The sequence below is a fragment of the Aquibaculum arenosum genome (genome assembly GCF_029222965.1).
GTDB classification, from domain to species: Bacteria; Pseudomonadota; Alphaproteobacteria; order Kiloniellales; family DSM-21159; genus Aquibaculum; species Aquibaculum arenosum.
Window position 1 is genome coordinate 1 of the sequence record NZ_JARHUD010000009.1, and the last position, 56147, is coordinate 56147.

The 56147-nt window shown below is 66.1% G+C and carries 52 protein-coding genes (1 of these 52 running past the window's edge); 27 read left to right on the plus strand and 25 right to left on the minus strand.

Features of this window, described 5'->3' with window-relative positions; genetic code table 11:
* Positions 1 to 352: 352 nt before the first annotated feature.
* Together P2G67_RS13670 and P2G67_RS13675 are read right to left on the minus strand one after the other, a co-directional pair.
* Positions 353 to 544: an antitoxin Xre/MbcA/ParS toxin-binding domain-containing protein gene (locus P2G67_RS13670; RefSeq protein ID WP_322099713.1), complete on the minus strand. Its 192-nt coding sequence runs from the start codon at positions 542 to 544 to the stop codon at positions 353 to 355.
* A gap of 43 nt (positions 545 to 587) precedes the next feature.
* The gene (locus tag P2G67_RS13675) at positions 588 to 2432 is read right to left on the minus strand and encodes an aminopeptidase P family protein (RefSeq protein WP_275823802.1); all 1845 of its coding nucleotides are present in this window, start codon (positions 2430 to 2432) and stop codon (positions 588 to 590) included.
* Between the two features lie 227 nt (positions 2433 to 2659).
* Between P2G67_RS13675 and P2G67_RS13680 the strand changes: the two genes are divergently transcribed.
* The 3 genes from P2G67_RS13680 to rarD (P2G67_RS13690) all read left to right on the plus strand — a co-directional run bounded on the left by P2G67_RS13680 (position 2660) and on the right by rarD (P2G67_RS13690) (position 5323).
* Positions 2660 to 3313 (plus strand): DUF1127 domain-containing protein, encoded by a 654-nt coding sequence (locus P2G67_RS13680; protein ID WP_275823803.1) that lies wholly within the window; start codon positions 2660 to 2662, stop codon positions 3311 to 3313.
* 193 nt (positions 3314 to 3506) lie between these two features.
* On the plus strand, positions 3507 to 4403 hold the full coding sequence (gene rarD, locus P2G67_RS13685) for an EamA family transporter RarD (RefSeq protein WP_275823804.1): 897 nt from the start codon (positions 3507 to 3509) through the stop codon (positions 4401 to 4403).
* Positions 4400 to 5323 carry an EamA family transporter RarD gene (gene rarD, locus P2G67_RS13690; protein ID WP_275823805.1) on the plus strand — a complete coding sequence of 308 codons (924 nt, stop codon included), beginning with the start codon at positions 4400 to 4402 and terminating at the stop codon, positions 5321 to 5323. Before rarD (P2G67_RS13685) ends, rarD (P2G67_RS13690) begins: the two co-directional genes overlap by 4 nt.
* Positions 5324 to 5340: 17 nt before the next feature.
* On the opposite strand, the gene pyk is transcribed toward rarD (P2G67_RS13690), so the two are convergent.
* The 3 genes from pyk to P2G67_RS13705 are packed head-to-tail and all read right to left on the minus strand — an operon-like array spanning position 5341 to position 9346.
* Positions 5341 to 6756, minus strand: coding sequence for a pyruvate kinase (gene pyk / locus P2G67_RS13695; RefSeq protein WP_275823806.1), 1416 nt, complete (start codon positions 6754 to 6756; stop codon positions 5341 to 5343).
* A gap of 29 nt (positions 6757 to 6785) precedes the next feature.
* Positions 6786 to 8066, minus strand: a complete 1281-nt coding sequence (locus tag P2G67_RS13700) for a glycerate kinase type-2 family protein (protein WP_275823807.1) — start codon at positions 8064 to 8066, stop codon at positions 6786 to 6788.
* Complete coding sequence (locus tag P2G67_RS13705) at positions 8063 to 9346, minus strand: MFS transporter (protein ID WP_275823808.1); 1284 nt, start codon at positions 9344 to 9346, stop codon at positions 8063 to 8065. The genes P2G67_RS13700 and P2G67_RS13705 overlap by 4 nt, the downstream gene beginning before the upstream one ends.
* A gap of 243 nt (positions 9347 to 9589) precedes the next feature.
* On the opposite strand from P2G67_RS13705, the gene P2G67_RS13710 reads away from it, so the two are divergent.
* Both P2G67_RS13710 and pepN read left to right on the plus strand, forming a co-directional pair.
* Positions 9590 to 10873 carry an NAD(P)/FAD-dependent oxidoreductase gene (locus tag P2G67_RS13710; protein ID WP_275823809.1) on the plus strand — a complete coding sequence of 428 codons (1284 nt, stop codon included), beginning with the start codon at positions 9590 to 9592 and terminating at the stop codon, positions 10871 to 10873.
* A gap of 42 nt (positions 10874 to 10915) precedes the next feature.
* On the plus strand, positions 10916 to 13561 hold the full coding sequence (pepN, locus tag P2G67_RS13715; protein ID WP_275823810.1) for an aminopeptidase N: 2646 nt from the start codon (positions 10916 to 10918) through the stop codon (positions 13559 to 13561).
* 30 nt (positions 13562 to 13591) lie between these two features.
* Here the strand turns inward: pepN and P2G67_RS13720 are convergent, their stop codons facing one another.
* Positions 13592 to 14161: a nitroreductase family protein gene (locus tag P2G67_RS13720; protein WP_275823811.1), complete on the minus strand. Its 570-nt coding sequence runs from the start codon at positions 14159 to 14161 to the stop codon at positions 13592 to 13594.
* Between P2G67_RS13720 and P2G67_RS13725 the strand changes: the two genes are divergently transcribed.
* Together P2G67_RS13725 and paaG are read left to right on the plus strand one after the other, a co-directional pair.
* A complete protein-coding gene (locus P2G67_RS13725) occupies positions 14160 to 15083 on the plus strand; it encodes an alpha/beta fold hydrolase (protein ID WP_275823913.1) in 924 nt (307 codons plus the stop codon). The two genes, P2G67_RS13720 and P2G67_RS13725, sit on opposite strands and share 2 nt — an antisense overlap.
* Positions 15073 to 15864, plus strand: a complete 792-nt coding sequence (gene paaG / locus P2G67_RS13730) for a 2-(1,2-epoxy-1,2-dihydrophenyl)acetyl-CoA isomerase PaaG (RefSeq protein WP_275823812.1) — start codon at positions 15073 to 15075, stop codon at positions 15862 to 15864. The genes P2G67_RS13725 and paaG overlap by 11 nt, the downstream gene beginning before the upstream one ends.
* A 19-nt stretch (positions 15865 to 15883) precedes the next feature.
* On the opposite strand, the gene gluQRS is transcribed toward paaG, so the two are convergent.
* Entirely contained in the window at positions 15884 to 16717 is an 834-nt protein-coding gene (gene gluQRS / locus P2G67_RS13735; protein ID WP_275823813.1) for a tRNA glutamyl-Q(34) synthetase GluQRS, read from the minus strand.
* 90 nt (positions 16718 to 16807) lie between these two features.
* Here gluQRS and P2G67_RS13740 point away from each other — a divergent pair, with 90 nt between their 5' ends.
* From P2G67_RS13740 to P2G67_RS13750, 3 genes are all read left to right on the plus strand, one after another.
* Positions 16808 to 17467, plus strand: coding sequence for a DNA-3-methyladenine glycosylase family protein (locus P2G67_RS13740; RefSeq protein ID WP_275823814.1), 660 nt, complete (start codon positions 16808 to 16810; stop codon positions 17465 to 17467).
* Between the two features lie 76 nt (positions 17468 to 17543).
* Positions 17544 to 18209 carry an alpha/beta hydrolase gene (locus P2G67_RS13745; protein WP_275823815.1) on the plus strand — a complete coding sequence of 222 codons (666 nt, stop codon included), beginning with the start codon at positions 17544 to 17546 and terminating at the stop codon, positions 18207 to 18209.
* 129 nt (positions 18210 to 18338) lie between these two features.
* A complete protein-coding gene (locus P2G67_RS13750) occupies positions 18339 to 18896 on the plus strand; it encodes an HNH endonuclease (RefSeq protein ID WP_322099714.1) in 558 nt (185 codons plus the stop codon).
* 9 nt (positions 18897 to 18905) lie between these two features.
* Here P2G67_RS13750 and P2G67_RS13755 read toward each other — a convergent pair whose 3' ends face one another.
* The 3 genes from P2G67_RS13755 to P2G67_RS13765 are packed head-to-tail and all read right to left on the minus strand — an operon-like array spanning position 18906 to position 20605.
* On the minus strand, positions 18906 to 19496 hold the full coding sequence (locus P2G67_RS13755; protein ID WP_275823816.1) for a demethoxyubiquinone hydroxylase family protein: 591 nt from the start codon (positions 19494 to 19496) through the stop codon (positions 18906 to 18908).
* The gene (locus P2G67_RS13760) at positions 19493 to 19999 is read right to left on the minus strand and encodes a disulfide bond formation protein B (RefSeq protein ID WP_275823817.1); all 507 of its coding nucleotides are present in this window, start codon (positions 19997 to 19999) and stop codon (positions 19493 to 19495) included. The genes P2G67_RS13755 and P2G67_RS13760 overlap by 4 nt, the downstream gene beginning before the upstream one ends.
* Before the next feature lie 18 nt (positions 20000 to 20017).
* Positions 20018 to 20605: a YqaA family protein gene (locus tag P2G67_RS13765; protein ID WP_275823818.1), complete on the minus strand. Its 588-nt coding sequence runs from the start codon at positions 20603 to 20605 to the stop codon at positions 20018 to 20020.
* A gap of 173 nt (positions 20606 to 20778) precedes the next feature.
* On the opposite strand from P2G67_RS13765, the gene P2G67_RS13770 reads away from it, so the two are divergent.
* The 6 genes from P2G67_RS13770 to P2G67_RS13795 all read left to right on the plus strand — a co-directional run bounded on the left by P2G67_RS13770 (position 20779) and on the right by P2G67_RS13795 (position 25760).
* Positions 20779 to 21240, plus strand: coding sequence for a PaaI family thioesterase (locus P2G67_RS13770; RefSeq protein ID WP_275823819.1), 462 nt, complete (start codon positions 20779 to 20781; stop codon positions 21238 to 21240).
* Between the two features lie 31 nt (positions 21241 to 21271).
* A complete protein-coding gene (locus tag P2G67_RS13775) occupies positions 21272 to 22444 on the plus strand; it encodes an isovaleryl-CoA dehydrogenase (protein WP_275823820.1) in 1173 nt (390 codons plus the stop codon).
* A 69-nt stretch (positions 22445 to 22513) separates the two neighbouring features.
* Entirely contained in the window at positions 22514 to 23416 is a 903-nt protein-coding gene (gene ltnD, locus P2G67_RS13780) for an L-threonate dehydrogenase (protein WP_275823821.1), read from the plus strand.
* Positions 23417 to 23492: 76 nt separating this feature from the next.
* Positions 23493 to 24173, plus strand: a complete 681-nt coding sequence (locus tag P2G67_RS13785; protein ID WP_275823822.1) for an SDR family oxidoreductase — start codon at positions 23493 to 23495, stop codon at positions 24171 to 24173.
* A gap of 25 nt (positions 24174 to 24198) precedes the next feature.
* On the plus strand, positions 24199 to 25335 hold the full coding sequence (locus P2G67_RS13790; protein WP_275823823.1) for an acyl-CoA dehydrogenase family protein: 1137 nt from the start codon (positions 24199 to 24201) through the stop codon (positions 25333 to 25335).
* 215 nt (positions 25336 to 25550) lie between these two features.
* A complete protein-coding gene (locus P2G67_RS13795; RefSeq protein ID WP_275823824.1) occupies positions 25551 to 25760 on the plus strand; it encodes a cold-shock protein in 210 nt (69 codons plus the stop codon).
* Between the two features lie 81 nt (positions 25761 to 25841).
* On the opposite strand, the gene P2G67_RS13800 is transcribed toward P2G67_RS13795, so the two are convergent.
* The 5 genes from P2G67_RS13800 to P2G67_RS13820 all read right to left on the minus strand — a co-directional run bounded on the left by P2G67_RS13800 (position 25842) and on the right by P2G67_RS13820 (position 31228).
* Entirely contained in the window at positions 25842 to 26756 is a 915-nt protein-coding gene (locus P2G67_RS13800) for an SMP-30/gluconolactonase/LRE family protein (protein ID WP_275823825.1), read from the minus strand.
* A 27-nt stretch (positions 26757 to 26783) separates the two neighbouring features.
* Positions 26784 to 27734: an ABC transporter permease gene (locus P2G67_RS13805; RefSeq protein ID WP_275823826.1), complete on the minus strand. Its 951-nt coding sequence runs from the start codon at positions 27732 to 27734 to the stop codon at positions 26784 to 26786.
* Complete coding sequence (locus P2G67_RS13810) at positions 27731 to 28678, minus strand: ABC transporter permease (protein WP_275823827.1); 948 nt, start codon at positions 28676 to 28678, stop codon at positions 27731 to 27733. The genes P2G67_RS13805 and P2G67_RS13810 overlap by 4 nt, the downstream gene beginning before the upstream one ends.
* Positions 28675 to 30138, minus strand: a complete 1464-nt coding sequence (locus P2G67_RS13815) for a sugar ABC transporter ATP-binding protein (RefSeq protein ID WP_275823828.1) — start codon at positions 30136 to 30138, stop codon at positions 28675 to 28677. Before P2G67_RS13815 ends, P2G67_RS13810 begins: the two co-directional genes overlap by 4 nt.
* 73 nt (positions 30139 to 30211) lie before the next feature.
* The gene (locus tag P2G67_RS13820) at positions 30212 to 31228 is read right to left on the minus strand and encodes an ABC transporter substrate-binding protein (RefSeq protein ID WP_275823829.1); all 1017 of its coding nucleotides are present in this window, start codon (positions 31226 to 31228) and stop codon (positions 30212 to 30214) included.
* A 273-nt stretch (positions 31229 to 31501) separates the two neighbouring features.
* Between P2G67_RS13820 and P2G67_RS13825 the strand changes: the two genes are divergently transcribed.
* From P2G67_RS13825 to P2G67_RS13840, 4 genes are all read left to right on the plus strand, one after another.
* Complete coding sequence (locus P2G67_RS13825) at positions 31502 to 32797, plus strand: GAF domain-containing sensor histidine kinase (protein ID WP_275823830.1); 1296 nt, start codon at positions 31502 to 31504, stop codon at positions 32795 to 32797.
* Positions 32794 to 33510 (plus strand): response regulator transcription factor, encoded by a 717-nt coding sequence (locus tag P2G67_RS13830; protein ID WP_275823831.1) that lies wholly within the window; start codon positions 32794 to 32796, stop codon positions 33508 to 33510. Before P2G67_RS13825 ends, P2G67_RS13830 begins: the two co-directional genes overlap by 4 nt.
* A 143-nt stretch (positions 33511 to 33653) precedes the next feature.
* The gene (locus P2G67_RS13835) at positions 33654 to 36323 is read left to right on the plus strand and encodes a S8 family peptidase (RefSeq protein ID WP_275823832.1); all 2670 of its coding nucleotides are present in this window, start codon (positions 33654 to 33656) and stop codon (positions 36321 to 36323) included.
* 141 nt (positions 36324 to 36464) lie between these two features.
* On the plus strand, positions 36465 to 37109 hold the full coding sequence (locus tag P2G67_RS13840; protein WP_275823833.1) for a class II aldolase/adducin family protein: 645 nt from the start codon (positions 36465 to 36467) through the stop codon (positions 37107 to 37109).
* Positions 37110 to 37148: 39 nt separating this feature from the next.
* Here P2G67_RS13840 and hutH read toward each other — a convergent pair whose 3' ends face one another.
* Positions 37149 to 38693 (minus strand): histidine ammonia-lyase, encoded by a 1545-nt coding sequence (gene hutH / locus P2G67_RS13845; RefSeq protein WP_437124261.1) that lies wholly within the window; start codon positions 38691 to 38693, stop codon positions 37149 to 37151.
* A 166-nt stretch (positions 38694 to 38859) separates the two neighbouring features.
* Here hutH and P2G67_RS13850 point away from each other — a divergent pair, with 166 nt between their 5' ends.
* Entirely contained in the window at positions 38860 to 39573 is a 714-nt protein-coding gene (locus P2G67_RS13850; protein WP_275823834.1) for a glutamine amidotransferase-related protein, read from the plus strand.
* Positions 39574 to 39576: 3 nt separating this feature from the next.
* Positions 39577 to 40440 (plus strand): DUF2272 domain-containing protein, encoded by an 864-nt coding sequence (locus tag P2G67_RS13855; RefSeq protein WP_275823835.1) that lies wholly within the window; start codon positions 39577 to 39579, stop codon positions 40438 to 40440.
* Here the strand turns inward: P2G67_RS13855 and P2G67_RS13860 are convergent.
* A complete protein-coding gene (locus P2G67_RS13860; RefSeq protein WP_275823836.1) occupies positions 40392 to 41225 on the minus strand; it encodes an AraC family transcriptional regulator in 834 nt (277 codons plus the stop codon). The genes P2G67_RS13855 and P2G67_RS13860 overlap by 49 nt on opposite strands.
* Positions 41226 to 41338: 113 nt before the next feature.
* Here P2G67_RS13860 and P2G67_RS13865 point away from each other — a divergent pair, with 113 nt between their 5' ends.
* The 3 genes from P2G67_RS13865 (at position 41339) to P2G67_RS13875 (ending at position 45175) form a co-directional block, all read left to right on the plus strand.
* Entirely contained in the window at positions 41339 to 42541 is a 1203-nt protein-coding gene (locus P2G67_RS13865; protein WP_275823837.1) for an MFS transporter, read from the plus strand.
* A 135-nt stretch (positions 42542 to 42676) separates the two neighbouring features.
* Positions 42677 to 44350, plus strand: a complete 1674-nt coding sequence (locus P2G67_RS13870) for a formate--tetrahydrofolate ligase (RefSeq protein ID WP_275823838.1) — start codon at positions 42677 to 42679, stop codon at positions 44348 to 44350.
* Positions 44351 to 44554: 204 nt separating this feature from the next.
* Positions 44555 to 45175 (plus strand): hypothetical protein, encoded by a 621-nt coding sequence (locus P2G67_RS13875; protein WP_275823839.1) that lies wholly within the window; start codon positions 44555 to 44557, stop codon positions 45173 to 45175.
* A gap of 149 nt (positions 45176 to 45324) precedes the next feature.
* Here P2G67_RS13875 and P2G67_RS13880 read toward each other — a convergent pair whose 3' ends face one another.
* The 5 genes from P2G67_RS13880 to P2G67_RS13900 form a co-directional block, all read right to left on the minus strand.
* The gene (locus P2G67_RS13880; RefSeq protein WP_275823840.1) at positions 45325 to 45954 is read right to left on the minus strand and encodes a glutathione S-transferase family protein; all 630 of its coding nucleotides are present in this window, start codon (positions 45952 to 45954) and stop codon (positions 45325 to 45327) included.
* Positions 45955 to 45998: 44 nt separating this feature from the next.
* A complete protein-coding gene (gene gbd / locus P2G67_RS13885) occupies positions 45999 to 47132 on the minus strand; it encodes a 4-hydroxybutyrate dehydrogenase (protein ID WP_275823841.1) in 1134 nt (377 codons plus the stop codon).
* Positions 47133 to 47295: 163 nt separating this feature from the next.
* Positions 47296 to 48183 (minus strand): dienelactone hydrolase family protein, encoded by an 888-nt coding sequence (locus tag P2G67_RS13890; RefSeq protein WP_275823842.1) that lies wholly within the window; start codon positions 48181 to 48183, stop codon positions 47296 to 47298.
* 265 nt (positions 48184 to 48448) lie between these two features.
* Positions 48449 to 50287 (minus strand): DNA helicase RecQ, encoded by a 1839-nt coding sequence (gene recQ / locus P2G67_RS13895; protein ID WP_275823843.1) that lies wholly within the window; start codon positions 50285 to 50287, stop codon positions 48449 to 48451.
* 52 nt (positions 50288 to 50339) lie between these two features.
* Positions 50340 to 51506 carry a GNAT family N-acetyltransferase gene (locus P2G67_RS13900; RefSeq protein WP_275823844.1) on the minus strand — a complete coding sequence of 389 codons (1167 nt, stop codon included), beginning with the start codon at positions 51504 to 51506 and terminating at the stop codon, positions 50340 to 50342.
* A 91-nt stretch (positions 51507 to 51597) separates the two neighbouring features.
* Between P2G67_RS13900 and P2G67_RS13905 the strand changes: the two genes are divergently transcribed.
* On the plus strand, positions 51598 to 52530 hold the full coding sequence (locus tag P2G67_RS13905) for a rhomboid family intramembrane serine protease (RefSeq protein ID WP_275823845.1): 933 nt from the start codon (positions 51598 to 51600) through the stop codon (positions 52528 to 52530).
* 6 nt (positions 52531 to 52536) lie between these two features.
* Here the strand turns inward: P2G67_RS13905 and P2G67_RS13910 are convergent, their stop codons facing one another.
* The 3 genes from P2G67_RS13910 to P2G67_RS13920 form a co-directional block, all read right to left on the minus strand.
* Positions 52537 to 52926 carry a superoxide dismutase family protein gene (locus tag P2G67_RS13910; protein WP_275823846.1) on the minus strand — a complete coding sequence of 130 codons (390 nt, stop codon included), beginning with the start codon at positions 52924 to 52926 and terminating at the stop codon, positions 52537 to 52539.
* 170 nt (positions 52927 to 53096) lie between these two features.
* Positions 53097 to 53447, minus strand: a complete 351-nt coding sequence (locus tag P2G67_RS13915) for a RidA family protein (RefSeq protein ID WP_275823847.1) — start codon at positions 53445 to 53447, stop codon at positions 53097 to 53099.
* 35 nt (positions 53448 to 53482) lie between these two features.
* On the minus strand, positions 53483 to 54247 hold the full coding sequence (locus P2G67_RS13920; protein ID WP_275823848.1) for an SDR family NAD(P)-dependent oxidoreductase: 765 nt from the start codon (positions 54245 to 54247) through the stop codon (positions 53483 to 53485).
* 261 nt (positions 54248 to 54508) lie between these two features.
* Between P2G67_RS13920 and P2G67_RS13925 the strand changes: the two genes are divergently transcribed.
* A protein-coding gene (locus tag P2G67_RS13925) for a sodium-translocating pyrophosphatase (RefSeq protein WP_275823849.1) crosses the window boundary here: on the plus strand, positions 54509 to 56147 show its 5' portion. The gene runs 455 nt beyond the window's last position; only the first 1639 of its 2094 coding nucleotides appear in the window; its start codon is at positions 54509 to 54511; the stop codon falls past the right edge of the window.

Sequence of the window (56147 nt, forward strand, 5' to 3'; positions counted from 1 at the left end):
AAAGGGCGGACGGCCGCCCTTGGCGCCATCGCTATAACCCAGCGCTGCTATCAAGTCTGCCCGAAATATCTCGAAATCCACCACCGCTGCAAAGGCCTCGAGCTGATCGCCAATGTCGCTCAGGCGCTGCAGCCGCTCCTCCACGTCAAACAATCCCGGAGCTTTCGCCATACCTTGCCTCCCCGCGCGTCCACCAGCCCAGTGAATCATAAACAGGCCAGCGCCGCGAGGTTAATAGAGGTGCCCAGATCGCTCTCCGGCGATTTCTTCAGCAGCCTGCTAGCACGTGCAAGAGATCGGCAGTCTCGCGTTACCGCGCTACTTAAGTCTACCGCTGGAACCACGCACTTATTCAGGCATGCACGCCGGCGTCGACCGCCTCAATGTACGCTATCACGGCTGCTACCTTTCCCGCCTGGACGAGTTGCTTGGCGGTCTGTCCGTTGAAGCCGGGCAGCGGTTCGGAGCGGTACCAGTCATAGGCGCGTGACCGGGAGCCGAAGCGCGGCTCTACCCGGTCCAGGATTTCATTCAACTCGCGCATGCCGTCTTGCGTCCTCATGCTGGTTCGGCGGTCGCAGCCCACCTCACCCCACCAACGGCGCCGTCGCCCCTTCCAGCCACCCGGCCGTCTCCGCATCCAGCAGCGGCGTGAGGCTCTCACGCACGCGGGCGTGGTAGGCATCGATCCAGGCGCGCTCTGCTTCCGTCAGCAGGGCCGGGTCGATGAGGTGGCGGTCGAAGGGGGCGAGGGTGAGGGTTTCGAAGGCGTGCATCGGCCGCTCGCCGCCAGGCAGCGGGTTGGCCTCGGTGACGGCCACCAGGTTCTCGATGCGGATGCCGTAGGCGTCGGTCTTGTAGTAGCCGGGCTCGTTGGAAAGGATCATGCCCGGGCGCAACGCTACGTTGTTCGGCATCTTGGAGATGCGCTGCGGCCCCTCATGGACCGAGAGGTAGCTGCCGACGCCGTGGCCGGTGCCGTGGTCGAAGTCCAGCCCCACCTCCCAGAGCGGGCGGCGCGCCAGGATGTCGAGCTGGCTGCCGCTGGTGCCCACGGGAAAGCGGGCGCGGGCGAGGGCTACATGGCCTTTCAGGACGAGGGTGTAGCGCTCGCGCATCTCAGCCGAGGGTGTGCCGATGGCGATGGTGCGGGTCACGTCCGTGGTGCCGTCGAGGTACTGCCCGCCGCTGTCTACGAGATAGAGCTCGCCCTGGCCCAGGGTGCGGTCGCTCTCTTCCGTGACGCGGTAATGAACGATGGCGCCGTTGGGGCCGGAGCCGGAAATGGTGTCGAAGGAGAGGTCGCGGAAGTGCTCCTGCTCGGCGCGCAGAGCGGCCAGCCGCTCCGTCGCCTGCATCTCGGTGACGGCGCCGCGTGCGGTCTCCGCCTCCAGCCAAGCCAGGAAGCGGGTGACGGCCAGGCCGTCGCGGCGGTGGGCGGCCCGGGTGCCCTCGAGCTCCACGGGGTTCTTGCAGGCCTTGGGCAGGGCGCAGGGGTCGGCGCCCTCGACAATCTGAGCCTCGCCGCCGCGCAGCCGGTCAAAGACCCAGGCGGCGGCGCTGTCGGGATCCACCAGGATGCGCCGCGCGCCCAGGCCGCCCAGGGCCTCGCCCAGTTCGCTGTGCCAGCGCAGCACCACCCGCGGGTCGAGTTCCGCCTGCAACACCTCGGGAAGCTTGCGCTGTTCGAGGAACCACTCGATGCGGCCTTCCGCGTTACCGGCAGGGGCCGGGGTGCCTTCCTCCTGCGGTGCCGCCTCGGGAGTGTAGACGATGGCGAAGGAGAGCGGCAGGGGCGTACGGGGCACGTCGCTGCCACGCACGTTCAGCAGCCAAGCCAGGGAGTCGGGCTGGGTCAGCACGGCCGCCTCGGCGCCGGCCTCGCGCAGGTTGGCGACGACATCGGCGTACTTCTCCGCCGTGCTGCGACCGGCAAAAGCCGGCGGGTGCAGCGTTATCTCTCCGATCGGCGGCTCCGGGCGGTCGGTCCAGACCGCATCCAGCGGGTTGTCGGGACAGGCGACCAGCAAGCCGCCGGCGCGCTCACAGGCCGTGGTCAGGCGGCGGACCTGGGTCTCGGTGTGCAGCCAGGGGTCGTAGCCAAGCTGCCGGCCCTCCAGATGCGCGCGCAGCCAGGCGGCGAGCGGTTGCTCCGAGACGTGGCGCATCTCGTAGAGTTCGGGATTGCACTGCTGCGCCGCCTGCAGCGTGTAGCGCCCGTCGACGAAGAGCGCGGCCCGATCCATCAGCACGGCGGCAAAGCCGGCCGAGCCTGTGAAGCCGGTGAGCCAGGAGAGGCGTTCGGCCGATGGCGGCACGTACTCCCCCTGAAACTCGTCCGCCCGCGGAACGAGAAAACCATCAAGGCCGCGGTTGCGCAGCTCGCCGCGCAGGGCCGTCAGTCGGATCGCCTGTGTCGTGTGATCTGTCATGGGCAAAAGCTAGTGCAGATGGCGGTGCGATGGAAGCATCGCCGGGGCCTGTCAGGCAGGAAAATCGCGTGTACGCATGCCATGCTGCGCCCGCAATGCTGCGGTGCAATAAAGCCGCTCGAATGCAGGGCTGAAGAGGCCTAGATCATGGGCGAACCCCAGGGGCGAGGAAACATACCGCCCATAACCGGCCCCTCCGCCGGATGCTTGACGAAAGGCACGAGACGATGACCCGGATGACCGAAAAGGAATTGGCGGCGTTGGAAACCGCCAAACAGACTCCCTACCAATTCTCCAACCTGACCACGCGGCAGCTCGAAGGCGTGATGCGCGAGGCCGAAGTCCTGCGCGCGAAGGCTGTCTCCGCCATGATCACCAGCGCAGCGAGCTGGGTCGGGCGGCAGCTCGGTCTTGCCGGACGCTCCGAGGCGGCCAAGAAGCAGAAGCTCTATCGCGAGACGGTGAAGGAGCTCTCCAAGCTGGACATCCGCGAACTGGCTGATATCGGCATCGGTGTCGGCGAAGTTCAGGCTGCAGCGCGCAAGGCCGTGGGCCTGCCGGAATCGGCCGAGCCCGGCCCCATGACCCGTCTGCGCCAGCGACTGTCTGAGTTGGGTGTGCGCCGCCGCACCGCACGCGAACTGGCGACCCTCGACCGGCGCATGCTGGCCGACATTGGCATCGAGCCGGGCGATATCGAGGCCTACCTGCGCGGTGAAATGTCCGCCGAGGTCACGAAGCGCCAGCCGCAGCCGCTGAACGCCCCGGCGGTTGCTGCCGACATCATGTTCCAGCCGCGCGCCGCCAACCGCAACCAGATGACCTGGACCGGCACCCCGGAAGCGGCGAACACAGTCGAAGAACCCGCCCGCGCCGCCTGAGGCAGTTAGTGAAGCGGCCCGCCTTAGTGCCGGCGGGCCGATCCGCTGCTCCCTGCCTAAGCTGCCTGATTGACCGCCCTGCCGACCCGCATGCCGCATGGCTGGCATGTCGGCCGGCAGGGTGAGCTTTGCTGCATCGCACGCTAAAGTCGCGCCGCGGCAGAAGTGTTAAGCAGGGGACAAGAGGCGGCGGGTGACGGCAGCGGAAATAGAACGGCAAAGAACGATCGGGGTCGGCTTCGGGCTGGCCACGTTCATTTTCTGGGGCCTGGCACCGATCTATTTCCGCCAGGTCGCCTGGGTCGACCCTTATGAGCTGCTGGCCCACCGCGTGGTCTGGTCAGCGCTGGTGCTGGCGCCGCTGGTTATCCTGGCCAATGAAATGGGCAAGGTGCGCCAGGCCCTGCGCGACGGGCGCACGCTGCTGGCCCTTGCCGGCTCAACTCTGCTCATCTCCCTCAACTGGTTGATCTTCATCATCGCGATCGTCAGCGATCGGTTGCTGGAAGTCAGCCTGGGCTATTATCTCAACCCCCTGATCAACGTGCTGCTGGGGCTGGTCTTCCTGCGCGAGCGGATGGGCCGCCTGCGCTGGCTGGGCGTGGCCCTGGGGGCAATCGGCGTGGCCAATCTCGCGCTCAGGCACGAGGGCTTTCCCTGGATCTCGATCAGCCTGGCGCTCTGCTTCGGCTTCTACGGCCTGATCCGCAAACAGACGGCGCTGGGCGCGCGCGACGGCCTCTTCCTGGAAACCATCCTGCTGTTGCCGCTGGCGCTGGCCTTCCTGCTCTGGATGAACGCTCAGGGAACGGGGGCCTTTCTGTCTGCGGCGGCTCCGGGCAGCGATCTCATGCTCATGGCGTCAGGGGTGGTGACCGCCGTGCCGCTGCTCTGGTTCGCGGCGGCGGCGCGTCGTCTGGAACTGGCGACCATCGGTGTGATGCAGTATATCGCGCCGACACTGCAGTTCTTTCTGGCCGTCCTGGTCTATGGCGAGGCTTTCACCTCTGTGCATGCCGTCACTTTCGTTTTCATCTGGGTCGGGGTCGTCTGCTTCATCGTCGGTTCGCTGATGGAGCGGAGGGCGTGAGCGCCGCAGAACTCTCGGCCCAGCGCAATCGCAGCATCGGCCTCGCCCTCGGGCTGGCCGCCTTCCTCTCCTGGGGTCTCTTTCCGCTCTATTTTCGCGCTGTGGAGGCGGTGGAAGTCCTGGAATTGCTGGCGCACCGCATCGTCTGGTCTGCCGTGTTCCTGGCGCCACTCGTGATCTACGCCAAGGGCTACGGGCCGATCCGTGCCGCCTTGCGGCAGCGGCGCACGGTGCTCCTGCTGAGCGGCTCCACGATCCTGATTACGCTCAACTGGCTGATCTTCATCATCGCCATCGTCACCGAGCGCCTGCTGGAAGCCAGCCTAGGATATTATCTCAACCCGCTGGTCAGCGTGCTGCTCGGCATGGTCTTTCTCGGGGAGCGCCTGGGGCGCCTGCGCTGGATCGGCATCGCCATCGCGGCGGTGGGCGTGGTGAACCTGGCGGCGCAGAACGACGGCTTTCCCTGGATCTCCTTGGGACTGGCGCTCTGCTTCGGCTTCTACGGCCTGCTGCGCAAGCAGATGGCCCTGGGCGCGCGCGACGGCCTCTTCCTGGAGACGCTGCTGCTCTTCCTGCCCGCACTGCTTTACCTGATCTGGGTGCAGGTCCAGGGCCAGAGCCTCTTTCTCTCAGGATATTCCCTGCGGCTCGACCTGTTGCTGTTGGCAGCGGGCGCGGTGACGGCCTTGCCGCTCATGTGGTTTGCCGGTGCGGCCCGGCGGCTGGAACTGGGCACGGTCGGCATCATGCAGTACATCACCCCGACCATGCAGTTCCTGCTCGCCGTTTTGGCTTTCGGCGAGGCCTTCACCCAGGCGCATGCCATCACCTTCGCCTGCATTTGGCTGGGCGTCGGCTTCTTCACCACGGGGTCACTGCTGGAGGGCCGCCGGGTGGCTCCGGCAAAGGCCGGGTAGATCGATTTGCGCTAGCTTCACTCCACCCAGGCGATGCGCAGCACGTTGGTGGCGCCGGGGGTGCCGAAGGGCACCCCGGCGGTGATCACCAGCTTGGAGCCAGCCTCCGCGAAGCCTTCGCGCCGGGCGATGGAGGCCGCCTTTTCCACCATCTCCGGGAAGGAGGAGATGTCGGCAGTGTGCACCGCATGCGCGCCCCAGAGCAGCACCAAGCGCCGGGCTGTCTTGCGCTGCGCCGTCAACAGCAGGATGGGGGCGGTGGGGCGGCGCCTGGCCGCGCGCAGGGCAGTGGAGCCGCTGGTGGTGTAGGTGACGATCGCCGCCGCCGAAATGGTCATCGCCACTTGGGCCGCGGCCTCGGAAATGGCGTCGGCGGCGTTGGGCTCCGGCTCGGGGTGCAGGGCCTCGACGATGGCGCGATAGGAGCGGTCGCGTTCGGTTCGCTCGATGATGCGGCACATCATGGCAACCGCTTCCACCGGATAGTCGCCTGCGGCCGACTCGGCGGAGAGCATCACCGCATCGGCCCCGTCGTAGATGGCGGTGGCCACATCGGAGGCTTCGGCGCGGGTCGGTGCCGGGGCATGGACCATGGAATCCAGCATTTGGGTCGCCACGACCACCGGCTTGCCGGCCAGGCGGCAGGCCCGGATGATGTCCTTCTGGATCCCGGGCACCTCTTCGGGGGCCATCTCGACCCCCAGGTCACCGCGCGCGACCATGGCGCCGTCGGCCAGTTCCAGCAGCTGTTCGAGGCAATCCACGGCGGCAGGCTTTTCCACCTTGATCATGATGGCGGCCCGGCCGGCCACGAGCTTGCGCAGCTCGGCCACGTCCTCGGGGCGCTGCACGAAGGAGAGTGCCACCCAGTCAACGCCCATCTCCAGCCCAAAGGCGAGGTCGTCGCGGTCCTTAGGCGTCAGTGGCGAGATCGGCAGCACCACCGAGGGGACGTTGACGCCCTTGCGCTCGCCCAGGATGCCTCCCACGACGACCCGGGTCTTGGCGTGATCCGCTGCGGCCTCGATGACTTCCAGATAGAGGCGGCCATCGTCGAGCAGAATGGTGGCGCCTTCCTGCAGGGCGGCAAAGATCTCAGGGTGGGGCAGGGGGGCCCGTTCGGCCGTGCCGGGCGTCTCATCCAGATCGAGCCGGAAGTGGCTGTCCTTTTCGAGCGTGACCTTTCCGCCCTCAAGACGACCGACGCGCAGCTTGGGGCCTTGCAGGTCCTGCAGGATGGAAATCGGCCGCCCGCTGTCGCGCTCGAGCGCGCGCAGCGTGTTGAAGTTTCGCCGGTGGTCTTCCTGGGTGCCGTGGCTGAAGTTGAGCCGGAAGACATCGGCACCGGCCTCGAAGAGCCGGCGAATTGCTTCGGGATCGCTGCTCGCCGGCCCAAGGGTGGCGACGATCTTGGCGTTTCGTGCGCGTCTCATGCAGGAGCCCCGGAATGTTGTGTTGTAGGCTATAACACTAGAATAGCCCTGAAATCATTGACATTGGTGAGTGTCGGTCCAGTGACAAGCAGGTCGTCGAGCGCGGCGAAGAGGCTGTAAGCGTCATTGCCGGCCAGCGCCTGCTTGGCCGAAAGGCCTTTCGCTTCGGCCCGGGCCAGGCTGTCGGGCGTGATGAAGGCGCCCGCATTATCCTCGCTGCCATCGATCCCGTCGGTGTCGCAGGCCAGGGCAAAGATCCCCGGCAGGCCCTCGAGCGCCAGGGCCAGGCTGAGCTGGAACTCGCTGTTGCGGCCGCCCCGTCCCTGGCCGCGCCCCTTGCCGCTGAGGGTCACTGTCGTCTCACCGCCGGACAGCAGCAGGCAGGGCGGTGGCGCGGGCTGGTGGTGCAGGCGAACCTGTCGCGCGATACCGCCGAACACCTTGGCCACGTCGCGGGCCTCGCCCTCGATGGCGTCGCCGAAGATGAGCGGCGTGATTCCCGCCTCGCGAGCAGCATCCGCTGCGGCCTCCAGCATGTCCTGCGGCCGGGCGATCAGCCGGAAGTCGCTTTTCGCCAGGCGCGGATCACCCGCTTTCGGCGTCTCCTCCTTGGCGTCGGCGAGATGGCGTGCGACCGAGGCCGGCGGCTCGATCCCATACTTTTCCAGAACCGCCCGCGCATCGGCAAAGCTGGTGGGGTCGGGCACCGTGGGGCCGGAGGCGATGACCTCCGGTCCGTCGCCCGGCACGTCCGAGATCGCCAGCGTCACCACCCGCGCCGGTGCGGCTGCCGCAGCCAATCGCCCGCCCTTGATGGCCGAAAGGTGTTTGCGCAGGCAGTTCATCTCGCCGATGGCGGCGCCCGAGGCCAGGAGCGCGCGGTTGACCGCCTGCTTGTCCTCCAGTGTCAGGCCCTCGGCCGGCAGCGCCAGCAGCGCGGAGCCGCCGCCGCTGATGAGGCAGAGCAGAAGATCGTCGGGGCCGAGGCTGCGTGCCAGGTCCAGCATGCGCTGCGCCGCTTCGCGCCCGGCGGCATCCGGAACGGGGTGGGAGGCTTCCACCACCTCGATCCGCTCGGTGGGAACGGCATGGCCGTAGCGGGTGACCACCAGACCCTCCAGCGGTCCGTCCCAGGCTTGCTCCACGGCGCGGGCCATGGAACCGGCCGCCTTGCCGGCGCCCACCACCACACAGCGCCCGCGCGGCCGCTCCGGTAAAGCTGGGCCCACGATCTGTGCCGGGTCCACGGCCGCCAGACCGGCTTCATAGACCCGGCGCAGGAAGACCGGTGCGTTCTCGGCATCTATCATCGCTTCTCTCGCGTTTCGCTCAGCAGCAGACTTGCCAACAGGGCCAGCAGCAGGAACACCGCAAGCGACAGGAATGCAAGATCGAAGGCTCGGGCGCTGTAGATCGGAGCCCCCTCGACCATGTGGCCGTCCCACTGCAAGTCGAGCAGCAGGCCCAGCAGCGGCTGAAAGAGCGCTCCACCGCCCACTACCGCACCGTTGAGCAGACCGTATGCCGCACCGACCGCATGGGTGGGCGTGATCTCCCGCGCCACCGCGAAGGTCACGGCCGTGGCGCTCAAACCAATGCCCGCAATCAGGAATAGGGCCAGAAAGATCGGGCTGGGCAGGCCCGGGACGTAGAGCAGGAGCATCAGGCAGCAGAGGCCGATCAGGGCTCCCGCGCGCAGGATCGGCAGCCGGCGTCCGATGCGGTCGGCCAGCGCCCCGGCCAAGGGAGAGCCAATGGCCCAGCCGATCAGCAGCAGGGAGGTGTGGCTTGCGGCCTCCGGGCGGGTCATGCCGTGGATCTGCATCAGCCAGGCCACGCCCCAGAGCCCGGCAAAAGCCAGCATGGGGGCGGTCATCGCCCCGCCCAGGAAGGCAAGCAGCCACTGCTGCGGCATGCGCAGGACCAGGCGCAGGCCGCCGCGCGGCGCTGCGCCGCCGGTAAAGCGCGGGGCCGGGGCATCGGGCCGGCGGTCGCGCACGATCAGCCAGATGAGGATGGCCAGGATCAGGCCGCCGAGCGCAGCTGCCGCCAGGGTGCTGCGCCAGCCGAACGATTCGACCGCGGCCGCGAGCGGCACCTGCCCGCCAACCCCGCCCAGCATGCCCGCGGCCATGGTCATGCCGGTGAGCTGCGCGAAGCGCGAGGCGGGGAACCAGTTGGTCGCCAACTTGAGCGTGCCCACGAAGCTGGCCGCCGCGCCCACGCCCACCAAAAGGCGGCCGAGATAGGCGATGTTCAGGTCGGGGGCGAGCGCGAAGAGCAGGCTGCCGGCGCCGCAGCACAATGCACCAGCGGTCAGCAGCCGCCGTGGCCCCCAAGCATCGGCCAGCAGGCCCACCGGTATCTGCAGCCCGGCATAGGCATAGAAGTAGATGGCCGAGAGGTTGCCCAGCACCGCCGCCCCCACGGCGAAATCGCGCATCAGCGGATCGATGATCACGCTGGGCGCCATGCGCTGGAAGAATCCGTAGCAGAAGAAGAGCGCGCCAAGAGACCAGATCAGCCAGGGCAGCCAGGCCGGTACGCTTGGGCGGTGTGCGGGCCTCTGGCCCACCTCTTCGGACGTCATGCCGCGTCGGGCCGCGCAGGACGGCCGCCGGGAATCGGACTGGAAGCGAGGGGAGAGGTTGACACGCTGTCACCGGGGCAATGGATAGGCCCTGAGACTGCCGCCCCCGGAGGTACAGGGTCAAGCCACCTCCTCGCGCAATGGTCCCGCGCAATGGCTGTATCACAGTGCCGGTCGACGGCGGCAGGCTTGGTCCGCTATGGTTGCGGCGCCGACCTCTTCGTCCAAGGACAGTCCCGCTTCATGTCGACCGCCGCGCCCTCCTTGCCGCCCGAGCCTCATTGTCTGCTGATCGGCGCCGGTATCGTCGGCGCGGCGACCGCGCTGCAACTGCAGCAGCGGGGCTTTCGCGTCACGCTGGTGGATCCGCGTCCGCCGGGCACTGCCACCTCCTTCGGCAACGCCGGCGGCATCGTCACCGGTGCCGCCGTGCCTACTGCGACGCCGGGACTCTGGCGCAGCGTGCCGCGCATGCTGCTCGATCCCATGAGCCCGCTGAAGATCCGCTGGTCTTATCTGCCGCGCTTTGCCCCCTGGATGCTGCGCTTTCTCGAGGCCAGTCGGCCCAGCCGCGTGGAGCGGATCGCGCGTGACCTCTCGGCCCTGTCGAACCCAGCCTATCGCGCCCATCGGCCTTTGCTGAAGCTGGCGGGTGCGGAAGAGCTGGTGCGCCCGGTGGGTTGGCTCAAGCTCTACCGCAGCCAAGCGAGTTTCGACGCAACCGCAGCCGACCAAGCGCTTATGCGGGCGAACGACAGTGCCTTCGAAGTCCTGTCACCGGAGGAAGTCCGGCAACTGGAGCCCGGGATCGCGCCCGACTTTGCCGGCGGCATCCTCTCGAGCGAGGCCGCCTCCTGCCGCGATCCTGGCGGACTGGCCCAGGCCTATGCCGGGGCGGTGCTGCGCAACGGCGGACGCATCCTGCAAGAGCGGGTGGAGTCCATCGAGCGACCCGACGGCGAGCGGCGCGTGGTGGTCACCGATCAGGGCCGGCATGAGGCCGATCTGGTGGTTCTCGCCGCGGGAGCCTGGTCGGCCCGCCTGGCGCGGCAATGGGGGGAGCGCATACCGCTCGACACCGAGCGCGGCTATCACCTCAATCTCGAGCCCGAGAACGATGTCGAGTTGCGCCGGCCCACCTATTTCGTGGACGAGGGCTTCGTGCTGGCGCCCATGGCCGACGGCATCCGCTTGACCAGCGGTGTTGAGTTTGCCGGCATCGAGGCTGCGCCGGATTATCGGCGCATCCGCCGGCTGCTGCCGCGAGCGCAGACGCTGCTGCCGGGGCTTGGGGAGCAGGTGACCCGCGAGTGGATGGGCTGGCGGCCCTCGACGCCGGATTCCCTGCCGGTGATCGGCCGCTCGGCCCACGATCCCCGCATCATCCATGCCTTCGGGCACGGCCATCTGGGATTGACGCTTTCCGCCATTACCGGTGATCTGGTGGCGCGAATTGCCGCCGGCCAGCCGAGCGACATCGACATCACGCCCTACGCCGCGCGCCGCTTTTCCGGTGCGCGCGGCTGAGACAGTCTTTCCAGGTTTCGGAATTTTTGGAGCCAAGCCACCATGACGAGCCAGCAGCCGCAGGTCATCCGTCGCGAAGACTATCGCCCGCCCGACTATCGCATCGAACACGTCGACCTGGCGTTCGAACTCGGCGCCGAAGAGACGACCGTGCGCTCGCGCCTCACGCTGCGCAGCGACCATGAGCGCAGCCAGGGCATCCGGCCGCTTGTGCTCCATGGTGAGGAGCTGGACCTGCGCGCGATCAGCCTGGACGGCGAGCCTTTGCCCGATGGCGCCTACAGCCTCGACGCCGATAGCCTGACGCTGCATGAGCCGCCCGAAGCCTTCACCCTGGAGATCGAAACGGCGATCAATCCCAAGGCGAACACCCAGCTCTCCGGGCTGTATGTCTCGAACGATGTCTTCTGCACCCAGTGCGAGGCCGAGGGCTTTCGGCGCATCACCTATTTCCTCGACCGCCCCGACGTGATGGCGACCTATCGCACCACCCTGCGGGCGGAGCGCGCCGCCTGCCCGGTGTTGCTGTCCAACGGCAACCTGGTGGAGGAGGGAGACCTGGAGGGCGGCCGCCACTATGCGGTCTGGGAGGACCCCTTCCGCAAGCCCAGCTATCTTTTCGCCCTGGTGGCGGGCGATCTCGCCTGCAACGAGCGTGTGGTGGAAACCCGCTCCGGCCGTCCGGTGCGTCTGCGCATTTTCGTGGAGCACGGCAAGGAGGGGCGCACGGGCTATGCCATGGATGTGCTGGAACGCTCGCTGCGCTGGGACGAGGAGCGCTTCGGGCTGGAATACGACCTGGACCTCTTCAACGTCGTCGCCGTCAGCGACTTCAACATGGGGGCGATGGAGAACAAGTCGCTCAACGTCTTCAACGACAAGTACATTCTGGCCGATCCCGAAACGGCGACCGATGCCGACTATGCCGGCATCGAGACCGTGGTGGCGCACGAGTACTTCCACAACTGGACCGGCAACCGCATCACCTGCCGCGACTGGTTCCAGCTCTCCCTGAAGGAGGGGCTGACGGTCTTCCGCGACCAGGAATTCTCCTCCGACATGCGCTCGCGGCCGGTCAAGCGAATCCAGGACGTCCGCCGCCTGCGCGCCGCCCAGTTCCCCGAGGACGCGGGCCCGCTGGCCCACCCGGTGCGGCCGGATTCCTACATCGAGATCAACAACTTCTACACCGCCACCATCTACGAAAAGGGCGCGGAGGTGATCCGCATGCTGCACGGTCTGCTGGGCGAGGCGGGCTTTCAGAAGGGCATGAAGCTCTATGTGGAGCGGCATGATGGCCAGGCTGTCACCTGCGACGACTTCGTGGCCGCCATGGCGGATGCCAACGGCGTCGATCTGGAGCGCTTCAAGCGCTGGTACGGGCAGGCGGGCACGCCAGAGGTCCAGGTCAACGGGTGCTACGATGCGCAACGCGGGTCCTACGACCTGACCGTAACCCAGACCACACGCCCGACGCCGGGGCAGGAGACGAAGGAGCCGCTGCACATTCCGCTGGCGATCGGCCTGCTGGACGGGCAGGGCCGCGACATTCCGCTCACGCTCGGCGAGGGACCGGCGAGCGACACCCTGGTGCTGCCGCTGTGCGAGGAACGCCAGAGCTTCCGGTTCGAGGGGCTGCCCAAGCCGGCGGCTGTGTCGCTCAACAGAGGTTTCTCAGCGCCGATCACCGTCCGGGCCGAGCAGAGCGGGACGGAACGGGCCTTCCTGATGGCCCACGACAGCGACCCCTTCGTGCGCTGGGAGGCCGGGCAGGATTTCGCCACCGCGCTGATGCTGGAGGGGAGCGAGGCCTGGCGCGCCGGCGAAGAACCCTCCGTGGATCCGGCCTTCATCGAGGCCACGCGCGCCATCCTGACGGATTCACGGCTGGAGCAGGCCTTCATCGCTGAGGCGCTGGCGCTGCCCAGCGAGGACTATGTGGCCGAGCGCATGGAGGTGGTGAACGTGGAGGCGATCCACGCGGCGCGCGGGGCGCTCAAGCGAGCGCTGGCCGAAGCCCTGCGAGCGGATTTCGCGCAACTCTACGAGCGTCTCCACGACAGCGCGCCCTACAGCCCCGATGCCGAGGCGGCCGGTCGGCGCGCCCTGCGCAATGCGGCGCTGTCCTACCTCTCGGTCTTTGCCGAGGCCGAGCCGCAGGAGCGCGTGCGTTTGATCGAGCACTATCGCCAGGCCGACAACATGACTGATCGCATGGCGGCCTTGCGGCTGCTGGTGGATCTCGATCTGCCCGAGCGCCAGGAGGCATTGGACGATTTCGAGAACCGCTTTGGCGACGATGCCCTGGTGATGGACAAGTGGTTTGCGCTCCAGGCCGTCTCCGACCTGCCTGACACCTTGGAACGGGTGAAGGCACTGATGCAGCACCCGGCTTTCTCCTTGGAGCGGCCGAACAAGGTGCGCGCCCTGATCGGAAGCTTCATCGCCGCCAATCCGCTGCGCTACCACGCGGCCGACGGCAGCGGCTACGCCTTCCACGCAGCACTGACGCTAAAGCTCGATGCGCTCAATCCCCAGGTGGCCGCCCGCCTCTTGGCGCCGCTGGGCCGCTGGCGGCGCTTCGATGCGGGGCGCCAGGAGAAGATGAAAGCCGAGCTGCAGCGAATCCTGGCCGTGCCAAAGCTCTCCCGTGACGTTTACGAGATTGCGTCGAAGGCGCTGGGGTGATTTCGGCGCGCTGAGACGGGCTCGGGGCGGTCAGCCCTCCGGCGGCAGGTGCAGCAGGAAGTCGTCCACCTCCATCGCCCGTCGCGGCGGGGCGACGCCTGCCGGGGCGCCCACGTAGAGATAGCCGATGATCTCGTCGTCGGCCTCCAGGCCCAGGGCGTCGAGCACCCGGCGGTCGCGCGCCGCCACGCCGGTCTTCCACTGGCAGCCCCACCCCTCGGCATGGATGGCCAGCATGATGGAGAAGGTGGCGCTGGCCACGGCCTGGCGCTGTTCCTCGACCGGAATCTTGGGATGGTTGGGCTGCAGGCGGGCCACCGTGGTGATGATCAAGGGCGCACGCAGCGGCTTGTTGCGCTCCTTCTCGATCATGCTTTCCGGCGCTTCGGGATCGCGTGCCGCTAGAGCCTGCGCCATGGCATCGCCCAGCCGCTGACGCTCATCTCCGCGTAGCAGAAGAAAACGCCAGGGTCTAAGCTTGCCGTGATCCGGCGCACAGATCGCTGCCTCGAGCGCCCGGCGCACCATCGCCTCCGGCGGCTCGTCGGGCATGAGGGCAGGGGGGGAGCGACGGGAGAGCAGAGCTTCAAGCGTGTCCATGACTTCCATCTGGTGGTTGTGCTGGCGGGAATCCAGTCGGCGGGCCTGTCGTGTCGGGATCGTTGATCCCCCGGCGCGTCTGGTCAAGGATCGGGCGACGACGAATCCCGAGGTGAGCGTGACGGAACTGAATCACATCACGATCCGGGGACATGCCCTGGAGTACCGACTGCTGCCGGGCCGGCGCCCCGAGGGGCCGGTCATCGTGCTCTTGCATGAAGGATTGGGCTCGGTCGGGCTCTGGCGCGATTTCCCCGAGGCGCTGGCTGCGGCCACCGGCTGTTCCCTGCTGGTCTGGTCGCGCTACGGCTTTGGCGGCTCCGACCCGCTGGGCGAACCACGCACCGCGCGCTACCTGCACGAGGAGGCACTCGAGGCCTTGCCGGAACTGCTGGACCGCCTGGGGATCGAGCGACCGCTGCTGGTCGGGCATTCCGATGGCGCGACCATCGCCCTGCTCCATGCGGCGCTCGCCGAACGCCCCATCGCGGGACTTGTGGCCATGGCGCCGCATGTCTTTGTGGAGGAGATTTCGCTTGCTGGCATCCGCGCGGCCGGCAAAGCCTTCTTTGAGGGCGATTTGGCTGGGCGCATGGCGCGCTATCACCGCGATGCAGAAGCCACCTTTCGCGGTTGGCACGACATCTGGCTGAGCGCCGCGTTTCGCGATTGGAACATCGAAGACTGCCTGCCGAACATCACGGCGCCGGTCCTTTTGATCCAGGGCGACGACGACGAATACGGCACCATGGCGCAGATCGATGCGATTGAAGCGGGCGTCTCCGGTCCCTGTCGCCGCCTCGACCTGCCGGGCTGCGGCCACACTCCGCATCGCGAGCGCGCAGCGGAGGTGCTGGCGGCGGTCACGGCTTTCATCGACGACTGCGCACCCATAGGGAAGGACGACCAGCGTGGAGACTGAACCCGTCACCTACGAGGTGACTGACGGCTATGCCGTCATCACCTTGAACCGGCCGGACAAGCTCAATGCCTTCAACGAGGCGATGCACGGGGCCCTGATCCAAGCTTTGGAGCGGGCAGAACAGGACGCCGCAGTGCGCGCCCTGCTCCTGACTGGCTCGGGACGAGGTTTCTGCGCCGGACAGGATCTCTCGGACCGTAGTTTCCCGACCGATGGCGAGGCGCCCGACCTGGGGGCGACGCTGGAGCGGCTCTATAATCCGCTCGTGCGGCGCCTGCGCGCCCTGCCCAAGCCCGTGCTCTGCGCGGTGAACGGCGTGGCCGCGGGCGCAGGCGCCAACGTGGCGCTGGCTTGCGACATCGTCCTGGCGGCACGCTCGGCACGCTTCATCCAGGCCTTCTGCAAGATCGGACTGGTGCCCGACAGCGGCGGCACCTACAGCCTGCCGCGCTTGGTGGGCGAAGCTCGGGCCAAGGCGCTCGCGCTGCTGGGCACCCCGGTCTCCGCCGAGCAGGCCGAAGCCTGGGGCATGATCTGGCAGGTCCATGACGATGCAGATTTGATGCCGGAAGCCCAAAAGCTCTGCGCCCACCTCGCGACGCAGCCGACCCGGGCACTGGGACTGATCAAGCGGGCAATCCAGGAATCAGCCACAAACGACATGGATGCACAGCTCGATCTGGAGCGCGACCTGCAGCGCGAAGCAGCCCGCAGCCCAGACTATCGCGAAGGCGTTGCGGCCTTCCTGGAAAAGCGTCCGCCTCGTTTCACCGGCGCATAGGCCGAGGGCGGCACGACCTTCAGTCCATCCCGACCATGGCTCGGACCTCCGCCGGGCTGTGGCAGGCTGCGCGCAGGGCCCTCAGTGACAGGGCATTGTGCCGCTTCGCCAGGCGTTCGCCGTCTGCGTCGGTGATGAGGCGGTGGTGGTGCCAGCGCGGCACGGGCAGTTCGAGCAGCGCCTGCAGCAGGCGGTGCATATGCGTGGCGTGGAACAGGTCCACTCCCCGCGTCACCAGCGTGATCTCCTGCGCCGCATCGTCCACCACCACGGCCAGATGGTAACTGGTCGGGACATCCTTGCGGGCCAGCACCACGTCGCCCAGGAGTTCGGGCTGCGCCACCTGCTCACCGGCCTCCAGGTCCAGCCAGGTCAGCGGCCCGCAGCGCCGCCGTGCCGCTTCCACGTCCAGGCGCCAGGCGTGGCTTTCGCCGGCGGCGAGACGCTCCCGCCGTTCGCGCTCCGAGATATCACGACAGAGACCGGGGTAGAGCGGCCCGTCGGGACCGTGCGGCGCGCTGTCGGCCCGGGCGATTTCCTCGGCGATGGCGCGACGGGTGCAGAAGCAGGGATAGACCAGACCCAGCGCGCGCAGGCGCTCCAGGGCATCGCGATAGGCCGTTAAGCGCTCGGACTGCCGCAGCGGCGGGGCCTCCCAGCGCAGGCCCAGCCAGGCCAGGTCTTCAAGCAGCGCGGTTTCGAACTCGGCACGGCAGCGGCTCCGGTCGATGTCTTCCAGGCGCAGCAGAAAGCGCCCGCCCTGCGCGGCCCGGGCGGCGAAGAGCGCGGCATAGGCATGACCCAGGTGCAGCTGGCCGCTGGGCGAGGGCGCGAAGCGGGTGGTCTCGGGCATGGTCTCGACATAGCGAGCGGCGGCTGCAGCGTCCAGCGCCGCGGCAGGTCCGCCGCGACAGGGCCGGGTGGTTTCGGCTAAACTGCCTGCATGACACAGATCGAACGCATCACCGAAGACACGCTGTCCGACGCCGTGGCCCAGCTGGTTGCCATGGATCCCGACTTTGCGCGCGCACTGGAAGAGGCGGGTCCGCCCCCGCTGCGCTATCGGCCGCCGGGTTTCGAGACGCTGTTGCGCATCATCGTGGCACAGCAGGTTTCGCTTGCCTCTGCGGCGGCAATCTGGAGTCGCCTCGAGGCGCTGGCGGCACCGTTGGAGCCGGAACGCCTGCTCAGCTTCGATGAGGACAGCCTGCGCGGTGCCGGGCTGTCGCGCCAGAAGGCGCGCTATGCCCGTTCGCTTGCTGAACTGCTGCAGAGCGGCGAACTCGATCTCGCGGAGCTCGATGCCCTGGATGACGAAACCGCCGTTGACCGTCTGGTGCAGGTCAAGGGGCTCGGGCGCTGGTCGGCGGAGTGCTATCTGCTCTTCTCGCACGGGCGACCCGATGTCTTCCCCGGTGAAGATGTGGGCCTGATGCTGGGTCTGCAGAATTTGCGCGGCCTTGCCGAGCGGCCCAACGGAAAGGCATTGCGGGCCAGTGCCGAAGACTGGAAGCCGCTGCGGGCCGTGGCGGCGCGCATGCTGTGGCACTATCGACGCTTCGCCATGCTGCCGGCCGGGGCGGAAGGCTCCGGGGTGGCTTGACGCTTCCTGTAGGCTTCGCCACACGGGACCGCAGCAACTCCGCACTCCGACCCGATCCACCTCAGAGAGACGCTAAATGACCCCTTCGATCGAGCTTACCGGCCCCCGTCACGAACCGGCCAGCGGCGGCAAGGCCGACAGTCTGGTGGTTTTCCTGCACGGCCTCGGGGCCGACGGGAACGATCTCATCGGCCTGGCGCCGGTGCTGGCCCAGCTCTTCCCGGACACGGCCTTCGTCTCCCCCGATGCGCCGCAGCCCTGTGACATGGCGCCCATGGGTCGGCAGTGGTTCAGCCTGCAGGATCGCTCTCCCGCCGCCATGCTGGCCGGTGCCGAGACTGCGCGCACGGCGCTCGACGGCTTTCTGAATGCGGAGATGGAGCGCCACGGGTTGGCGGCAAACCGGGTTGCGCTCTTCGGCTTCAGTCAGGGCTGCATGATGGCCCTGCACACCGCCTTGCGGCGGCCGGAGCCCTTGGCCGGCGTGGTGGGCTGCTCGGGTCATTTGATCGCGCCGGAACGCCTGGCCGACGACGTGACCGCGCGCCCGCCGGTGCTGCTGGTCCACGGCGAAGCGGACGAGGTGGTGCCCTTCGCTGCCATGGGCGCGGCGGAGCAAGCCTTGCGCGCTGCCGAGGTCCCGGTGGAAGCGCACGCCCGTCCAGGCCTGGGGCACGGCATCGATCAGCCGGGGCTGGAATTGGCGGCACGCTTCCTGCTCAAGGTGCTGCGGGAGGGCTGACGCTAGGGCTTGGGCGGCTCTATGAAGACTTTGTGACCAGCGTCACAACATCTTGTGGATAACCGAGGGGCGGAGTAAGAAAACAGGGTCCGGTGATCTTCTGGCCGGGCAAAAGCAGGAGGAATCTGCGTGGCCACGGCCGAAAGTTTTCCTGCCCTTGTTCTCAATGCGGACTTTCGTCCCTTGAGCTACTTCCCCCTGTCGCTTTGGGGCTGGCAGGACGCGATCAAGGCCGTCTTTCTCGAGCGCGTGAACATCGTGTCCGAGTACGATCGGGAGGTGCACTCACCCAGCTTCGCCATGCGCCTGCCCAGCGTCATTTCCCTCAAGGAATATGTTCATCTGGACCGGCGGCCGGCCTTCACCCGCTTCAATGTCTTCCTGCGCGACCGTTTCCGCTGCCAATACTGCGGCGATTGCTATCGCTCCGAAGACCTGACTTTCGACCATGTGCTGCCGCGATCACGCGGTGGGCGCACCACGTGGCAGAACGTGGTCACCGCCTGTCAGGACTGTAATCTGGAGAAGGGCAGTAAGCTGCTGCGCGAATGCGGCATGACCTTGATGACCGAACCAGAGCCGCCCAGCACCTTTCGCTTGCAGGAGAACGGCCGCGGTTTCCCGCCGGGCTTCCTGCACGAAAGCTGGTCCGACTTCCTCTACTGGGACTCCGAACTGGAGGCCTGAGCCCGCGCCCTATACCCGTTTGCTCAGCCAGATCGCTGCGCGTGAGCCTGCCTTGATCAGGCCGGAGAGCACCTCGTAGCCCGGGGTCCGCTCGGCTTCGTGCTCCAGGCCGATGTCGCGGTGCTCCAGTTCCTCGGCGCGGAAGCGCTCGATGGTCTCGCGCAGCTCCGCCTCTTCCGGGGCAGTCTCCAGCTCTTGCGCCTGCTCGGCATAGTGTTCGTCGATCACCTCCTCGATGGCGACGGTGCAGGCCATGGCAGCCCGTTCGCCCATCATGGCGGTGGCGGCGCCGAGCGCGAAGCCGGCTATGTGCCAGACCGGCTGCAGCAATGTGGGACGCACGCGGCGTTCGGGCAGCAGGGTTTCGAATGTGCGCAGATGCGCCACTTCCTGCTCGTGCATGTGGCGCAGCACCGACCCGCTCTTGCCGCTGCCCAGCACTGCAAGCTGACCCTCATAGATGCGCTTGGCCCCGTACTCGCCGGCATGGTCGACGCGCAGCAGACGTTCCAGCCGCTCTTGCGGTTCCAGGTCGCCGGGTCGATAGGCGCGTCGCGGCGACTTGCTCTTTGCGGTGTCCGGGGCGTCGGGCTCGCTCATGCCGTTCTCCAGCGTCGGGCTGCTCCGCCCAAGACCAGCAGGCCGAGGGCGAGGGAGAGCAGGAAGTTGTAGCCTGCCATGGATATTCCTAGGAAGGACCAGGGCACCTCGTCGCAGCGCACCACCGGGGCGGCTTCCAGGGCGCTTCGCAGTTCATCGATGCTCAGGCCATCGAAGGCCGGGGCCGAACAGCCAGCAGGGCCGGACCACCAGCCCTGCTCGACGCCCACATGATAGCCGGCGAGCCCAGCCCCTGTCAGCAACGCGAGACCGGCCACCCCCGTCAGCAGCAGTCTCAGCCTTCCGGCGCTCAGCAATGCCAGCAGCGCGGCCAGCATGGCGCCGACGTGGGCATAGCGTTGGTCATGGCACAGCGCGCAGGGTGCAAGGTCCATGCCGTACTGGAAGAAGAGTGCGCCAAGGAGGGCGCCGCCGCTGCCCAGCAGGACGAGCGCCGGCAGCAACCGGGTCGGGGTGGCGGTGGGCTTCATATCGGAGAGCATAGGCGCTGGCGCGGCCGCTCAAAAGACATAACGCAGGGCGAGAAAGCCGCCGAACAGGAGAAGGAAGAAAAGCGCCGTCAACTGTGGCAGCCAGGCTTCGATGAAGCGGCGGATCGCCGGACCGAACCAGTAGAGCAGCGCTGCGACCAGGAAAAAGCGCCCGGCGCGGGACACGAGGGATGCCAGCGCGAAAACCCAGGGATCGAGGTTGGTGGCGCCGCTGGCGATGGTGATGACCTTGTAGGGGAAGGGCGTGAAGCCGGCGCCGGCCACGATCCAGGCGCCCCATTCATTGTAGGCGGCGGCGAAGTCCGCGAACTTGCCGGCATAGCCATAGAACTCGAGCACCGGTCTGCCCAGGGTCTCGAAGAGGCCCCAGCCGATGCCGTAGCCGAGGAAACCGCCGAGCACCGAGCCGGCGGTTGCCACCAGGGCGATCAGCCAAGCCTTCTCGCGTGCTGCCAGGATCATCGGAATGATCAGCACGTCCGGAGGGATCGGGAAAACCGAAGCCTCGATCGCGGCAATGAGGAAAAGCACGGCCAGCGCATGACGATGCGCCGACATGCGCAGTGTCCAGTCGTACAGGCGGCGAAGCGGGCTCAAACTGCGGTGTTCCCGAAGGCAGAGAAGGCTGGGCGTTCAAGTAACAGTCGCGACGAAAGGCGTCCAGCAACCCGATGGGCTGCCCTCCGAAGGAAGGCATGCCGGCAGTCTGTTGATGACCCTGGGCGCCCGCCGCGCTACGAAAGCAGGCTAGGCAAAAGGGGAGGCCGGTTGTGAGCCAGTGGACGCCGCATGATGAGGACTTCGAGCAGCGGGTGCGCGATTCGTTTGCGCGTCAGAAGATCATGGCCACGCTGGGCGCGCGCATTGCGCAGGTGGCGCCGGGCGAGGTGGCCATCGATTTGCCCTTCTCTGAGCAACTGGCCCAGCAGCATGGTTTTTTCCACGGCGGTGTGCTGTCCACCATCGCCGACTCCGCGGGCGGCTATGCGGCCTACAGCCTCTTTTCGCCGGAGGCCTCCGTGATGACGGTCGAGTTCAAGATCAACTTCCTCTCGCCGGCCGACGGCGAAGCGCTGCGCGCGCTGGGCCGCGTGATCAAGCCCGGCCGGCGCCTGACCATCTGTGACGTGGAGGTCTATGCCTCCAAAGCGGGGCGCGAGAGCCTCTGTGCCAAGATGCAGCAGACCATGATGTGCATCGAAGGCCATCCTGGCATCCATCGCGCCGGTTGAGAGCAAGGGCGCCAACCCGAAAGGAGCGAGCATGATCCCCAATCGCCTGCCAAGCCTTAACTTCGACCTGGGTGAGACTGCCGACATGCTGCGCGAAAGCGTGGCCGGCTTCGCCGCCGAGGAGATTGCGCCGCTTGCCGACGAGATCGACCGGGAAGACCGTTTCCCGCGCCACCTCTGGCCGAAGATGGGAGACCTGGGTCTGCACGGCATCACCGTAGAGGAAAACTACGGCGGCTCGGGGCTCGGCTATCTTGAGCATGTGGTGGCTGTGGAGGAGGTCAGCCGGGCCAGTGCGTCGGTGGGTCTGTCCTACGGCGCGCATTCCAACCTCTGCGTCAATCAGATCCGCCGCAACGGCACCGAGGAGCAGAAGCGCCGCTATCTGCCGAAGCTGATATCCGGCGAGCACGTCGGCTCGCTGGCCATGAGCGAACCGGGGGCCGGCTCCGACGTGGTCTCCATGAAGACCCGCGCCGAAAAGCAGGGCGACCGCTGGATCCTGAACGGCAACAAGATGTGGATCACCAATGCCAGCGAGGCGGAGACCCTCGTGGTCTATGCCAAGACCGACCCCGAGGCCGGCCCGCGCGGCATTACCGCTTTTCTGGTGGAGAAGGGCTTCAAGGGCTTCTCTATCGCCCAGAAGCTGGACAAGCTCGGCATGCGTGGCTCACCCACCTGCGAGCTGCTGTTCCAGGACTGCGAGGTGCCGGAAGAGAACGTGCTGGGTGCCGTGGGCAAGGGCGTGAACGTGCTGATGAGCGGACTGGACTATGAACGTGCTGTGCTGGCCGCCGGGCCGATCGGCATCATGCAGGCCTGCATGGATGTGGTCGTGCCCTACATTCATGAACGCAAGCAGTTCGGGCAGGCCATCGGCGAGTTCCAGTTGGTCCAGGGCAAGCTGGCGGATATGTACACGACGATGAATGCCTGCCGGGCCTATGTCTACGCGGTGGCCAAGGCCTGCGACCGCGGCGAGACAACGCGCAAGGATGCCGCCGGCACCATCCTCTATGCGGCGGAAAAAGCGACTCAGATGGCGCTCGACGCCATCCAGATTCTCGGCGGCAATGGCTACATAAATGACTATCCCACCGGCCGATTGCTGCGCGACGCCAAGCTCTACGAAATTGGTGCTGGCACCAGTGAGATCCGACGCTGGCTCATCGGCCGTGAGCTCTTTGCTGAAAGTGCATAAAGCGCGATAGGATGCGCCAAGCATCATTCATCGGACAAAAACACGCACGAGACAGAGGAGGAAGAAAGCATGGCGGAGAAGATCGAGAAGGCAGTGCTGGTTGGACTGGGCGCAATGGGGCTGGGCATGGCCCGCTGCCTGCGAAAAGCCGGCATTCCCACCACCGGCGTCGATATCGTGGCTGAACGGCTTGAGGCTTTGGGCGATCCAGTATCGAGCTCGGCTGGTGCCGCATGCGAAGGGGCTGACCTGCTGATCCTCGTGGTGGTCAATGCCAACCAGGTGGAAGACCTGCTCTTCGGCGCTGAAAACTGCGCGGCCCGCCTTGCGCCCGGCGCCACGGTCATGGTCTGCAGCACCGTGCCTCCCTCCTATTCGCAGGATCTGGGCCGGCGGCTGTCGGAGATGGGACTGCTGCATCTCGACTCGCCGATCAGCGGCGGCAATGTCCGCGCGGACGAGGGGACCATCACCATCATGGCCTCGGGCTCGCAGGCGGCCTTCGACAAGTGCGAGGCGGCCATGGAGGCGATGGCAGGCAACGTCTTCCGCTTCGGAGAAGAATCGGGCCCGGGCTCCTCGATGAAGTTGGTCAACCAGGTGCTGACCGGCGTCAATCTTTGCGCCGCCGCCGAAGCCATGTCCCTGGCGGCGAAGCTAGGGCTGGACCTGCAGCAGGTCTATGACGTGATCACCACCTCGGCGGCGAACTCCTTCATGTTTGAAAACCGCATGCCGAATGTGATTGCCGGCGACACCCATCCGCGCAGCGCGGTGGAGATCTTCGTCAAGGACCTGGGAATCGTCACCGATACGGCGCGCGAGCAGCGCTTCCCGGCACCGCTCTCGGCCGCGGCGCTGCAGCAGTATCTGGCGGCTGCGGGCATCGGACTCGGACGGTGCGACGATTCCACCGTGGCCCGCGTCTACGCCAGCCTTTCGGACGTCAAGCTGCCCGGCATGGACAATTAGACCGGAGCTCCATGACAGGCGGCAGCTAAGGGGATAGGCTCGCCGCCTGTTTCATTGGCAGGCACGAGGAGGTCTCTTGCCAAGCGTTGTCTTAACCGGAGCGAACCGAGGGATCGGCCTTGCTCTCACGCGCGGTTTCCTGGCCGAGGGCTGGCAGGTTCACGCCTGCTGCCGCCATCCCGAAAAGGCGACCAAGCTGCGTGCGCTGGAGGGTGACCTGTCCCTGCATCGGTTGGAGGTGACCGATGCGCTGCAGGTTTCTGCCCTGGCCCGCAGCCTGGCCGATCAGCCTGTCGACCTGCTGATCAACAACGCCGGAGCGCGCGGGGCACGAGGGGGCCTGGGGGCGGTCGACTACGACGACTGGGCCCGCGTCATGGCGGTGAATGTCATGGGGCCGCTGCGCATGGCCGAGCAGTTCGCCCCCTTGGTTGCGCTGAGCGAGCAGCGCCTCATTGTCAACGTCAGCTCGGTGATGGGCTCCATCGCGCGCAACAGCGGCGGCGACGATTACCTCTATCGCAGCAGCAAGGCGGCCCTGAACATGGTGACCCGCAGCCTTGCCGTCGATCTTGCAGCACAGGAGATCACGGTGGTCTCGGTGCATCCCGGCTGGGTCAGTACGGACATGGGTGGGGCGTCTGCGCCTCTGACCGCCGACAGCTCGGCTGCCGACCTGCGCCGCCTGTTCGAGCGCCTGCAGCCCGCAGACAGCGGCGGCTTTTTCGACCATGATGGGAGCGTGATCCCCTGGTGAGGGGATGCAGGCAGGGAGGGCCGCCATGTTGCTGAGCGAAGAGCAGGAGATGATCCGGGAAACGGCCCGGACCTTCGCCCACGACCGGCTCGCCCCTTTTGCCGCCGAATGGGACCGGGAAAGCCGCTTTCCGGCCGAGGCACTGCAGGAGATGGCGGCGCTGGGCTTCATGGGCATGACAGTGCCTGAAGCCTGGGACGGCGCCGGCGCCGACACCCTGTCCTACGCGGCGGCCCTGATGGAGATCGCCGCCGGTGACGGCTCCTGCTCCACCATCATGAGCGTGCACAACTCCGTCGGCTGCCTGCCGGTGCTGCGCTTCGGCAGTGAGGAACAGAAGGAACGCTTCCTCAAGCCCATGGCGCGCGGTGAAGCGCTGACCGCCTTCTGCCTGACCGAGCCCCAGGCGGGCTCGGATGCCGCGGCGATCAAGACCCGGGCACGGCGGGAGGGCAACAAATGGATCCTGAACGGGACCAAGCAGTTCATCACTTCCGGACGTAACGCCAAGTTGGCCATCGTCTTCGCGGTGACCGATCCGGAGAAGGGCCGAAAAGGCATCTCCGCCTTCATCGTTCCCACCGACAGCCCCGGCTGGAAAGTGGCCGGCGTTGAAAAGAAGCTGGGTCAGCGCGCCTCCGACACCTGTCAAATCGTCTTTGAGGATCTGGAACTCACGCCCGACTTGATGCTGGGCGAGGAGGGCGAAGGCTACCGCATCGCACTCGCCAACCTGGAGGGCGGCCGCATCGGCATTGCCGCGCAATCGGTCGGTATGGCGCGCGCCGCCTATGAGCACGCCTGCAGCTATGCGCGCGAGCGGGAAAGCTTCGGCAAGCGGATCGTCGAGCATCAGGCGGTGGGTTTCCGCCTCGCCGACATGGCCACCAAGATTCATGCAGCAGAACTGATGACACTACACGCTGCCGCACTGAAAGATGCGGGCAAGCCCTGTCTGCGCGAAGCCGCCATGGCCAAACTCCATGCCTCCGAGATTGCCGAGGAGGTCTGCTCTGCGGCCATCCAGGTCTTCGGTGGCTATGGCTATCTGGAGGACTTCCCTGTGGAGCGCATCTACCGCGATGTGCGAGTCTGCCAGATCTACGAGGGCACAAGCGATATTCAGCGCCTGATCATCGCCCGGCAGATTGCGGCGGAGTAGCCCGGCTTTTGGCGGCTTTTCCGCAAGCCCGCCGCAGGAGCCAAAAGAATTCCCTTGCGGTGGACGCTGTAGCGCCTATCTTAGCCTAGTCATTCTGCTTCTGATCTGCCGACCCGTTCTACCCTCTGGGTTCTCGATCGCGCTTTTCCCAGAGACAGTCTGATGCGCCGCTAACGGTGTTACGGCGCAGTTTAACTCGATGAACGGAGGACGGCATGCCTGTTGGTACCGTCAAGTGGTTTAACAGCACCAAGGGTTATGGTTTCATTCAGCCGGACGCCGGCGGACCGGACGTTTTCGTCCACATTTCCGCGGTTGAGCGCGCTGGCATGAGCAGCCTGGCCGAAGGTCAGAAGGTTTCCTACGAAGAGCAGGTTGATCCGCGTCGTGGTAAGTCTTCGGCGGAGAACCTCAAGGCAGCCTGAACCGGCTGACTTGGCGTAACAAGGAAAGGGCGTCCGTTTCGGGCGCCCTTTCTGATTCCGGGCCCTCAAGAAGGAATGCGATCAGGGCACCTGGGCGCCTGTCGCGGCCACGAAGACGGAATAGAGCGACTCCGTGGCGGTGATGAAGAGACGGTTGCGCCGCGGACCTCCGAAGGTGAGGTTCGCCACCAACTGGGGCACCAGAATCTTGCCCAGCAGTGTGCCGTCCGGCGCGAAGCAGTGGATACCGTCCCGGGCGCTGGACCAGAGATTGCCCTGGGTATCCAGGCGAAAGCCGTCGGGTATGCCGGCATCGATTTCCGCAAAAACCCGCCCATTGCTCAGCGTCCCGGCCTCGTCGACATCGAAGGCTCGGATATGCCGAGGCGCCCGTTCATCGTGACTGGCGGCTGAATCGGCCACGTAGAGAATGCGCTCATCGGGCGAGAAGGCGAGGCCGTTGGGCTGCCCGAAGTCGTCGCACACGACGCGGCAGGCACCGCTGGCGGGATCGATGCGGTAGACGTTGTTGCTCGCCTGCTCCGGCTCCGCCTTGTAGCCCTCATAGTCGGAGAGAATGCCGTAGGTCGGGTCGGTGAACCAGATTGAGCCGTCGGAACGCACCACCACGTCGTTTGGCGAATTGAGCCGTTTGCCGTCATAGGAATTGGCCAGCACCGTTACGCTGCCGTCGATCTCGGTGCGGGTGACCCGCCGGGTGCCGTGCTCGCAGGATACCAGCCGCCCTTGCCGGTCGCGCGTGTTGCCGTTGGTGAAGTTGGAGGGCTGGCGGAAAACCGAAACTCCCCCCTCTGGCTCCCAGCGCAGCAGTCGCTGATTGGGAATGTCGCTGAACAGCAGCTGGTTGGCATCGTTGAACCAGACCGGCCCCTCCGCCCAGCGGCAGCCACGATAGAGCTCCTCCAGGCGCGCGTTGGGCAGGACGAGGTAGCGGAAGCGCGGGTCGTGGACCTCGTATTCAGGGAAGTCGGCCATGGCTGAAAGCGTCCGTTGCGAGAGGGATCAGGGAGAGGAAGTCTGGCGTCGGCTGGCGAGCAGAATGACGGCGATGATGATCACGCCGGTCATGATCATCCGGAAGCCCGCGCCCAAGCCGTAGGTGTTGAGCATGGACACCACCAAGAACATGAAGAGCGACGCGCCCCAGATGCCCGGAACGTTCGAGTAGCCACCGGCCACCGAGGTGCCGCCAATCACCACCACGGCGATTGACATCAAGAGGTACTCGGCTCCCATGTTGAGGGCAGCGCCGCCGGAGAAACTGGCGAGGAGATAGCCGGCGACCGACGCCAGCACGGCGCAGATCACGTAGGTCAGCGCGCGCGCCCCGTCGACGGGGATGCCGGCCATGCGCGCCGCCGCCATGCTCTGGCCGATCGCAGTGATCCAGCGGCCGTAGAGGCTGCGTTCCAGCAGCACCCAGGCGCCGAGGGTGATGAGCAGCGCCACCAATGCAACGTTGGGAATGCCAAGCGGGCTGGAGGTGGCGAACTCCGCCAATGCCGGCGGCGGCTTCACGCGCAGGCCGCGATTGGTCCAGATTGCGGTCGACTGCACCAGAAAACTCATGCAGAGCGTGGCGATGATCGGCGGGATGCGCAGCAGCTTGATCAGCGCGTAGTTTGCGCTGCCCACCGCGATTCCGATGCCAATGGCGATCAGCAGGCCGGGCAGGATCATGGTGTTGTCGACCGCCATGACCTTTAGGGCAACGGTCCCGGCGAGAGTCATGGTGGCGGGCACGGAGAGATCGATGTTGCCTGGCCCAAGCGTGATCACCAACATCTGACCGGTGCCCACGATCACCGCAAAGGAGGCGAAGGTGAAGGCCGCATGGGTGAGGCCAATGGCGCTGGAGCCTCCGGTGACGGAAACGGTGAGGATCCAGACCAGAATCGCGGCCAGGTAGGCCCAAATCCAAGGCTTCTGCAGCAGCTTTGCGGCGTGCGTCATGCCCGACCCTCCTGGCGTTCCAATCGGTTAAGGAACAGCCTGAGCGCCAGCACGATGATGAGGATGGCTCCCTGGGCGCCGATCTGCCAGTCGGGCGAGATCCGCATGAAGGAGAGGAAGGAGGCGGCAAGCGTGAGCGTCAGGGCGCCGATCACTGCCCCGACCGGGGAAACGCGTCCGCCCACGAACTCGCCGCCGCCCAGAATGACCCCGGCGATGGAGAGCAGCGTGTAGCGGAGCGCGATGTTGGCGTCGGCGGAAGTGGTGAGGCCCACCAGGGCTATTCCTGCCGCAACTGCAAAGGTTCCTGCCAGAGCATAGGCGGCCGTCTTGGCCCAGAGCACTGACCAGCCGGCCCGCTCCACCGAACGCTCATTGCCGCCGACACCGCGGATCAGCACGCCCAGCGAGGAGCGGGTGACGATCAGGTGCGCGATCAGCGCGATGATCACGCTGGCCACAATGGCCATGGGGACCAGGGGCGGCTTGGTGGTCATCAGTGAGCGTGCCCAGTCCGGTGGCGATCCCCCCGGGGCCGGCAGCAGCAGCACGGCCAGGCCTGTCCACACGAAGCTCATGCCCAAAGTCACGACAATGGAGGGCAGGTTGCGAAGGTGGATCACCGCACCAATGGCCGCATAGGCCGCAATGGCGGCGAGCAGGATGAGCACCCCGATCAGGGGCGTGCTTTGCAGGAAGGTGGCGCTGACGCAGGCAGCGAAGCTGACGAAGGCGCCGATCGATAGGTCGAGATTGTTCACCGCCAGGATGAACATCTGGGCCAGGGTCGCCAGCGCGATGGGCACGGCGAGATTGAACAGCAGGTTCAGGCCCATGTAGCTCATGGCCCTCGGCTGCAGCCAGAACACAGCGGCCAGCAGGGCGGTCAGCGCCAACGTGGGCACCACAAGGCGCATTGCGTCGACGGAGGGTCTCAGGCTCATGCCGCCTCTCCCTGGAATGAGGCGGCAAGAATGTTGGCCTCGTTGATCTCCTCGCCCACCAGTTCGGCGACAATTTCGCCCTCACGGAAGACGTAGACCCGGTCGCAGAGGCAGACCTCTTCGGTTTCCGTGGAGTACCAGACAAAGGTGCGCTCGCCGGCGGCCTCCTCGCGCAGGATCTGATAGACCTCGCGCTTGGTGCCCACGTCCACGCCGCGCATGGGATCGTCCATCAGGACAACCGGCGCTCGCGTGGCAAGGGCACGGGCAAAAAGCACCTTCTGCTGATTGCCGCCGGAGAGCGAGAGGATGGGGTTGTTCATGTCCTGGGTGCGGATCTCGATGCGCCGCTTCCAGCCGTCTCCCTTGTCGGCCACTGCGGAGTCGTTCACCAGGCCGCGGCGCGTCAGATCGCCCAGCGAGGCGACGGCGAAATTTTCCAGGATGCTCCAGAGGTGGAAGATGCCGTTGACCCGCCGGTCGCCGGCAACGAAGGCAACGGCCGGGTCGCGCAGTGGCAGCCAGTCACCGCTGCGCTGGCGGTAAAGCTCCAACAGCATTTCGGTCTGACCATGGCCGCTGAGCCCTGTCAGCCCGACCAATTCACCGCGATGGGCGCGAAACGGGAGGCCGCGCCCGCGCTGCTCCAGCAGCACCGGCGCTGAGGAGAGGTCTCGCCTGGCTTGGGCTGCGTTCTCGGGCTTTGCGACACTGCCCATGGCTTCGAACAGGCTGTCGGCGGTGAAGCCCCCGGCCGGTCGCTCGGCAACAACGTTGCCGTCCTTCATCACCACCACGCGGTCGGAGGTGGAGAGAATCTCGTGCAGGATATGGGATATGAAAATGACCGAGCCGCCGGCATCCACGAAGCGGCGCACCTGCGCCAGCAACTGCCCGGCCAGGGTGGCATCGAGGGATGAGGTGGGCTCGTCCAGGATGACCAGCCGCGGCGGCGCGCCGGCGTCGGAAAATGCCATGGCGATCTCCGCCATCTGACGCTGGGCGATCGACAGGCTGCCCACCGTGGCGCGGCTGTCGATGCCGTGGCCCGGAAATATCTCATCGAGGCTTCGCTCGATGATGCGCCGCGCCGTGCTGCGCCAACCAAGCCCGCGACCGCTCCCGAGCTCGCGGTGGACGATCCGCGTGTTCTCGATGACCGTGAGATTGGGGCAGAGCGAGAGCTCCTGAAAGACGCAGCGCACGCCGAGCGCGTGGGCGGCCTTGATGCCGTAGCGCTCCACCGGCGCGCCTTCGGCCCGCAGCGTGCCCTCATCGGGTGTGAGCGCACCGTTGATCACGTTGACGATGGTGGACTTGCCGGCGCCGTTGTGCCCGACAAGCCCCACGCATTCGCCGGGACGGATGTGCAGGGTGGCGCCGTCCAGCGCTTTCACGGCGCCGAAGCGCAGGCGAGCCTGCTCCACTTCGATCAGGGGCGGGGCTGTGTCCGGGGTCATGCGCTGCCTTGTCGTGCGAAAGGCCCGCACGGCCCGTGGCAGGCCGTGCGGGCGCAAGCAATGTACCGATGCGTTACTGGGCTTCGGCGATCACGTCCTGAGCGTCTTCGAGGGTATACTCGACGTTTGCCACGCCGCCTTCCTGGGTGTTGGCCAGGTTTTCCTCGAGGTTGTCCTGATCGATGCGCAGGAAGGGCACGGTCAGGTCCTTCGGCACCTCGGCGCCGTCGAGCACCTGCTGAGCCACCCAGAAGGCCAGTGTGGAGACGCCCGGAGCAATGGAGACCGACATGGTCTCGTAGCCGTTGGCGTCCTTCTGCTCTTTCCACCAGGTCAACTCGTCGTGGCGGTTGCCCATGACAATAATCGGCATCTCACGGTCGGTGGCGGCGAAGGCCTGTGCGGCGCCGTAACCGTCACCGCCCTGGGTCACCACGCCGACGATCTCGGGCAGGCTCGGCAGAATGCCGGCGACCGCGCGCTGAGAGACGTCCTGGGCCCAGTCGCCATGCACAGAGCCGGCGATCTCGAACTGCGGGTGTTCCTCCACACCGGCATGGATGCCGGCGGAGATCTCGTCATCGACGAACACTCCGGCCAGGCCGCGGATTTCCAGCAGGTTGCCACCATCGGGCAGCCGTTCCGCCAGATAGGCGATCTGATCGGATCCCATCTGGTGGAAATCGACCGCGATCCGCCAGGCGCAGGGCTCGGTGACGACGCCGTCGAAGGACACGACAACGATGCCGGCATCGCAGGCTTCCCGTACCGCGCCGTTGAGGCCGGTGGGCGAGGCGGCATTGATCACGATGGCATCGTAGCCCTGCAGGATCAGGTTCTGAATCTGTGCCGCCTGCTCGGTCACCTGGTTCTCAGCCGTGGTGAAAGCATCGGCAGCGGCGACGATGCCGTTCTCGACAGCCGGCCCGGTCACCGTTTCCCAGCTGGTCAGCATGGCCTGGCGCCAGGAGTTGCCGGCGTAGTTGTTCGACAGCGCGATGCTCTTGTCCGATGTATCCGCCTGCGCGGACAGGGGCATGGCCAAGCACAAACCGGCTGCGCCGGCCAGCAGCAAACTTTGTCTCTTCATCTCTCGCTTTTCCTCCCTGGGTGGCCCGCCTGACGCGTGCGCGAGACTCGTCGTCGCGGCGCCAAGGGGGTAGGCGAGGGCGCCGGCACCTGCGATTGCAGCCCGTCCCCTCATTGGCAGGCAGGATGGAATAGGCTATCGGGCCTGTACAGGCGCATAACGGCAAAGACGCTGCGCCTTTTGGCGCAAACCTTGCGGGATCTCGCAAGACGGACCGGCGGGCAACAGCGCTTACTGTCGGTCTCAAGCATCCGTGGGAGAGGAACCTTTGCAATGAAGGCGCTTGCCGGCCGGGCGGCCGGGGCGGGACAGAAGCAGGACAGCAGGGTGCACCGCAGATCGCGTGTGGCGCCTGCAGTCCTGATCGATCACTATCTCGAAATCTCCCGCCTGTTGGCCGGGCAGTTGGATTTCGGCGCCGCGATCCATGCCGTCTCCGCCGAGGTGGCGCACATACTGCCGCACGACCACCTGGATGTCTGCCTGATGACACCGGAAGGCGCGTGCCACACCGCCTATGAATCGGGCATCCGCACCCTCTGGAGCGAGATGCAGGCCGAGCCCGTCACAAACAGTCCCATCCGCATGCTCTTGTGGGGCGAAGTCGACCACCTGCTAACCGACGACGCCTGCGTCGACCCGCGCTTCCATTTTCCCGGCGCCCTGACGCGACCGATCCTAGAGAACGCGCTGCGCAGCCGGGTTCATGTGCCGATGAAGGTTCAGGGCGAGATCATCGGCGCCTTGTCCTGCTCGTCGCGGGAAGCGGGCCTCTACGGCATGGAGGAGGTGGCCTACGCCCGTGCCGTGGCCGATATGCTGTCGCCCTATTTCTTTGCGTTGCAGGCCGCCGAGCGGGCTCAGCGCTCCGCCATCGTCGAGGCAGAGGTGCGCGCGCGTGAAGAGGGCCTGCGCCTAGGGGCGCTGAAGTTAACAGAAGCTCTGGAGCAGGAGCGCCAGCGCATCGGCATGGACCTGCACGATCAGACCCTGGCCGATCTGACGCGCCTCACTCGGCGGGTCGAAAGCCTCTCGCGCACGGGCGACATCACCGCCGAAGCGTTGGAGCCGCTCAGCCGCAGTTTGCAGGACTGCATGCAGGACCTGCGCAACATCATCGAACAGGCGCGGCCGTCGGTGCTGCAGCTTTTCGGTCTGGGGCAGGCGGTGGAGAACCACCTGGAGCGCTCGGTGCGCGACAGCGGCCTCGCCGTCACCTGGGAGGTGTCGGACGAGACCGACGGCGCCTGCGACACGCTGGATCCGTCGGTCAGCATCGCGCTCTTTCGCATCGCGCAGGAGGCGATCAACAACGCTGTGCGGCATGCCGCACCGGCGCATATTCATGTGCGGCTCTTGCTGCGCCCAGATGGCCTGACACTGGACATCCTGGACAACGGCGAGGGTGCCGGGGCGCAGCAGCGCCGTCAGGGCGGCGGCATCGACAACATGATGACGCGCGCTCGGCTGATTTCCGCGCGCTTTTCCCTCTCGTCCGGGTCGGGCGGCAAGGGCACCCAGGTGCGCGTGGTCCTGCCGCCAGCTGCCGTGCGGGGAGGGGCGTCGTGAAGATACTCATCGTCGAGGACGATCCTCTGCACCGTGCTTACCTGCACGAGGCCGTTCGGGCGGCGCTGCCGGAATGCGACAGCGTGACCGAAGCCGAGCATGGCACGCAGGGCGAAGAACTGGCGCGCCAGTACGGCTTCGAGAACATCGTGCTCGACCTGCAAATGGCGGTGCGCAACGGCATCGAGGCGGCGCGCACCATCTGGAAAGAGCGGCCCGAGACCCGCATCCTCTTCTGGTCCAACTATTCGGACGAGGCCTATGTCCGCGGTGTTTCGCGCATCGTGCCGGACGGCGCCGCCTATGGCTATGTGCTGAAGTCCGCTTCCGACGAGCGGCTCAAGCTGGCGCTGCGCTCGATCTTCATTGAGAGCCAATGCGTGATCGACCGTGAGGTGCGCGGTTTGCAGCAGAGGAGTCTGGGGCAGGCGCGCGGCTTCACCGATGCCGAGTATGAGATTCTGGTGGACATCGCACTGGGCCTGACCGACCGGGCGATCGCGCGCCGCCGCCACCTCTCCCTGCGCAGCGTACAGAACCGCCTGCAGCAGCTCTACGACAAGCTGGAGGTCTATCACCTCCCCGGCCAGGAAGAGGGCCGCTTCAACCTCCGCAGCCGCGCCGTCACGGTGGCCATGCTGCGCAAGCTGCTGAACTACAGCGCACTGGAGAAGGCCGAGAGCGAGCTGCAGGAGTGGCTCGGGCGGGGGTAGGCCCAACCGATATCAGCAGGCGAGTGTCACCAGCGGACGTTGTGTAGCCTATGAGTTGCCAAGCTAGAACAGCCATACGTAAGATTCGATTCGCCTGAGCGCGTATCGTAGTTTGCGCCAGTTTGTCTATCGGGGGGTGACTGATGGGATCGGGAAAGTGCGCGCTGTTCCTTACGGCGGCCGTGGCGTTGTGCCTGTCTGGCACGGCGGAAGGTCTGCTTGGAGAGCAAGCACAGGCGCAAGACGCAATCTATGGTCCGGGGCAGCAATACGCCAACAACGGCTATCTCATCGACGAGGCCTACACGCTGGTCGACGATGACTTCCTGGCCTTGATGGAACAGGAGATGCGCCAGACGCCGGAGGCGGTTGCGGGCATCGCGGCGCGCGCGAAGGAACTGCGCCCCTATCTCGAAATGACCATCGATCAGATCGCCGTGGACGTGGCGGGGCCGGGCGCTCTGGCAGGCGGGGGTGCGGCAGTGTCGAACACGGCACTCGTCGCCGGCGGTCTGGCTGTGGCTGCGGGAGCAGGCGCCATTGCCATCGCTGGCGGAGGCGGCGGTTCGAGCGGCGGTTCCGGTGGAGACGATGATGACGGGGACGAGCCAGAGGAGCCACCGGAACCTATTCCCGATCCGCCTGCCTATTATGAAACGCCCGAGTACAACGCTGCCGACGGCGGCTATGGGGGGCATGCGCTCGTGCGCGCGTCTTCCGCCTACGCCCGTGGTTTCACGGGCGAGGGTGTGGTCGTTGCGGTGGTGGATACAGGGCTGGACCTGAACCATCCGGAGTTCGCAGCAAAAATCATCGCCCCGCACAACGCTTTCCCGGATGTCGACGAGGTGGAAGACCTGAACGGGCACGGAACCCATGTTTCGGGCATCATAGGTGCGCGCCGGGATGAGCGGGGCATGCACGGTCTGGCATACGATGCGCGGATAATGCCTATCGTTGCCTTCGACGCAGATGGCAGCGGAGCAGACCTTGGTCCAACCGCTTGGCGTTATGCATTGGAGCAGGGCGCACATATCGTTAATAACAGTTGGGGGTATCCGCAAGAATTTATAAATGTATTGAATGCGCGATCAGAATGGGAATCGATGATCCCGGATGAAATTGAGGTTGCACATCAGTTAGTGGAAGCAGGTATTATTTCTGTGTCTGCAACGGGCAATGAAAGTCTTTCCGAACCGAGCATCCCTGCGGCACTGCCACTGCATTTCCCAGAGTTGAAAGGTTATTGGGTGGCGGTTGGTTCGGCCGAGCAAGTGGGCGAAGACATCGTGCTTGCAAGCTACTCGAACGCCTGCGGCCAGGCTGCGGAATGGTGCCTCGTGGCGCCGGGCAGCAATATTTACTCCACAATCCCGAGCGATGTGCCGGGCGAAGCAACCTACGGCAACATGAGCGGCACCTCCATGGCCACGCCTTACGTCTCCGGCGCCGTGGCCATTCTCAAGCAGGCTTTTCCCTACCTCGAGGCGCCGGACATACTCGAGATACTCTTTGAGTCCGCCACGGACCTCGGCGATCCTGCGCTCTACGGTCATGGCCTGCTGAATCTGGAAAGGGCGACCCAACCCCTGGGTGAGGTTGCCGTGCCGACTTCGAACAGCATCAATGGCGGCAGCATCAGCCTCGATGCCACGGCGCTGCATGCCTCGCCGGCTTTTGGCGATGGCATTGCCGTGGCGCTGCAGGATGAGGCCGTGCTGGGGCTCGATGCCTACAACCGCGGCTTTGAGTTCGACATGGACCAGCTGACCACGGGCAAGCCGAAGGAGACGGCCCGTGATGCCCTGCATCGCCTGAAGCTCTTCGGCGGCGTGGAGGAGCGTTCGGTTCGCACGATCGAGCAGGGACCCTTCTCCATTACCTCGGCCACGCGCTTGAATGCATCGGACCCGGGCTTAGGTTCGAGCCCCTATTCGCGCATGTCCTTTGGCTTCTCCAGTGGCAGCAGCGAGATCGAATTCTCGCTCAATCCCCACGTCGGGCGCAGCTTCGGCCTGCGCGAAGAGGGCTTCGCTGGCGTGCCCATGGTGGAAGGCGAGGCCTTCGATCAGCCTCATCTGGGTCTGATGCAGTCGGGTTACGGTTCCACCGTCGGCTTTGCAGTTGGCCAGAACTCCGCTTTCCGCCTGGGCGTCTTCACCGGCGAGATCGATAATGATCGGGTTTCGGTCTATGAATCACCGCCGAGCGTTACCGGCGCAATCGGTGAGTTCAAAACCAGCTTCACCGACAGCGGGTCCGTGTCGATTGCCTTGGGCGCGCTATCGGAGAAGGGCTCCCTACTGGGCACGGTCTCGAAGGGCGCCTTCGGTGAGCAGACTCGCTCGGACACCCTCTTCGCCAATCTTGGCGCCAGCTTCGATATCACACGCACGGCCAAGTTGACCTTCAGCGGCTCTTTGGGTCAGACCTCCTTCACCCAGGATGGCATGGTCGAAGGCGGCAGCGGGATCATCACCAGTTCCTTCGGTGTCGGACTGTCGCAGCGGGAACTCTTCGCCGATGACGATGCCTTCAGCATCGCCGTGTCCCAGCCGCTGCGCGTGGAAAGCGGACGGGTGGATCTCAATGTGCCGAGCAGCCGCAACATGGACGGGAGCATTGGCTATCGCCGCTTGCGGCTGAACCCCCAGCCGAGCGGGCGGGAGATCAACTTGCAGGCGGCCTACGGCTTCACGCCCTTCGAAGGGGCTCGGGCATCGGTCGGTGCGATGCACCGTCTGCAGCCGGGCCACGTGGCCGGCCGTTCTGCGGACACAATCGGCTTGGCGACCCTGTCCTTTTCCTTCTGAGGTCGGGTCGTGGGTGACTTCAGGCGACGGCTGTTTTCGAGTAGCCTGTAGCCCAAGCACGGTAAGAGGGCGGTAGGTGCAAGCAGGTCTTGTACCTGCCGCCCTGCTTGCCGTGGCCTGCCACTGCCTGGAAGAGCAACAATGGAAGAGCGCGACCAGCGTCAGGCCCTGATCGAGACCTGCCTCGCGATGAACGCCAGCGGCCTCAACCAGGGGACCTCCGGCAACCTCTCCCTGCGCTGGGGCGAGGGTCTGCTGATCACGCCCAGCGGCCTGCCTTACGAGCGCCTGCAGCCGGAAGACATCGTGTTCCTGCGGTTTGACGGCAGCCACGAGGGCCGCCACCGCCCCTCGAGCGAGTGGCGCTTTCATCGCGATATCCTGCGCGCACGCCCCGAGATCAACGCGGTGGTTCACACCCACTCGCCCTATGCCACCATGCTGGCGATCCAAGGCCGCGAGATCCCTGCCATTCACTACATGATCGCCGCGGCCGGCGGCCCGACCATCCGTTGCGCACCCTATGCGACCTTCGGCACCGAAACCCTGTCGCAGCACGCCCTCGCGGCCCTCGACGGACGCCTGGCTTGTCTGCTCGCCAACCACGGCATGATCGCGCTCGGCCCGAGCCTGGAGCGGGCGCTCTGGCTCGCCGGTGAGGTGGAACTGCTGGCACGGCAGTATGTCGGTACCCTGCAGATCGGCGGCCCGACGATCCTTCCCGACGCGGAGATCGAGAGGGTGATGGAGCGCTTCAAGTCCTACGGCCCGCGAGAGTCGTCCTGACTCAGATGAACTGCGCTCTTCGCTGAGTGTGCAGTTCGGTCAGCGCGCGACAAAAGGATCAGCCGTTTCGCTCTGCCACAACAGTTCGAAGAAGCGGCCCCCTTCGACCAGGGCCCACACCGCTTCGATGTCCGGCGTGAGGGGGCGGTCTTCGCGGAGCATGGGGACCTGCTTGCGGATCAGTGCGTGGGCCTCATCCAGGCGTGGGGATGTGGTCAGGGGCGCGCGCAGGTCGAGGCCCTGGGCGGCGGAGAGTAGTTCCACGGCAAGCACGCGCCCGGCGTCCTGAGACAGTGGGCCGAGGCGGCGTGCGCCGTGGGTGGCCATGGAGACGTGGTCTTCCTGATTGGCCGAGGTGGGCAGGCTGTCGATGCTCGCAGGGTGCGCACGCAGCTTCACCTCGCTGGCCAGCGCAGCGGCGGTCACCTGCGCGATCATGAAGCCGGAGTTGAGGCCGGGTTCCGCCACCAAGAAGGGCGGCAGGTTGCTGAAACTGGCGTCGGTCAGCAGGGCAATGCGCCGTTCCGCGAGTGACACTGTTTCCGCCAGCGCGATGGCGATGATATCGGCGGCCATGGCCACTGGCTCGGCGTGGAAGTTGCCGCCGGAGAGAATCTCGCCGCTATCGGGAAAGACCAGCGGGTTGTCCGATACGGCATTGGCCTCGCGGGACAGCATGGCGGCCGCCTGGCCCAGGAGGTCCCAGGCCGCGCCCATGACCTGCGGCTGGCAGCGCAGGGAGTAGGGATCCTGCACTCGGTCGCACTCCAGGTGCGAGCCGCGGATGGCGCTGCCGGCGAGCAATTCGCGCAGCCAGCCCGCCACGGCGATCTGTCCGGGCTGCCCGCGAATGGCATGGATGCGCGCATCGAAGGGGGTGTCGCTGCCAAGGGCGGCATCGGTGCTCATGGCGCCGCCGACGATGGCCGCGGCAAAGACGTCGAGCCCGCGGAAGAGGCCATCCAGCGCGAGCGCGCAGGAGACCTGGCTGCCGTTGAGCAGGGCCAGTCCTTCCTTTGCCGCAAGCTCAAGCGGCTCCAAGCCAAGCTCTGCCAGGGCCTCAAACGCTGGCAAACGCCGGCCGCGCAGCAGCAGTTCGCCTTCGCCCATCAAGGGTGCCGCCAGAGCCGCCAGGGGAGCGAGGTCACCGGAGGCGCCGACCGAACCCTGAGCCGGGATCACCGGCAGGGCGTCGGCGTTCAGCAGCGCGAGCAGTCGGTCCACGGTCTCCAGTCGCACGCCGGAATGACCGCGGGCCAGGGAGCCCAGCTTCAGGAGCAGAATGAGGCGCACGACGCGCTCCGGCAGCGGGTCGCCGACGCCGGCCTGATGCGAGCGCACGAGGCGGCGCTGCAGCTCTGCCACCTGTTCGCGCGGAATGGACTCACGGGCGAGACTGCCGAAGCCTGTGGAGATGCCGTAGACGCGGCGGCCTTCGGCGACGATTTGTGCCACCGTGTCCGCCGCAGCTGAGATGCCCGGGTGTGCCGCCGGGTCCAGCTCAACCGGACGTGCGCGGCGCCAGAAGGCATGGAGGTCGGCTAAGGAGAGTGTACCGGGACGTAGCAGAAATGTCTCTTCGATCACGGCGCGGGCCTCCTTGGCAACTTGTCTATACAAGCTGTAACACCCCTGCTCGCAGGGTGGAAGAGCCATGCATCAGCTGCGGTTCCGGTTGCGCGACCGCCTATTGTGCCGAGCGGCTGCTTGCGGCAGCTTCTCGGCAGTGAGCGGATTGTGAGAGGCGGCGATGAGCGAGAAGGTTCTGTTAGTCCGGCACATGCCAAACGAGCGCGAGGATCGCGTGACCCAGGAATTGCGCGAACGCGGCTTTGCCCTGGACACCTGCTATGTCGCCGAGGGACAGCCGCTCCCTGATCCGTCGCGCTACGCGGCGACGGTGATCTACGGTGGTGTGCAGATGGTTGAGCAGGCAGAACACCTCTCGTATCTGCGAGACGAACTGGCCTGGATCGAGGGCTGGCTGCAGCAGGACAAGCCATTTCTCGGCATCTGCCTCGGCAGCCAGCTTCTGGCGCACACGCTGGGCGCCTCGGTGGGGCCGCATCCGGATGGCCTAAGTGAGATCGGTTTCTATCCCATTGCCCCGACAGCGGCCGGTCGTGACCTAATCCCGCCGGATCTGATGGTCTATCATTGGCACCTGCAGGGTTTTGCCGCACCGGACACGGCCGAGTTGCTTGCCACCGGCCAGCACTTCGAAAACCAGGCCTTCCGCTATGGCCGGGCTTTCGGATTGCAGTTCCACCCTGAGATCACCGAGGAGATCCAGGCCGGGTGGCTGCGCGAGGCGGCGCATATGCTGGACAATCCCGGGGCCCATGCCCGTGAGCGGCAGCTTGCGGATCGCGACGTGCATCTGGAGCCGCTGGGTGACTGGCTTTCCGCGTTTCTCGACCGCTGGCTGGCAGATGCACCGGCGTTGACCGAACCGGTGGCGTGATCGGTGATCTTTCCCGGAGGCCTGCGCTGGCTCACATTCGGCTTCTGCGCGCTGCTGCTCGCGGCTTGTGAAACGGCCAGACCGCCGTTGGACGCGCCGCCGGTGCCCTACCCGGAAAGCCTGCGCGAGCGGCTGGTGGATCTGGCCGAGCGTGAGTGGCAGGCCTTCGGCGGCGGGATCACCGACCTGCGCGGGCCGGAGCGGGTGGAACTGCGCCCGGCGCTATCCGAGGACGACCCCCGCGTCTTCCATCTGGTGCAGGGCTACTGGAATGCCGTGCGCGAGGAGCGGGACACCTGGCCCGAGTACGTCGAAAACCAGCGCGCGCGCTATCGCGAGGCGGACGCGGAAGTCTGGCGGCCGCTGCCCTGGTCGGCAGCCTTCATCTCCTATCTCATGCGCAGCGCCGGGGTCGACCGAGGCGACTTCCGCTGGAGTGCCGCCCACAGCTTCTATCTCGACCACGCCATTCACATGGAGCAGCGTTGGGGCGAGCGGGCGCTCTACACCCCACTAGATCTGGAAGCCCACCGGCCCGCGCCGGGCGACCTGCTCTGCGCCGACCGCTCAAGGCCTGCTGACGAGAGGCTGCAGCGGGTGGCCCAACGGGCCGAGGAACTGGGCGAATTCCGTGGCATGCATTGTGACCTCGTTGTCGGCCGATACAGTGGTCGCCTGGCGCTGATCGGCGGCAATCTGGGCAATGCGGTGCGGATGGTCTACCTGCCGCTCGACGCCGAAGGGCGGGTGCCGCGGGGACTGGGGGACTCTTCCGGCCGGGCGGCGCCCTTCCTGGTTCTGCGGCTCAACCTCGTCGATCAGGATGCGCCGGCCTCGCCGGCGCTGACGCTGTCTTTGGCGAAGTAACGCCCCGGGGTCACCCCGAAGCTCCGGCGGAAGGCGGCGATGAAGGCGCTCGGTCCGTCGTAACCCACATCGAGCGCGACGGAGGTCACCGCCTGGCCCTGCGCCAGCAGCGGCAACGCTGCCAGCAGGCGAGCCTGCTGGCGCCAGGCTGCGAAGCCCATGCCGGTTTCCGCCTGAAAGCGCCGGGCCAGCGTACGAGGGGAGGCGCCGACCAGCCGGCCCCAATCCGCGAGCTCCCGGCGATCCGCCGGCTGCTCCCGCAAGGCGGAGCAGATCCGACACAAGCTCGGATGTTGCGGCTCGGGCAGGTGCATCGGAGCCTCCGCACCGCGACGCAATTCATCCAAGAGCACCGCAACCAGCCGTGCGCCAGGGCCTTCCCGGGTGGCCTCTGCCGGCAGGTCCATCAGGCGCAGCACCAGCGCGCGCAACAGGGGGGTCACGCTCAGCACCTGGGGGCGCCGGGGGCGATCGGCTGCAATGCTTTCATCGAGATAGAGTGTGCGCAGCTGCACGGGCCGGTGCATCTTCAGCGCATGACCTTCACCGGCAGGCACCCAGACCGCGCGCTGGGGCGGGACGACCCAGAGGCCGGAGCGCGTGCTGACCGTCATCACACCGCTGGTGGCGAAGACCAGTTGGGCGCGGCGATGGCTGTGCAGACCCGTGTCCCAGCCGGCAGGATAGTCGCGGGCATAGGGCTGCACCGGTCCGGGACTGTCGGAGATCAGGCGTTGCAGTGCAGCGCGGGTCTGCGGGTAGTCTGGTGCAATCTGTCCGTTCATCGACATAGTGTGGCAGAGTAGCGCGAGACTGCCGAAGGTTCGATGCCTATCCTGCACGGATTACCAGTCTATCGCCTGCCGGCCCGTTTGGCCGGTCGCCAGTGGAGTGCTCAATGTCTGCCCCGCGTCTTCGTTTTCTCTTCCTCAATGTCGGCCACGCCTATGACCACTTCTTCATGCTGATCTACCCCACGGTGGCGGTGGCACTGGAACTGAGCGGGGAGGGCTTCTACGGCGACCTGCTGATGCCTGCCACGGCGGGGTTCATTGCCTTCGCGGCGTTCACCTTGCCGGCCGGCTGGCTCGGCGATGTCTGGAGCCGGCGCAACATGATGGCGCTGATGTTCCTGGGCCTGGGTGCTTCGTCCGTCTTCACGGCGACGGCCAGCAGCACCTGGCACCTAGCCGCGGGCCTATTCTGTATGGGTGCCTTTGCCGCCATCTATCACCCCGTGGGCATCGCCATGGTGGCAGAAAGCCAGGAGAAGGTAGGGCGCCTGCTCGGCATCAATGGGGTCTGGGGCAACATGGGTGTGGCCGCGGCACCAATCCTGACCGGCGCGCTCACCGTCTGGCTGGGGTGGCAGGCTGCGTTCATTGTGCCGGGTGCCCTGGCGATCATCACGGGACTGGCTTTCCTCCTCTTGGTTCCCGATGAGGTGGCGGTGGTGAAGCGCCGTCGCCCGGCAGTGACCGAGGGCGCTGCACCGGGGCGCGAGCTGCTGATCCGCGTTTTCAGCTATCTGGCCATTTCCTCGCTGCTGGGCGGGGTGATCTTTGCCGTCCTGACCATCGTCATGCCGAAGATCGTGGAGGCCAACTTCGCGGCACCGGACCTGGGCGGTCTGATTGGTGCGGCGGGCCTTGCCTCGCTGATCTTCGCCGGTGCTTCCATGACACAGCTCGTGACCGGACCTGCGGCCGATCGCTATTCGCCGCGTGTGTTGATGCTCTTGCTAGGCGGCGTGCAGGTGCCCCTGCTGCTATTGCTGCTGATCAGTGATGCCTGGGCAGCCATGGCGGTGGCGCTGGTCCTCATGATCGCGACCTTCGGCGTCATCCCGATCCAGGACGCAATCGTCGCCCGCTACGCAGCGGCCCACTGGCGTGCGCGCGTCTACAGCGTCAAGTACGTGCTCTCCTTGGGTGTCAGCGCCACGGCCGTGCCTCTGGCGGCCTGGGGATACAGTCCTGACGCCGGCTTTGATCGGCTCTATGTCGTTTTGACGTTCTGTGCGCTGGGCGTCGTGGCCGCCGCCCTGCTGCTGCCGCGCCCGCAGAGACTGCGCGAAGAGGCCGTGCAGGCTGCCGAGTAGTCGAGTTCCGTCATGGCGCTTTTCGCGTCCTGCCCGTCGGTCCTTGGACTGTGCAGGTTGCAGGGGGCGGTTAGCGTCCGGGTTCACCGTCGGGATTCTGCCGCGGTGGCCGGGAAAACAAGGGATTAAGGTCTGATGCCCAAGAGCGATATCGAGATAGCCCGCGAAGCGACGCTGCAGCCCATCGCCGAGATCGGCGCCAAGCTCGACATTCCGCAGGACGCGATCCTGCAGTACGGCCCCTACAAGGGGAAGGTCTCCTTCGACTTCATCAAGGGCCTCGCCGACCGGCCCAACGGCAAGCTGGTGCTGGTGACGGCGATCACGCCGACGCCGGCAGGCGAAGGCAAGACCACCACCAGCGTGGGCCTGGGCGACGGCCTCAACCGCATCGGCAAGCGCGCGGCCGTCTGCCTGCGCGAACCCTCCCTTGGCCCCTGCTTTGGCATGAAGGGTGGCGCGGCCGGTGGCGGTTACGCCCAGGTCGTGCCCATGGAGGACATCAACCTCCACTTCACCGGTGATTTCCACGCCATCGGCATCGCCCACAATCTGCTCGCGGCGCTGATCGACAATCACATCTACTGGGGCAATGAGCTCGGCTTCGACAGCCGACGCGTCTCTTGGCGCCGGGTGATGGACATGAACGACCGGGCCCTGCGCTCCATCGTGACCTCGCTCGGCGGCACCCCCAACGGTTTCCCACGCGAAGATGGCTTCGACATCGTCGTGGCCTCGGAGATCATGGCGATTTTCTGCCTGGCCACCGATCTGGAGGATCTAACCGAGCGCCTGGGCAAGATCGTGGTCGGTTACACCCGGGATCGCAAGCCGATCCTGGCCCGCGATCTGAAGGCACCGGGATCGATGGCAGTGCTGCTCAAGGATGCCATTTCCCCGAACCTGGTGCAGACGCTGGAAGGCAACCCGGCCTTCATTCACGGCGGCCCCTTTGCCAACATCGCCCACGGCTGTAACTCCGTGATTGCCACGCAGACGGCCCTGAAGCTTGCCGACTATGTGGTGACCGAAGCCGGCTTCGGCGCCGACTTGGGTGCGGAGAAGTTCTTCGATATCAAGTGCCGCAAGGCAGGCCTGAAGCCAAACGCGGCGGTGGTCGTTGCCACCATCCGCGCGCTCAAGATGCACGGTGGCGTGGCCAAGGAAGACCTGGGCAAGGAGAACGTCGAGGCCGTCAAGAAGGGCTGCAGCAACCTGGCGCGGCACCTGCGCAATGTGAAGTCCTTCGGCGTTCCGGCGGTGGTGGCGATCAACCGTTTCATCACTGATACGGACGCGGAGATGGAAGTGGTGCGCCAGGTGGTCAAGGAACTCGGGTCCGAGGCGGTGGTCTGCTCCCATTGGGCCGAGGGCTCCAAGGGCACCGAGGAACTGGCGCAGAAGGTCGTAGCCCTGGTGGAAAGCGGCACCGACCAGTTCGCCCCGCTCTACGACGACGACATGCCGCTGTGGGACAAGATCGAAACCATCGCCACGAACCTCTATGGGGCTTCGGAAGTGCAGGCGGACAAGAGCGTGCGCAACCGCATCCGCGAACTGCAGGAGACGGGCTACGGTCATCTGCCAATCTGCATGGCCAAGACCCAGTACTCCTTCTCCACCGACCCCAACCTCAAGGGGGCCCCAGCGCATCACTCGCTGACGGTGCGTGAGGTGCGGCTCTCGGCCGGTGCGGAGTTCGTGGTCGCCATCTGCGGTGACATCATGACCATGCCGGGTCTGCCGCGGGTTCCGGCAGCAAACTCCATTCATCTGGATTCAGAGGGCCGGATCGAAGGGCTGTTCTAAGCCTGATGGTGCCTGGACCAGCCCGGTCCGGGACCTAGCCTTCAAGCAGATGCAGGCGCCCGAGAGATCCGTTTGAGCGGTTCTCTCGGGCGCAATTCGTTCGATCCGGTGCTTGCGGCGGCCTGCCGCGGAATGTCGATAAGCCATTGCGCCGGATTCGCAGGCATTGTACCTAGGATGCACTGCTAAAAAGGGGGCTCGGGTATGCTTCGATCGAGGTCGCTCGCCGGCGCTGCTGTCGGCGCGGTCATTGCGCTGACGACGATGACGGCGGAAGCTAGCGGTGACACACAGACCGCGGCGCGCACGGACGATGCGTTTCTTGTGCGCGCCATCATCAATGAAGGGGCAGCCGAAATTCCGGAGAATGTCTCCTTCACCCTTCACACCTTGGGCGGCGGCGGTGAGGCGGACCTTGCTGCGGAAAGCTCGGGCGGCATCGCTGAATTCAGCGTGCCCAGCGGGGACTATCTGCTGACCACGGCTTACGGCGCGATGCTAAAGCAGGAGGTCGTGCAGGTGCGCGGGCGCGGCGAAATCGCGCACACGGTCAACCTGAATGCCGGTGAGATCACCTTGAGCGTGATTCCGGGCATCGGGCGCCCCGCGCTCAAGGATGCCATCGACTGGAAGATCCACACCTATGGCCGTGATACCGAGGGCAAGCGTCACGTGCTCCATCAGGTCAGCGGCGCCAACCCCTATCTGGTTCTGCCGGCGGGTTGGTACTTCGTTACGGCCGACTATGGTGGTCGCCAGTTGACTCACACCATCGAAGTCGGCGCCGGCAACCGTTTCGATTATACCCTGGTGCAGCAGAACTGATCGTCACCGGGGGCGGGTGGAGCCGATCTGCGCTCCCTCATATCGCTCAAGCGAAAGGCCACAGCGACCGTTGGACGCTGTGGCCTTTTTCGTTGATCGACTGAGTGGACGTCAGGACTTGCGGTACTTGTCCATCGACTGAGCGGACGTCAGGACTTGCGGTACTTGTCCAGCGAGGTTGCCTGCATCGGCGGCAGTTCGGACATCCGAGCAGTCAAGGCCGCCAGCTTGGGGAAAGACTTCTCCTCGACCAGGGCCGGCACCATGAAACCGATAAAGTCGTAGACGATGGCGGTGGTCACATCTGCCTGGGTCATGCGGCCGCCGACCAGATGGTCGCCATTCTCCAGCATCGCTTCCAGCGCTGCCAAGCCGCCGCGGACCTGACCCGACAGACGCTCGATCCATTTCTCGCTGATGTGCGCCTCATCGCGCATCGCCGGATTGCGCTCATAGGCGATCAGAATGGTTTTCTCCGCGGCTCCCATGGCATGGAAGACGGCACGGAGCACGACACGACGCTCGGCGCCGCTGGCCGGCGTCAGGCGCTTATCCCCCGCCTGCTCATCCAGATGGTCCAGTATCGCGGTGCTGTCGATCAAGGTTTCGCCGTCGTCCAGCGCCAGGGCCGGGACGCGCGCCAGGCGATTGTGCTGGCGGATCGCTTCGAGATCCGTGGCCGTGGACAGCTCTGCCCGCTCATAGGGCATGCCGTAGAGGTCAAGGGTCACGGCACAGCGGCGCACGAAGGGGGAAAGATCGCGTCCGATCAACAGCATTAAGCGCGTCTCCTATTTGGGTTTAGAATCTGGAAGTGTCGGGCTCAGCCGTAGACTTCGGCAAAGAGCGCCTCGTAGTCTTCGCGGGTCGCCTGGCGCGGGTTGCTGGCGTTGCTGTGGTCGGCAAGTGCGCCCTCGACCATCTTCGGCAGCACGTGCTTGGGCACGCCCATTTCCTTCAGATTGGCCGGCAGGCCCAGTTCGCGATTGAGGTCTTCGATGGCCGCGGCAAGGTTGCTGCCAGGGGGCAGGCCCATGGTCTCGGCAAGGACGTCGTACTTGTTGCCGACGTGCCCTGCGTTGAAGCGCAGCACGGCCGGCAGGATGACGGCATTCAGCGTGCCGTGATGCAGGCGCGGGTCCTGGATGCCGCCCAGGGGATGGGACATGGCGTGGACCGCGCCCAGACCCTTCTGGAAGGTCAGGCCACCCATGACTGCCGACCAGAGCATTTCGCGGCGGGCTTCGCGATCCTGGCCGTCGGCCACCGCGCGGCGGATGTGGCGGATGCCGCGACGCAGACCGTCCAGGGCGATGGCCTCGGCCACCGGGTTGTCCTTCGGGCTGAGGTAGGTCTCGATGCAGTGGGTGATCGCATCCATGCCCGTGGCGGCCGTGAGGCCTGGCGGCAGGCCGAGCGTGAGCTCGGGATCGCAGATCGCCACCCGTGGAATGATATGGGGCGAAAGGAAGCCTAGCTTGCGGCCGTCGTTGAGGGTCAGGATCGCCCCGCGGCCCACCTCGCTGCCCGTGCCGGCGGTGGTCGGAACGGCAATCAGTGGCGCTACGGCTTTGGTGATGAGTTCGGCACCGCCCAGGATGGCGGCATAGCGCTCCATGGGCGGCAGGTGGTTGGCCATCAGGGCAACGCCCTTGCCGAGGTCGATGGAAGAGCCTCCGCCGAAAGCCACCACGGAATCGCAGCCTGCATCGGCATAGACCTCAAGGGCAGCGTTCACTGCCTGCTCGGTGGGGTTCTCCGGGGTCTGGTCGAAGATCGTCGCCGTCATCTCCGGGGGCAGGGCGTCCAGAGCCTTCTGGGCCAATCCGAGCTTTACCAGCCCAGGGTCTGTGACCAGGAGCGGACGGTTGACCCCAAGGGCCTTCAACTCGTCGCCCAGGAGCTGCAAGGCCCCGAAATCGAACTGGATCTTCGTCAGGTACTGGACCAGAGCCACCGGCGCTCTCCCTCATGCACATCGTTGCGATGCCGGCATGGCTCTTCAGGCCATGCCGGCGATTGGGGGCCAGTCTAATGCCTGAGCGCCGGCTGTCGAGACGCTACGGATCAATGCGCTTGAGGTGAAGTCGTGCCCTGCAGCTGTGGTGCGCGAGTCGGGATTATGCGGCGGCGATATGCTGGTCGAACCACGCCAGCAGGCGCTCCCACCCGTCCTGGGCGGGCGCTTCGCGATAGCTCGGGCGGTAGTCGGCATGGAAGGCGTGCGGAGCGTCGGGATAGACAACGATCTCAAAGCTTTGCTCCGCCTCTTCCAGCGCGCTGCGCATCTCCTCGACTGTGTCCACGGGAATGCCACTGTCGGCACCGCCATAGAGGCCGAGTACAGGGGCATTCAGGTCGGCTGCGACGTCGATTGGATGCTGCGGGGTGGTGTCGCTGGTCTCTCCCACCAGGCGTCCATACCAGGCAACGCCCGCCGAGAGATCGGGATTGTGCGCGGCATAGAGCCAGGTCACGCGCCCGCCCCAGCAGAAGCCGGTGATGCCAAGGCGCTCCGTATCGCCACCCTCTGCGGCTGCCCAGGCCACGCAGTCGTCGAGATCGGACATCACCTGTTCGTCTGGCACCTGCGAGACCACCTCGCTCAGCAGGGTCTGGATGTCGTCATAGCCGCTGGGGTCTCCCTGCCGGTTGTAAAGCTCCGGCGCCACAGCGAAGTAGCCCGCCTTGCCCAGGCGGCGACAGACATCCTTGATGTGCTCGTGCACGCCAAAGATCTCCTGGATCACCAGGATGACCGGTGCCGAATCATCGTCGACCGGCCGCGCGAAATAGACCGGCACTTCGGTGCCGTCCGTTGCGGTGAAGGCGCTGTCGCCGGCCTCCAGTCCGTCCGTATCGGTCTTGATCACCGTCTCAGCAGACACCGGGCCTGCTGCGGCGGCGAAGCCGACTGCAGCGCTTGCGGTCATAACGAAGCCGCGGCGGGATAAGGGCGGGAGCGCGGCGGTGAGACTGTGGAAATCAGCCCGAAGGTCATGTGCCATGGCTCAGACTCCTTCAGTTTGCTGGGCCAGTATAACCGCCAAGCGCATGTTATGGAAATCGCTCCGAGGCGAGTCGTTTTGCTATCTTCCGGGCCAGCGTTGGGATAGAATGATCCCAGTTGTTACCTCTCGGCCCGCGGCCAGAACCAGCTATCGCAGCCCGATGGCTCGGGGCGGCGGCTCCGTTCCAGGGCCGGGATCGGGGGGCGGGGCAACGAGGTCCCCTGTCCCGCCCCCTACTTGCTTCCGTGTTCCGGCTTTTTGCTCAGCCTTGATCCGCGTGTGCGATGACTTCGAGGAAGGCCGCGCCATAGCGCTCGAGCTTGCTTTCCCCCACACCTGGTAACTGGCCGAGGGCCGCTCGGCTGCCTGGACGGCTCTGAGCCATGGCCACCAGGGTCGAATCGTGAAAGATCATGTAGGGCGGCAGGTTCACCTCGCGCGCCAATTCCAGCCGCCTGGCACGCAATGCCGTGAAGAGCGAGCGCTCGGCTTCGCTTTCCAGCGTTGCCGCCGCTGCACCGCTGCTGCCGCCGGAGGCGGTTGCTTTACGGCGGGCGCCCACTTCGCGGCGCAATGACACCTGCTCTTCGCCGCGCAGCACCGGTCGGCTCTTTTCCGTCAGGCGCAGCGCGCCATAGCCTTCCAAATCGATGTGCAGCAGCCCAAGGCTGGCCAGTTGGCGCAGGATAGAGCGCCAGGCTTTGGCATCGAAATCGGTGCCGATGCCAAAGGTGGAGAGCTGGTCATGACCGGCCGCGCGGATCTTGTCGCTGGTTTTGCCCAGCAGCACGTCGATGACATGGGCGCTGCCGTAACGCTGCCCGGTGCGATAGATGGTCGACAGCGCCTTCTGCGCCGCGACGGTGCCGTCGAAGGTTTGTGGCGGCGAGAGACAGGTGTCGCAATTGCCGCAGGCCTCACAGCTGTCGCCGAAGTAGTCCAGCAGGACCTGGCGCCGGCAGCGGGTGGTTTCGGCATAGCCCAGCAGCGCATCCAATTTGCGGTGCTCAAGGCGCTTGCGTGCGTCGGGGGCGTTGCTCTCCTCAATCATACGGCGTTGCTGGGCGATGTCCTGCATCCCGAACAGCAGCAGTGTCTCAGCGGGCAGGCCGTCGCGCCCGGCGCGACCGGTTTCCTGATAGTAGGCCTCCAGGCTGCGCGGCGGATCGAGGTGGGCGACAAAGCGAACGTCCGGCTTGTCGATGCCCATGCCGAAGGCAATGGTGGCCGCAATGGTCAGGCCGGGTTCCTTCAGAAATCGTTCCTGGTGGCGAGCGCGCACCTCGGGGGCCAGGCCGGCGTGGTAGGGCAGGGCAGAGATGCCCTGATCCGTCAGCCAGCTCGCCACCTCCTCCGTGCGGGCACGCGACAGGCAATAGACGATGCCGGCTTCTCCGCCCTGGGCCTTGACGAAGTCCAAGAGCTGGCGCCGGGCGGTGGTCTTGGGCTGCACCCCGTAACGAATGTTCGGGCGGTCGAAGCCGCCCAGGAAATCGCGCCCGTCATGGAGCGCCAGTCGGTCGATGATGTCCCTGCGCGTCGGCGCATCGGCCGTGGCGGTCAAGGCAACCCGAGGAATGGCGGGAAAGCGCTCGGCCAGCAGGCCCAGGCGATGGTACTCGGGACGGAAATCGTGCCCCCACTCGCTGATGCAGTGGGCCTCGTCGATGGCGAACAGACTGAGGCGGCAGTTGTCCAGGAGCTCCAGGAAGCTGTCCATCAGCAGCCGCTCCGGGGCCACGTAGAGCAGGTCCAGCTCCTCCTGCTGCATGGCCCTTATCGCCTGGCGGCTCAGCTCGGCATCCTGGGCAGAATTCAAGGTCGCTGCGCGCACGCCCAGCTCCCGCAGCGCCGCCACCTGGTCCTGCATCAGGGCAATCAGTGGCGACACCACGATGGCGGTGCCCGGACGGGCGATGGCCGGAATCTGATAGCAGAGCGATTTGCCGCTGCCCGTGGGCATCACCACCAGGGCATGCCCGCCGGCGCAGACCTGCTCCACCACGGCCTCCTGCAATCCCCGAAAGGAGGAAAAGCCGAACACCCGACGCAGGATCTTCTGCGGATCGTCCGCCGCCTCGTGAATCTCTAGACTGGCCATGGCCCCCCGCATACCTGCCCAAGGGAGGCTTGGCCAGTGCCCGCCTCCCGGTCTACTCCGAGAGGCCGCGATAGGGGCTGTGGTGGCGGTTGATCAGCTCGATCTCCTGGCGCACCTGGCGGGTCTCGCGGCGCAGGTAATCGGCCACGGCGCGCTCAAGGGCCGGATCGCGGATCAGGTGCGCGCTCCGGGTTTCCGTGGCGAGGTAGCCGCGCTGTACTTTGTGCTCACCCTGGGCTCCGGCTTCGACGCGGCGCAGGCCCCGGGCGATGGCGTAGTCGATGGTCTGGTAGTAGCAGGTTTCGAAGTGCAGGAAACGGTGCGCCTCGTTGCAGCCCCAGTTACGGCCGTAGAGTACGCCGTCCCCCACCAGATTGAGTGCGCCGGCCAGAAGCTCGTCGCCGCGCTCCGCCACGATCAGCACCACGCGCTCCGCCAAGCGTTCCCCCAGGCTCTGGAAGAAGGGGAGGGTGAGATAGGGCTGACCCCACTTGCGGTCGGCGGTGTCCAGATAGAAGCGGTGGAAGGCCTCCCAGTGCCGCTCCTGGATGTCAGGGCCGGTCAAGGCGCGGAAGCTCAGGCCTAGTTCCGCGACCTTGGCGCGCTCCTTGCGGATCGCCTTACGCTTGCGGGAGACCAGCGCAGACAGGAAGTCGTCGAATCCGCCGTAGTTGTCGTTGTGCCAGTGGAACTGCCGGCCAATGCGCTGCAGGAAGCCGCCTTCCCCCAGGGCATGCCACTCCTCTTCCTCTGGAAAGGTGACGTGCAGGCTGATCACACTGTGACGCCGCGCCACCTCCTCCAGCCCGGCGATCAGCAGACTGCGCACCTGCGACTGGTCCGCCTCCGGGTGAACCAGCAGGCGTGGTCCGGTGACCGGCGTGAAAGGCACGCAGGCTTGGAGCTTGGGGTAGTAGCGTCCGCCGGCGCGTTCGTAGGCATCGGCCCACCCCCAGTCGAAGACATACTCGCCGAAGGAATGGCTCTTGAGGTAGAGCGGCACCGCTCCGACGAGGCGGCCCGTGGAGTCGCGCGCCAGCAAATGCTGTGGCAGCCATCCAGTCTCGGCTGTGGCGCAGCCCGTCTCCTCCAGTGCGGAGAGAAAGGCATGGGAGACGAAGGGGCAGCGCGCACCGGCGCAGGCATCCCACTCGGAAGCTGACACCTGGGAAAGGCGCTCGATGACCTGGAGGGGGTGCTGGTCGGCACCGTCGGGCATGACGGCTTCTCCTTTCCTGGCCGACGCCGGCCGAGTCATGAGAGGATGACACCAGTGTGGAGCAGCGGGCCGGCAAAGCGAAAGGGGTCATGTGAGCGATTTCGGCGGCAATCCCGGTGGCGGGGCCTGGGGCGGTGGTCTGTGGGGCGATCCTTGGGTTGTGGTGCGCCGCTCCCGTCGGCGCAGCGAGGCCGAGCGCTATGCCCTGGTGCTGGCCGCCATGGGCATCACCAGCCGGCTGCATCGCGACGGTGAATGGATCACACTTTCGGTCGCGCCACACCACGCCGCATCCGCTGAGCGCGAGATTGGGGCCTATGTGAAGGAGAACAGCCACCAGACCCCGGCTGCGCCCACCATCCGTCCCGGTCGCGAGGCCTTGCTGGGAGTGCTGGCCTACGCCTGCGTGCTCTTCTTCCTGCACGGCGCGGCCTTGCGCGATGCCTTTGGCCTGGACTGGCTGTCTGCGGGCGCGGCGCAGGCGGGCTTGATCCTGGATGGGCAGCTTTGGCGCACGGCGACGGCCCTGGGGCTTCACGGAGATGGCACGCACCTCCTGGGCAATCTGGCGCTGGGCGGCTTCTTCGGCTTCCTGCTCGCACAGCTGTTGGGCGGGGGGCTGGCCTGGCTGGCGATATTGGTGAGCGGTGCTGTGGGCAATCTGCTGGCGGCGGTTTTGCGGTCCAATGAGCAGACCTCCATCGGCGCCTCCACCGCAGTCTTTGCCGCGCTGGGTCTGCTTTGTGCCCTGTCCTGGCGGCACCAGGCACCGGCGCGCTTCCGCGGCCTGCGCCGCTGGCTGCCCTTTGCCGCGGGCGCCATGCTGCTGGCCTACCTGGGTGTCGGTGGGGAGCGCACCGATGTGCTGGCGCACGTCACCGGCTTCGCCGCGGGTGCCGGCGGAGGCTTCCTTCTGGCCCAGATCGGCCCGCGCGTTCCCTTGGGCAGCGCAGCACAACTCGCCTATGCCCTGGCGGCCGTGCTGCTCTTTACACTGGCTTGGCTGATCGCCCTGGCTGTCTGACCGGAATCAGGAGGCTGCTTCGACCACGGCGCAGGCGATGCGGTCGCCGGCTCCGCCAATGTTGGGCAGATCACCGTGATCGGGGCCGTCGGGATTGAGCAGCCCGTGCGGGCGCTCCTCGGGGTTGATGTGGCTCCCGGAAGCCTGGAAGCCCTCGTCGTGATCCTCGCAGGTGCCATTGGCATGCAGGTGCAGGCCGTGCGGCCCCGCCGGCAGGCCTTCGATTTGCAGCTGGATCAGCACACCCCTGGGCCCTTCCGTCAGCCGGGCCTCGCCGATCTCTTCTCTCTCACGGTCGATGAAACGGGCACTGGCCTCCTCGGCGGCCACGGCGGCAGCAGAAGGCAGCGTCAGAGCGGGAACCGCCCCGCAGGCGGCAAAAACGGTCGTTCGCATAGTCGGTTCTCCCTGTCTTCTCATGCGGCATACAGGCCGCGTCGGTCAGGAGTTACCGGGCAAACGACACGGAAGGGAAGTGGGTTCCGAACTTGGAACCGGTAGTGCGGTGGAGGTGGCCTCCAGCAGCTTGATCGACTGCCGGAGGCCGTTTCCGACTCCGGTCGCGATTACTTCGCCGCAATCACCATGATCTCGACGGTGAACTTGGGCGCTGCCAGGCGCGACTCGACGCAGGCGCGGGCCGGGGCGTTGCCTTCGGCGACCCAGGCGTCCCAGACCTCGTTCATCTCGTTGAAGCTGCTGATCTCGGAGAGCCAGATCTGCGCCGACAGCAAGCGGGTCTTGTCGGTCCCCGCCTCTGCCAGCAGTCGATCGATGTTTTCCAGGATCTCCTGAGTCTGCTCGGCTACGGACTTGCCGGCGTTCTGATGCGCGACCTGGCCGGCGAGATAGACGGTGTTGTCGTGTACGACGGCCTGGCTCATGCGCTTGCCGACCTCGATGCGTTCGATGCTCATATTCAGTTCCTCCGAGTTTGCTTTAAGAATAGTGGTTAAGTAGCGGATACAGGTATGATTTTGCCGTTGTCCTGGGCATCCGGGAGCAGATGCGGCAGGCAAGCCCGGGCCATCGCCTCAGGCGTCGGCAGGCTTTCGGCCGGCTCGCCGGGGAAGGCCTGGGTGCGCAGGCCGCTGCGAAACGGCCCGGGCATCAGAAGATTGGCGCGCACGCCGAACTTGCGATTCTCGGCGGCATAGCTGCGCACCAATTCTTCCAGGGCGGCCTTGCCGGCATTGTAGAGGCCCCAGAAGGCCTCCCCCTCGGCGGGGCGCGGGCAGGTGATGAAGGTGGCCTGACCGCCGCCGCCCTGACGCAGCAGCGGATCGAGACTGCGCAGCAGGCGCCAATTGGCGGTCAAGTTGACCTTCAGGGTGTCGTCCCAGATCGAGGGTTTGAAGTGGCCGACCGGCGAGAGTGTGCCCAGGCTGGCGGCTGCGCCGATGAGCAGGTCAACCGTGCCGTAGCGTTCGTTCAGCGCTCCGCCCAGGGCGTCGATCGCTTCGCCCTGGCGCAAGTCGAATGGCACCAGCAGGGGCTTGCGCCCGCCGGCGGCACAGATTTCGTCGTCCAGTTCCTCGAGCGCACCCACTGTGCGGCCGATCAGCACGCACTGCGCGCCTTCCGCAGCAAGGCAGGCCGCGAGCGCGTGCCCCAATCCGCGCGAGGCCCCGGTCACAACCGCGACCCGTCCTTCAAGGCGCCGATTCGCGTGTTCTGCTGCGCCGCTGTGTGTGGGCTGGGCCGTCTCTTCCGCCATCGTCGATCCCTAGCAATGGCCGTCTGCGTGACGGCCTGCGGAGCCTAGTCTGGCAGGGCCCGGCGTCAAGCCTGGACGCTCGTGCGGCGGCAAGTGCCCGGAAAGATACCATAATCGATGTTGCGGCCCGTGAAGGCTTCTGCCATCGTTTCCCTGTCCCGGGGCTCCGGAGACACAAAGCTCTCGCAGTTGTTCCTGCCGGTTGGACCCAGATCCAGAAGTCGCAAGCCGGCGCAATAAGCATGAAACTAGGGAGGGGGCATGGTTCTCACGTTTGTCATCCTGTGTGGCCTCATCGGTGTGGCCTACGGGGTTTGGGCGTCTCGTTCCGTTCTGTCGGCCAGCGCCGGCACCCAACGCATGCAGGAGATCGCCGCAGCCATCCAGGAAGGCGCCCGCGCTTACCTGAACCGCCAATATCGCACCATCGCAATCGTCGGCGCGGTGCTCTTTGTGGTGATCGCACTTCTGCTGTCCATCGAGGTCGCGCTCGGCTTCGTGATCGGCGCGGTGCTCTCCGGCGCAGCCGGCTACATCGGCATGTACGTCTCGGTGCGCGCCAATGTGCGTACCACCGAGGCGGCCCGTCAGGGACTGGCACAGGGGCTGGCCATTTCCTTCCGCTCGGGCGCGGTGACCGGCCTGCTGGTGGCGGGTCTCGCGCTGCTGTCCGTGGCTGGCTACTACGTCCTGCTGCTGGCCCTGGGCGCCGAGGGGCGCGCCATCATCGACGGTCTTGTCGCGCTCGGCTTCGGTGCCTCGCTCATCTCCATCTTTGCCCGACTCGGCGGCGGCATCTTCACCAAGGGTGCAGATGTAGGCGCCGATCTCGTGGGCAAGGTTGAGGCCGGCATCCCCGAGGATGACCCCCGTAACCCGGCCGTGATTGCCGACAACGTGGGCGACAACGTCGGCGACTGCGCCGGCATGGCCGCCGATCTCTTCGAGACCTACGCGGTGACCGTGGTCGCGACCATGGTGCTGGCTTCGATCTACTTCGGTGCCGAAACCGGCATCTTCCTCTATCCGCTGATGATTGGTGCGGTCTGCATTCTGGCGTCCATCGCCGGGACCTTCTTCGTCAAGCTGGGCTCCAGCAACAACATCATGGGCGCGCTCTACAAGGGCTTCATCGCAACTGCGGTGATCTCACTCGTGCTGCTGCTTCCGGCCACGGCATTGTTGGTCGGGCTGGGCACCAGCTACGAAGTGGCCGGGCGCAGTTTCACCGGTTGGAGTCTCTATTTCTGCGGCATTGCCGGGCTGGTGGTAACCGGTCTCATCATTGTGGTGACCGAATACTACACCAGCACCGAGTACCGGCCCGTGCGCTCTGTGGCCAAGTCGTCAGAGACCGGGCACGCCACCAACGTGATCCAGGGGCTTGCGGTCTCGCTGGAGGCGACGGCTCTGCCGGCGCTGATCATCGTCGCCGGCATCATCGTGACCTACCTCCTTGCCGGCCTCTTCGGCATCGCCATTGCCGTGACCACCATGCTGGCGTTGGCGGGCATGGTCGTGGCGCTCGATGCCTATGGACCGGTGACGGACAATGCCGGCGGGATTGCCGAAATGGCCGACCTGGAAGCGTCGGTTCGAGAAACCACCGATGCGCTCGATGCTGTGGGCAATACCACCAAGGCCGTGACCAAGGGCTACGCCATCGGCTCCGCCGGTCTCGGGGCGCTGGTGCTCTTCACGGCCTACACCGAGGATCTGGCCTTCTTCAGCCAGAATGCAGCCGACTATCCCTTCTTCCAGGGGGTCGAGGTGAACTTCAGCCTCTCCAATCCCTGGGTGGTGGTGGGTCTGTTCATCGGCGGTCTGCTGCCCTTCCTCTTCGGGTCCATGGGCATGCAGGCGGTCGGCCGGGCCGGCGGTGCGGTGGTCGAGGAGGTGC

Bases quoted from the DNA above. Each gene is read 5' to 3' on its own strand.
- P2G67_RS13670 (WP_322099713.1), bottom strand. From the start codon at position 544: ATGCGCGAGTTGAATGAAATCCTGGACCGGGTAGAGCCGCGCTTCGGC.
- P2G67_RS13675 (WP_275823802.1), bottom strand. From the start codon at position 2,432: ATGACAGATCACACGACACAGGCGATCCGACTGACGGCCCTGCGCGGC.
- P2G67_RS13680 (WP_275823803.1), top strand. From the start codon at position 2,660: ATGACCCGGATGACCGAAAAGGAATTGGCGGCGTTGGAAACCGCCAAA.
- pyk (WP_275823806.1), bottom strand. From the start codon at position 6,756: ATGAGACGCGCACGAAACGCCAAGATCGTCGCCACCCTTGGGCCGGCG.
- P2G67_RS13700 (WP_275823807.1), bottom strand. From the start codon at position 8,066: ATGATAGATGCCGAGAACGCACCGGTCTTCCTGCGCCGGGTCTATGAA.
- P2G67_RS13705 (WP_275823808.1), bottom strand. From the start codon at position 9,346: ATGACGTCCGAAGAGGTGGGCCAGAGGCCCGCACACCGCCCAAGCGTA.
- P2G67_RS13710 (WP_275823809.1), top strand. From the start codon at position 9,590: ATGTCGACCGCCGCGCCCTCCTTGCCGCCCGAGCCTCATTGTCTGCTG.
- pepN (WP_275823810.1), top strand. From the start codon at position 10,916: ATGACGAGCCAGCAGCCGCAGGTCATCCGTCGCGAAGACTATCGCCCG.
- P2G67_RS13725 (WP_275823913.1), top strand. From the start codon at position 14,160: ATGACTTCCATCTGGTGGTTGTGCTGGCGGGAATCCAGTCGGCGGGCC.
- P2G67_RS13720 (WP_275823811.1), bottom strand. From the start codon at position 14,161: ATGGACACGCTTGAAGCTCTGCTCTCCCGTCGCTCCCCCCCTGCCCTC.
- gluQRS (WP_275823813.1), bottom strand. From the start codon at position 16,717: ATGCCCGAGACCACCCGCTTCGCGCCCTCGCCCAGCGGCCAGCTGCAC.
- P2G67_RS13740 (WP_275823814.1), top strand. From the start codon at position 16,808: ATGACACAGATCGAACGCATCACCGAAGACACGCTGTCCGACGCCGTG.
- P2G67_RS13745 (WP_275823815.1), top strand. From the start codon at position 17,544: ATGACCCCTTCGATCGAGCTTACCGGCCCCCGTCACGAACCGGCCAGC.
- P2G67_RS13755 (WP_275823816.1), bottom strand. From the start codon at position 19,496: ATGAGCGAGCCCGACGCCCCGGACACCGCAAAGAGCAAGTCGCCGCGA.
- P2G67_RS13760 (WP_275823817.1), bottom strand. From the start codon at position 19,999: ATGCTCTCCGATATGAAGCCCACCGCCACCCCGACCCGGTTGCTGCCG.
- P2G67_RS13775 (WP_275823820.1), top strand. From the start codon at position 21,272: ATGATCCCCAATCGCCTGCCAAGCCTTAACTTCGACCTGGGTGAGACT.
- ltnD (WP_275823821.1), top strand. From the start codon at position 22,514: ATGGCGGAGAAGATCGAGAAGGCAGTGCTGGTTGGACTGGGCGCAATG.
- P2G67_RS13790 (WP_275823823.1), top strand. From the start codon at position 24,199: ATGTTGCTGAGCGAAGAGCAGGAGATGATCCGGGAAACGGCCCGGACC.
- P2G67_RS13795 (WP_275823824.1), top strand. From the start codon at position 25,551: ATGCCTGTTGGTACCGTCAAGTGGTTTAACAGCACCAAGGGTTATGGT.
- P2G67_RS13800 (WP_275823825.1), bottom strand. From the start codon at position 26,756: ATGGCCGACTTCCCTGAATACGAGGTCCACGACCCGCGCTTCCGCTAC.
- P2G67_RS13805 (WP_275823826.1), bottom strand. From the start codon at position 27,734: ATGACGCACGCCGCAAAGCTGCTGCAGAAGCCTTGGATTTGGGCCTAC.
- P2G67_RS13810 (WP_275823827.1), bottom strand. From the start codon at position 28,678: ATGAGCCTGAGACCCTCCGTCGACGCAATGCGCCTTGTGGTGCCCACG.
- P2G67_RS13815 (WP_275823828.1), bottom strand. From the start codon at position 30,138: ATGACCCCGGACACAGCCCCGCCCCTGATCGAAGTGGAGCAGGCTCGC.
- P2G67_RS13820 (WP_275823829.1), bottom strand. From the start codon at position 31,228: ATGAAGAGACAAAGTTTGCTGCTGGCCGGCGCAGCCGGTTTGTGCTTG.
- P2G67_RS13825 (WP_275823830.1), top strand. From the start codon at position 31,502: ATGAAGGCGCTTGCCGGCCGGGCGGCCGGGGCGGGACAGAAGCAGGAC.
- P2G67_RS13835 (WP_275823832.1), top strand. From the start codon at position 33,654: ATGGGATCGGGAAAGTGCGCGCTGTTCCTTACGGCGGCCGTGGCGTTG.
- P2G67_RS13840 (WP_275823833.1), top strand. From the start codon at position 36,465: ATGGAAGAGCGCGACCAGCGTCAGGCCCTGATCGAGACCTGCCTCGCG.
- P2G67_RS13850 (WP_275823834.1), top strand. From the start codon at position 38,860: ATGAGCGAGAAGGTTCTGTTAGTCCGGCACATGCCAAACGAGCGCGAG.
- P2G67_RS13860 (WP_275823836.1), bottom strand. From the start codon at position 41,225: ATGAACGGACAGATTGCACCAGACTACCCGCAGACCCGCGCTGCACTG.
- P2G67_RS13865 (WP_275823837.1), top strand. From the start codon at position 41,339: ATGTCTGCCCCGCGTCTTCGTTTTCTCTTCCTCAATGTCGGCCACGCC.
- P2G67_RS13870 (WP_275823838.1), top strand. From the start codon at position 42,677: ATGCCCAAGAGCGATATCGAGATAGCCCGCGAAGCGACGCTGCAGCCC.
- P2G67_RS13875 (WP_275823839.1), top strand. From the start codon at position 44,555: ATGCTTCGATCGAGGTCGCTCGCCGGCGCTGCTGTCGGCGCGGTCATT.
- P2G67_RS13880 (WP_275823840.1), bottom strand. From the start codon at position 45,954: ATGCTGTTGATCGGACGCGATCTTTCCCCCTTCGTGCGCCGCTGTGCC.
- P2G67_RS13890 (WP_275823842.1), bottom strand. From the start codon at position 48,183: ATGGCACATGACCTTCGGGCTGATTTCCACAGTCTCACCGCCGCGCTC.
- recQ (WP_275823843.1), bottom strand. From the start codon at position 50,287: ATGGCCAGTCTAGAGATTCACGAGGCGGCGGACGATCCGCAGAAGATC.
- P2G67_RS13900 (WP_275823844.1), bottom strand. From the start codon at position 51,506: ATGCCCGACGGTGCCGACCAGCACCCCCTCCAGGTCATCGAGCGCCTT.
- P2G67_RS13910 (WP_275823846.1), bottom strand. From the start codon at position 52,926: ATGCGAACGACCGTTTTTGCCGCCTGCGGGGCGGTTCCCGCTCTGACG.
- P2G67_RS13915 (WP_275823847.1), bottom strand. From the start codon at position 53,447: ATGAGCATCGAACGCATCGAGGTCGGCAAGCGCATGAGCCAGGCCGTC.
- P2G67_RS13920 (WP_275823848.1), bottom strand. From the start codon at position 54,247: ATGGCGGAAGAGACGGCCCAGCCCACACACAGCGGCGCAGCAGAACAC.